A 57,534-nucleotide genomic window follows, 5' to 3' on the forward strand; every position below is an offset into this window, starting at 1 on the left:
TCGTGCAGCAGGCGCTGCTGGCCGCCGCGGCGCTCGGCCTGGTGTCGGGATGCCTGGCGCCGCTGGTGGTCGCCCGCAAGATGTCCTTCGCCGTGCACGGCACCGCCGAACTGGCCTTCACCGGCGCGGCCGCCGCGCTGCTGGTCGGCGCGAGCGTCGGTGTCGGTGCGCTGGCGGGCGCGGTGGTGGCCGCGCTGCTGCTCGGCCTGCTCGGGCAGAAGCACAGCGAACGCGATTCGGTGATCGGCGCGATCTTGTCCTTCGGCCTCGGTGTGGGCGTGTTCCTGCTGTGGCTGAACCCGGAACGCACGGCGAACAAGTTCAGCCTGCTGGTCGGGCAGATCGTCGGGGTGGACTCCTCCGACGTGCTGCTGCTCAGCGGCTCCGCGATCGTCGTGCTTCTGGTGCTGGCCTTCGTCTACCGGCCGCTGCTGTTCGCCAGCGTCGACCCCGACGTGGCGACCGCGCGCGGCGTGCCGACCCGCGTGCTGACCCCGCTGTTCGCGGTGCTGGTCGGCGTCGCGACGGCGCTGGGCGTCTACACCGTCGGCGCTCTGCTGGTCCTGGCCCTGATGGTCACGCCCGGAGCGGCCGCCGCGCGGGTGACCGCGAGCCCGGTGCGGGCGACGGTCCTGGCCGTGTTGTTCGCGGAGGTCGCGGTGCTGGGCGGCATCCTGCTCTCGTTGGCTCCCGGAGCCCCGGTGAGCGCCTTCGTCACGATCATCTCGTTCGTGATCTACCTCGTCTGCCGGGCCGTTGGCGCCCGCCGACTCGCCCAGGCATCCCGAGCTCCCGTCCCGGCCTGACTGGCGCGGTCGTCGGCGTTGACCGACGCTGGCGGCCGTGCCCAGGACGTACAACCTCGCCAGCACGGCCATCGCGGTGGTGCTGTGCACCATCGGCTACTACCTGCTGCCGGTCGGCGTGCACGGTCTGCAGAGCACGGTGTTCGCGGTGGCCGGCTTCGCGATCGGTCTGGTCGTCATCGCGGCCCTGATCTACTTCCAGGTCCGCGGGTTCCGCTCCGGACGCACGTCGATCGCCTGGGTGGTGGCGGCCTTCTACCTGGCGGTGCTGTTCTTCGCGGCGGCCTACTACGCCATGGCCGCCCACTTCCCGGACGCGGTGGCGGGGCTGAGCACCAAGACCGATGCGCTGTACTTCTCCCTGACGATCACGGGAACGGTCGGCTTCGGCGACATCCACGCCGTGAGCCAACCGGCCAGGGCCCTCGTGGCGCTGCACATCGCCTTCAACATCGCCTACCTCGGCACAGCCCTCGCCGTGCTCCGACCAACCCTGCCTGCGCAGCAGGAGAAGTGAGCGGGGTCAGGCGAGACCGAGGTAGCGGCGTTCGTTGAAGTGCTCTCCCGAGCAGGAGGCGCCGAGGTCGTGACCGATGCGTTCGATGACGTCGGCCAGTTCCAGCCGGGCCAGCCACGGGCGGGGCAGGACGGCCGTGCCGTGGCGGGCACCGAGGATGCTGCCGGTGACCGCCGCCGTGGAATCGCTGTGGCCGGAGTGGTTGACCGCCAGCCGGATGGCGTCGGTGAACTGCTCGGGCTTGGGCAGGGCCAGCGCGCAGTAGACGCCGATCGCCAGCGCTTCCGGGCCCACCCAGCCCTGGCCGAGGCGTTCGATGTGTCCGACGCTGGCGCCGAGCCGGGCCAGGGTGGCGGCTTCCGCGAGGGCGTTGGCGGTCTCGAAGTCCTCCCGCAGCACCCGGCCCGCGGCCTGGTCGACCGCCGCGGGCAACCGGCGCTGCTGCACCGCGACCAGGTGCACGATCAGCGCCAGCGCGCCTGCTGAGGCCCAGCCGCCGACGCCGCCGTGCGTCAGGGACGCGCACTGGCAGGCCAGCTGGTAGGCCATCTCGGGCGTGGGGGAGAAGCCGATCGGGGTGCTGCGGTCGAGGCCGCCGCATCCCTTGGAGGTGTTGCGCGGCCGGTCCGGCGTGCCCAGCTCGGGTTCTTCGAGCGCGCGCAGGCTGGTCAGTCCGGGTGCGCGGCTGACGTAGAGCTCGGGTTCGGCGAGCAGTCCGGTGGCGCCGGGGGCGGGCTTGTCCTCCTGCTGGGTCAGCAGCCAGCGCCGGAGCGCTGCGGCGGTGGATTCGACCGGTCGCCACTGCCCGCCGCTGTTGCCCGTGGTCCACGCGTGCAGGTAGCCCTCACCGGCGAAGAGCGCCATCTGGGTGGCGTCGCCGAGCAGCGCTTGGGGAGCGGGTTCGGTGAGCCCGTTCGGGCCGAACTCGGCGCGGATGTCCTCCAGCGGGGCGTACTCCACGAGGGTGCCGAGCGAGTCGCCGAGGGCGCCGCCGAGCAGGCAGCCCACCGCCCGATCGACCACTGTGGACGTCGTCGGCAAGGGTGGTGCTCCTTCCGCGGCGTCCTGCGCGCCACTCGTTCGGGTGATCGACGCTCTCAGACTTTACTTGCCCGCCTTTCCCGCTGGGAGAGGTTCCGGGACTCGCGCCCTGCACGAACGCGCGCGAAGAAGAGGAATCGGATCTTCCACCTGGCATTTCGGGCATACTCCATTGGTGTGAGCCTGGTGAACGCCTCGGCCTCGCGTGCAGGGCTGATCGCTACCGTGTGTCGGGCGCGGGGGACGGGCCGGAAGTCGAATTTGGGTGAAGATGACGCCGCACGGCAGCTTAGAGGGGACCGCAGGGTTCGAATTCCGCCTGCTGGGTCCGCTTGAGGTGCACCTCGACGGCGTCCCCCTCGAAACGGGGCGCATGCCGGTTAGGGCGCTGCTGGCCTGCCTGCTGCTGGAGCCCAACCAGGTCGTGCCGATGGACCGGCTGATCGACACGCTGTGGGACGACGGACCGCCCGCCAGCGCGCGCACCATCATCCAGGGCTACGTCTCGCGGCTGCGCAAGTTCTTCGGCCACGACGGCCCCGAGATCATCACCCGGGCTCCCGGATACCTGCTGCGCGTCAACGGCGACCGGATCGACGCCCACCGCGCGCGCAACCTCATCAACCGCGCCCACGGACTCGAACCCGCCGAACGATCACGCCTGCTCACCGAAGCCCTGTCGCTGTGGAGCGGGCCGGTGCTCGCCGACATCGCAGGCAGCAGGCTCTACCGGATGGTGGCGCCCAACCTCGACGAGCTCCGGCTGCTGGCGCTGGAGGAGCGGATCGCCGCCGACCTGGAACTCGGCAGGCACCACCAGCTGATCGCCGAACTGTCCACTCTGGTCGACCAGCACCCGATGCGGGAACGGCTCACCGGTCAGCTGATGCTCGCCAACTACCGCGCCGGTCACCGGGCGGAGGCGCAGGCCCGCTTCCACGAGCTGCGGCACCGGTTGTCCCACGAGCTCGGCATCGGTCCCGGCCCCGAACTGCGCGAGCTCTACGAGAAGCTGCTGCGCGACGACCCCGCGCTGCGCAACCACCCCAGCCGCGTCGAACCCGGCCTGGGGATCCGCCGTCCTGTGCCCGCCGAACTCCCGCCCGCCCCGGCGGGTTTCGTCGGCAGGCGCCTGGAGCTGTCGACGCTGGACGCGATGCGGGCGACCAACGAGGAGGGCTTCAGCCTGATCACGGTGCTCACCGGCACCGCGGGCGTCGGCAAGAGCGCGCTCGCGCTGACCTGGTCGCACCGGGTCGCCGAGGAGTTCCCCGACGGCCAGCTCTACGCCTCGCTGCGCGGCTTCGACTCCGAGCACGAACCCCTCACCCCCGGCGAGGCCCTGACCAGCATGCTCAAGGCGCTCGGCGTGGCCGCCGACGCGATCCCCGTCGAGCTCGACGACCGCACCGCCCTCTACCGGTCGCTGCTGGCCAAGCGGAAGGTGCTGGTGCTGCTGGACAACGCCCGCGACTCCGACCAGGTGCTGCCGCTGCTGCCCGGCAGCGCCGCCTCGATGGTCGTGGTGACCAGCAGGCGGCGGCTCGACGGGCTCGTGGTGCGTTCGGGAGCCCGGGTGCTGCCGCTGGAGACCCTGTCCACCGAGACCGCCATCGAGCTGCTCGACCGCGCGGGCGTGCCGGGCAAATCCGCCGCCGAACCCGACGCCGCCGCCGAACTCGCCGAGCTCTGCGGCGGACTCCCGCTGGCGCTGCGCATCGCCGCCGCCCGGCTGGCCGCCAACCCCGCGCGGGGCGTCTCCGACCTGGTGCACGAGCTCACCGACGAGCGAACCCGGTTGCAGGCGCTGGACATCGACGACGACGCCGACACCAGCGTGCGCCGCGCCTTCGACATCTCCTACCGCAGCCTGCCGCCCCTGCACGCCGAGACCTTCCGGATGCTGGGCCTGGTCCCCGGGCAGACCTTCACCGCCCACGCGGTGGCGGCGCTGTGCTCGACCGATCCGGCGGGCGCGCAGCGCCGGCTGCGCGCGCTGGCGCTCGCGCACCTGGTCACCGAGCCGGAACCGGACCGGTTCGGCATGCACGACCTGCTGCGCGCCTACGCCCGCGAACTCCCGGCGGGCGAAGGCGACACCGAGGCGCTGCGCCGGCTGCTGCACTACTACCTGTGCGCCGCCGACCACGCGCGCCGCTTCCTGCGCCCGGCCCGCGACGAGCTCGACTTCTCCGACGCCAGCGAGCACCACCCCGAGATCGGGTCCCGCTCGCAGGCCCTGGAGTGGTTCGACGCCGAGTGGCCGAACCTCGTCACCGCGGTCCGCGCCGCCAACGCCGCCGGGCTGCACGACCTGGCCTGGCCGCTGGCCCGCCTGCAGTTCAACTACCTGATGGTCCGCTGCCCGTGGGAGGACTGGATGCGCGTCTACTCCGACGGCGCCGATTCCGCCCGCGCCGTCGGCGATCCCGTCGGCAAGGTGCTCATGTCCGCCGGTCTCGGCGTGGCCTGCGCCCGATCCGGCAACCTCGACGAGGCCCTGGCGCACTACGAGGAGTCCTACCGGGTCGCCGTGCAGACGGGGGATTCCGAGCGGTTGGCGATGACCCAGGTCAACCTCTCCAGCGTGCTGTTCCGGCTGCGCCGCTACGAAGAGGCCAAGGTGCACTCCAAGGACGCGCTCAAGGTCTACCGCTCGCTCGGCGACCGCTACTTCGTGGCGGGCGCGCTGAACAACCTCGCGATGGTCGAGCAGGTCAACGGCGAGCTGGAAGCCGCGCTGCGGTACCTGCGCGAGGCCGAGGACCTCTACCGCGAGGCCGACGACCTGGAAACCCTGGCCATGGTGCTCAACAACTGCGGCGAGGTCAGCATCGAGCTCGGCAGGCTCGACGACGGCGAGCGCTTCCACCACGAAGCCCTCGACGTCGCCCGGCAGTGCGGCTCGGTGGTGCGCCAGGGTTCGGCCAACCTCGGACTCGGTGACGCGGCGAGGCTGCGCGGCGAGATCTCGGTCGCGCGCACCCGCTGGGAGACCGCCCTCGCGATCTTCGAGATGGAGGGATCTCCCAAGGTCAGAGAGGTCCGCCAGCGCCTCGACGAGATCGCTGGACAGGGCGTTTAGTCCGCGTTTAGCGGACGTGTAGTCCCGGCTGGGAACTTGATCGTGCGGATCAATCCGTGTGCTTGATCCGCACAAGGGCGGCTCTGGGGGAAGTCCAAGGGGGGATTGTCGCCCCGGTCGTCCCGGCCGTACGCGGTCGGGACGACCACGAGGGGGTCAAGGGCATCCGGGACTCCCGGGTGTGGGGGTGTGCAGGCGCTCGGACGGTTCGGGGGAGCCGCCCGAGCGCCTGTTTTCTTCTCTTCTTCTGACCGTGGTCGTCCTGCTGGGCGGTGCGGGTGCGGGAACCTGAGCCGCGCTGTGGACTCCGCGCGCCACTCCTGATGTATGCCAATACACGGCGTCGCGGCGTGCTCGCCACAGCACGGCTCAGAACCCCCGGCGGTGCAGGTTGCTCAGGTGGGGTGAGGAGAAAGCGCCTTCGGCGCTTGCCTGACGATCTCCTGCTGGCCTTGCGTGATGCCTAACCGCAGTTCGTGGGGAGTTCTTCGAGGCAGGGGCGTTTGGCTGTGCGGCCGTCTCCGCTGGAGACTCCTCGGAGGCGGCGGCTGATCCACGGGGCCAGGTACTCGCGGGCCCACTTGATGTCCTCGGCGGCCTGCTCCTGCCAGCTGCGCTCGTCGAGGTCCGGCCACGGCTCGTTCCAGTCCTCCGAGGTCGGCAGGCCGAGGGTCTCGCAGGCGCGCAGCGCGACCCGGCGGTGGCCGTCGGCCGACAGGTGCAGCCGGTCCTCGCACCACGCGCGGGGGTCCTGCAGGACCCGCATCGACCACAGGTCCATCACGTAGCAGCCGTGCGCGTCGGCGATCGAGCGCAGGTGCGAGTTGTAGGTGCCGACCTTGCCCCGGACGTGCTTGAGCACGGGGGTGCGCGCGGTGTCGAAACCCGTGCCGATCAGCACGTCGGCCCCGGTCGCGCGGATCCGGCTCACGGCGTCGTCGAACAGCGCCGCCACCAGGTCGGGGTCGCTGCCCGGTCGGATGATGTCGTTGCCGCCCGCGGTCAGCGCGACCAGCGACGGTTCGAGCTCGATGGCGTGCGGCACCTGGTCGGTGACGATCTGGCGGATCAGCTTCCCGCGCACCGCCAGGTTGGCGTAGCGCAGGTCGGGGTTGTGCTCGGCGATGTGCAGCGCCAACCGGTCCGCCCACCCCCGGTAGACGTCGGTCTCGGCAGTGGCATCAGCCAGACCTTCGGTGAAGCTGTCTCCCAGTGCGACGAAGCTGCTCCAGCGCCCCGATCCCATTCGACTCGTCCCTCCTGCTCATCCCCGCACGCCCGTGGTGGTGCGAAATCAACAGTGGCCCTCGGGAACGTACCTACGCCACCGAAGGTTCCCGCCAAGTGACAAACGGCACTGGACAGTCTAGAAAATATGTCCGATTGGTCTGTTGACTTTGCTGAAACGATGCTCATCCTTGATGCGCGGTGTATCCGCTCGTCACGGGCCGAGAACCTGGATCTTGGCGGGAAACACCGATACGGGTGAACGCCAGCTGCTAATGTCCTTCGGCGGTAGCAGAAGTGACAAGGGGGCTCACGATGACGCGATCGCTGCAGGTCACAGCTCGACGCGCGTCCGCTCGCAGGACGCCGGAGCGGGTGTTTCGCGCGCTCTTCGTCGTGTCCGGTTGATGGGGAACGACGACATGGGGCATTGCGTCGATTCCACGAGGGCCGCGACTCTGATCGTCGGTCTCCGCAACCGTCCTGCAGATCTGGGGGAATCGTGACGGCACCGCAGAATCCGGCGTCCGCGCCGGGGCCGGCGGGCTTCGAGGCACCGAACCGGCGAGCTCCGGAACCGGGAGGCAGGCGCCGAGCGGACCCGCCGTTGCGAGGTTCGCTGAGCGACGCCGGACCCGGAGGTCCGCCGCCCGCACCTCCCGCGCGCCCGGCTCCGCCCGTGCAGCGCCCGGGGCACTTCGACGTGCGCGCCGAACTGGCCGCGCTCGCCACCGAACCGCACCCGTTCGCGTTCTGGCAGCGGGCGGAACAACTTCCCGACCGCTTCGAGCAGGAGCACCGCGGGTCGGGACCGGTCAGCAGGCCCGTCACCGAACCCTCCCGCCCGTCCACCGGCGGATTGCCCTCGCTGTCGGGCGATCTCGGTGGCGCTCCGGCGCGCCCGGCCGAGATGTCCGGCTCCCTGGAGCCCGACGAACCGCGTCACGGCCGCCCGGAGAGCGCGAGCCTGAGCGGTTCCCTGCTCCGGCCCGCCGAGAACACCCGCCCCGCGCCGAATCCGGCTCCGGACGGCGGTCCGCAGCCGCAGGTTCGCGACGGGGTTCTGCGCGGCCCGCTGGCCGACGGCCCGCCGAGCGGCCCGGTTCCGCAGCTCCCCGAGGCACCGCCACCCGCGGAGGCGCCGCGACCGCCCCACCCGCCGATGGCCCAGCCACCCATGCCTGAGCCGCCGATGCGCGAGCAGCCGATGGCCCAGCCACCCATGCCTGAGCCGCCGCTGTCCGAGCCGCCGGTGGCCCAGCCGCCGAGGCCCGAGCCGCCGCTGCCTGAGCAGCCGACGGCGCACCCGCCGATGTCCGAGCCGCCGATGGTGCACCCGCCGAGGCCAGAGCCGCCGGAAGCGCCCTTCGACGAGCAGGCGTCGTCACCGCCGCGCCCGGACGTCGCTCAGCGCCCGGACGGCCCCCCGCCGCCGAGCCCGCCCGCCGGGATGCCTCCGGCCGGTCCGCCGAGCGGTCCGCGCCCGCAGGGTCCGCCGCCGGGTCCGCCGAGCGGCCCGATGCCGCAGGCAGGACCGCCACCGGGGCACCAGGCCCCTGCCGGGCCTCCGCCTCCGCCGCACCCCTCGCCACCTGCGGGAACGCCTGCGCCGCCGAACGGCGGTCCGCAGCGCCCGCCGCGTCCGCAGGGCCCGCCGCCGATGGCGCCGCCGCCACGACCGGGACCCCCGCCGGCTCCGCAGCAGCAGCCCGAGCAGCCGGTCGCGCAGCAACCGCCGCGTCGGCCGGAACCTCCGCGCCCACCGGAGCAGCACCCGGCGGAACCGCCCCAGCAGCAGCCGGATCAGCAGCGTCCGAAGAGCAGGACGCTGCGCACGCCGAAGATCAGCGAACGCGCCGACGGCGGGTTCGGCCCGATGGGTTCGGCCGGCGCCTGGTCGAACGGCACGGGTCGCGCCGGGTACGGGCGCAACACCTCGTGGTCGGCCGACGACTTCAAGGAAGAGCGCCGCGAGGGTGGTGACGACCTGCGCGCCGGTTCCGGTTACAAGCCGGGCGAAACCGGCAGCGGTGCCGTCCCGCAGTTCCTCATCGAGGCCGACGAGCTGTGGGACGACGATGACGGCGGTCGACTCGTGGCACCGCCGGTGCTCGGCGAGTCACCGGCGAGCTTCCGGGACTTCTGACGCGGCGAGACCCGTGGCGAACCGGCGTTCGGGCCGGTCGCGCCGGGGCGCACTGTTAACACTGGCTACCGCTGACGCGAAATGTGAGCTGTGATGGTTGAGACGATCACCTTGTCGGCCCCCGCGGTCGATCTGCTCGGTGAGCAGCTGAACCTCACCGTTCGGCAGTACCCGTTCGAGCTGCCGCGCATCGCGGAGCTCCCGGAGGACCGCAACGTCGTCGCCCAGCGGGTGTGGCAGGAGCTGGAGTCCGCGGGACTGGCCCGCAACGGGCGCCCGGAACCCGAGGTCGAAGACGCGCTGTACCTGCTGTGCAGCTCGGAGGTGTCGATCGCCGCGGCCGGGCTGCTCGACGTCCGCGCCGGGCACCGGCTCGCGGCGCGCGTGGTGGCCACCGGCGAGGTCGGCGTGCTCGGCATCTTCGACGGCCGGGGCATGCGGATGACCTTCCTGCCCCCGAGCGACCTCCCGCGCACCGCCGCCGACCTGCTGCCGGACGCCCCGGTCGGCGCGGGCCCGGCGTTGCGGGCGGTGGCCGACCGGCGCGGCGGCATGCCCGCCGACGCCGACATCGAGGGCCTGCCCGAGCTGCGCGCGGTGACGTCGCGGCCGAAGTTCCGCTTCGGCCACTTCGTCGTCGCGGGTGCCCGGCGGGCGCGCGTGCCCAACCTCATCTGGTTCGACACCGACCAGGGCCGCTACGCGATGCGGGGTGAGCGGGTCGACGGCCAGGACGCCGTGGCCTGCCAGCCCGCCGACAAGCCGACGATCGCGGCTGAGATCGCGACCCTGGTGGAACGAGCCCGCCGCCTCGGGTAGAGGTGGGGTGACCGTTTCGCCGGGAGAGCCACCCGGTCGAGAGGCCGGGGTTTGGCCCCCCGTGAAAGTTAGGGCAGGCTTAGTGTCGTGACGCAGGGGCAGACGGACACGGGCCGGGACGATCGCGATTCGTTCATGCGGTTGCTCGGCGGGCGCAGCAGCGCGATCGACGCGAGCCTGCCGCCGGTCGCCTTCGGCGCCGGCTGGTTCTTCGGCGGCGAGTCCATCGTGATCGGCGGCGCGGCAGCAGTGGTGGTCGGTGCCGTCCTCGGCGGCTACCGGCTCCGCAAGGGCGCCCGCCCGCTCGCGGTCCTGATCAGCTTGCTGGCGGTGATGCTGGGAGCGCTCATCGCGATCCGCACCGGCGACGCCGCCGACTTCTTCCTGCCCCGCCTGGCCAGCAACGCGCTGAGCGCGCTGGCCTGGATGACCAGCATCGCGATCCGCTGGCCGCTGCTCGGTGTGGTCGTCGGCGTCGCGCTCCGGCAGGGCCGCAAGTGGCGGCGCGACCCGGATCTGATGCGCGCCTACAGCCGGGCCAGCTGGGTGTGGGTCGGCCAGTACGTCGTACGGCTGGTCGTGTTCATCCCGCTGTGGCTGGCCGGTGCCACCGGCGCCCTGACCATCGCGCAGGTCGTGCTGACCTGGCCGCTGGTGGCGGTGTGCATCGCGGCGAGCTGGTGGGTGCTGCGCAGGTCGCTTCCCGACGATCACCCGGGCATGGGCCATCCGAGGGAGCCCGCGATGTGACACCTCCGGGGCGCGGGCGCACAATGCGCTCATGTCTCTCGGCAGCGTGATCACCGCGATCGTGACCCCGTTCGACGACCGGCAGAAGGTCGACGAAGAAGCGTTCCTGAACCTGTTCCGACACCTGCTGGCCAACGGCTCCGACGGGATCGTGGTGTGCGGCACCACCGGCGAGGCGCCGACGCTGTCGGACGCCGAGCACCTGCGGCTGGTGGAGCTGGCCGTCGGTGAACGTCCCGAAGGCGTCACGGTGATCGCCTCGACGGGCTCCAACAACACCGCGCACGCCTGCTGGATGACCGAACGCGCCACCGAGATCGGCGCCGACGGCATCCTGTCGGTGACCCCGTACTACAACAAGCCCAACCGGCGCGGACTCGTCCGGCACTTCACCGAGATCGGCAAGGCCACAGACAAGCCGGTGGTGCTCTACAACGTCCCGTCGCGGATCGGTCTGTCGCTCGACCACGACCTGCTCACCGAGCTCGGCCAGGTCGACAACCTCGACTACGTCAAGCAGGCCGACAACGACGCCCTGGCGCAGATCGACGGCCTCGGCCTCTACGCGGGCAACGACGACGGCCTGGCGCAGGCCCTGGACCTGGGCGCCGTCGGCGGCATCCTCGTCGCCAGCCACCTGGTCGGCCCCCGGATGAAGCAGATGGTCACCGATCCGGCCCGCCGCTCCGAGATCGACGCCTCCCTCAAGCCGCTCTACTCGGCTCTGAGCGTCACCACCAACCCCATCCCGGTCAAGGCGGCGCTCAACCTCCTCGGCCACGAGGTGGGAGCCCCGCGCCTCCCCCTGGTCGAAGCGGACGAGTCCGAGCTCCAGGTCATCCGCAACGCCCTCGCCGAGGTCGGCCTCCTCTGACCGAACTCCAAACCCCCGATCACCCAACCCCCAACGCCGCCCCAGGCGTCATCGACCGTGTCCGTCTGGTGACCCGGAACACCCCGATGATCAGTGACCCGATTACCGGGGTGTTCGGTGACCAACCCGGATTACCGCCGTAATCCGGGTTGGTCAGGCTTGGGGGAGGAGGGTTTTGTGGAGGGTGATGGGGTCTTGGGCGAGGGGGAGGGCGGCTAGCCAGGCTGCGGCCGCTGCGCCGGAGCCCGCGGTGCGGGGTTCCGGCCAGGAGCGGGCTTCGAGCTCGGCGCGCAGGGCCTGGCCGATGCGGTTGTCCGGGTGGAGCAGGCCACCGGCAAGGACCACCGGGGAGTGCTGATCGGGCCGGGCCGTCGCCGCGGTGTCGGCCAGCAGGACGGCGGCGCGGTGCACGATGTCCTCGGCCGCGTCGTCCTCCGCGCCCGTGACCAGCGGTGCGAGCTCGGAGAGGTGGATCGGCTCGCTCGCGTTGGCCGCCACGATCACCGCCTTGCGCTCCGGAGCAACCCCGAGGTGGCCGCACACCGCCGCGACCAGCCCCTCCACGGGAGCACCGCGCTCCAGCGCGCGCAGGGTGGCGCGAACGGCTTCGCGGCCCAGCCAGTAGGCCGAGCCCTCGTCGCCCAGCAACCAGCCCCAGCCGCCGATGGTGGCCGCCGTGCGGTGGTCCTCGACGCGTTCGGCGACCGCGCCGGTACCGGCGATGAGCACCGTGCCCCTCGGCTCCGGTGTCCCCGCGGCGAAGGCGACCACGCCGTCGCTGACGGGCGTGGTCTCGCAGCCCAGCCCGAGCCGGGCCCACTCGCTGCGGAAGAACTCGCCGAACGCGGGATCGGCCATTCCGCTCACCCCGGCCATGCCGAGCACGCATCCGCGCACTGCCGCCGGGTCGTGGCCGCCCAGCGCCTCGCGGGCGGCGGCGGCCATCTGCGCGACCGCGTCGGGCGCGGGGTGCGAGTTCGGGTTGCCGCCCGCCGCTTCACCGGTGCCCAACGCCCGGCCGGTCAGGTCGCTGATCAGCGCGCGACTGCTGGTGCCGCCGACGTCCAGACCGAGGACGAGGGTCCTGTCATCACCGTGCATGGGCTCTTTGTACTCTCGCGCGGCGCGATCGGCGGGCGCCGCGACGGGAAGTGGCCAATTCGAGCCCTGGTCTCCGAAGCGGTGAGCAGCTATACATCGACACGTCGTTTCATCCGTCGGGGAGAAGAGAAAACATGGGCGACTCCTGTACGAGCGCCTGCCGCGTTCAGTCTGCTGTGGACATTCGCGGAGGCGCTCGATGACCGTGGACACCCACCATCACCTGTGGGATCTCGACGTCCGCGACCAGCCTTGGATGACCGGCTCGGAGATGGATCCGCTGCGCTGCGACTTCCGACCGGCCGACCTGCAGGCCGCGATGCGCGGGACCTCGGTGGACGCGACCGTGCTGGTGCAGACGGTCGCCGATCCGGACGAGACCCCCGAGATGCTGGTGCTGGCCGAGACCGTCGACCGGGTGGCCGCGGTCGTCGGCTGGGTGGACCTCACCGCCAAGGACGCCCGCGAGCGGATCGGCCGGTTGCAGACCCATCCCTCCGGCGGCTGGTTGCGCGGCATCCGGCACCAGGTCGAGGACGAGCCCGACCCGGACTGGCTGATCAGGCCGGACGTGCTGGCCGGGCTCGGTGCGGTGGAGGACTCCGGGCTGCTCTACGAGCTGCTCGTCCGCCCGCACCAGCTGCCCGCCGCGATCAAGGTCGCCGGGCAGTTCCCGCAGATGACGTTCGTGCTCGACCACTGCGCGAAACCGGACGTGGCCGCCGGAGAGCTCGAACCGTGGGCGAGCCGGATCCGCGCGCTGGCCGCGCACCCGAACGTCGTCTGCAAGCTGTCGGGGCTGGTCACCCAGGACGACTGGGCGGCGCAGCCGGATCCGTCCCGGCTGCGCGCCTACGCCGAGGTGGTGCTGGAGGCGTTCGGGCCGAGCCGGATCATGTTCGGCTCCGACTGGCCGGTCTGCCTGCTGGCCGCCTCCTACACCGAGGTCCTCGGCGTGGCCAAGGACCTCACCGCCGGGCTCAGCGATGCGGAGCGGGTGGCGGTCTTCGACACCACCGCCCGCGAGATCTACAACCTCTGATCCTCGGGGGTCACGTCGTCTTGGTGACCTTCTGCAGGCCGCGGGGGTTGTCGGGGTCGATGCCCCTGGCCAGTGCCAGGCCCAGGGCGAGTTGCTGGGCGGGCAGGATCTCCAGGATCGGAGCGACCTCCTCGGCCGATTCCGGGACCGGGATCCGGTGCGCGGCCGGGGTTTTCGACGCCGCCGAGCCGATCGCGCAGATGTCGGCGCCGCGCTGGTGCACGGCCTCGACGACCTCGCGCGTCGACTCGCCGCCCAGGCCCGCGCTGCACAGCGCGAGCACCGCGGTCTCGGCGTCGATGGCGGCGACCGGTCCGTGCAGCAGGTCCGCGCCGCTGTAGGAGCGAGCCGACAGGTAGCTGGTCTCGGCCAGCTTCAGCGCGGTCTCGTGCGCCGTGGCCAGCGAGTACCCGCGTCCGGTGGTGACCATCCGGCCGGCGAAGCGGTACCGCTGCACGGCCTCCTCGACCGGGTCGGCCGCGTCGGCGAGGGTGGTGGCCGCGAGGTCCGGGAGGGTTCGGGCCAGGGCGGCGTCTCCGCCGCGAATGGCATCGATGAGCAGGTACAGCGCGAGCAGCGTGGCGCTGTAGGTCTTGGTGGCGGCGACCGCCTGCTCCGCGCCGGCGCGGATGTTCAGCGACAGCTCGGCCGCCGAGGCCAGCGGGGAGTCGGTGGTGTTGGTGACCGCCACGGTGAGCGCACCGCTGGCCCGGCCGGACTCGGTGACCGCGACCAGGTCGGGTGAACCGCCGCTCTGGCTGACGGTCAGCAGCAGCACGTCGGTGAGGTCGGGTCGCGCGCCGTAGAGCGTGGTGGTCGAGGGCGAGGTCAGGCCGACGGGCAGTTGCAGGAGCACCTCGATCAGGTACTTCGCGTAGAGCGCGGCGTGGTCGCTGGAGCCGCGCGCCGCGAGCAGCGCGAAGCGCGGGCGGCGTTCGGCGACGACCGCCGCGACCTCGGCGAACTGCGCCTGCCCGGCCAGCAGGTCCGCGAAGATCGCGGGTTGCTGGCCGATCTCGTGCTTCATGTGGGTGCCGGGGGTGGCGGACATCTCGGCCCATCCCTTCCATAAGGTCCAGACCAATTCTACCCGGTCCGGAACCGGAGAGCAGCATCGTTCGTCCGATGGTCGGCTTCAGCACGGCCGCTGGAGCGTCACGGATTGTGGTGAGCGACACTCATTGTCAACAGGAATCGGCGTTAGTGTGCACGCACACCAAAGTCTGAATTGATCAGTGCGGACGATCTGCCGGAGACGCGTTTCGCGGGGCCGCGCAGTCGGGCATGCTCGGAGGTCAGGCTGCGGCGGGTAGGAGGAACGATGCTCGACACGACCGTGTCCGGCGGGGCGGATTCGCAGGGCCGCGCACCACGGGAACCGAAGTACTGGGGGCTCAAGCAGCACCTGCTCGACCTGCTCCGGTCGATGCCGCCCGGTTCACCGATTCCGACCGAGCGCTCGCTGGCCTCCGAGTTCGACGTCTCGCGCACCACCGTCCGCCAGGCGCTGGCCGAGCTGACCGTCGAAGGCCGGCTGCTCCGCGTGCAGGGCAAGGGCACCTTCGCCGCCAAGCCCAAGGTCGCCCAGCGGCTCCAGCTGTCCTCCTACACCGAGGACATGCGGGCCCAGGGCAGGCAGCCGACCTCCCGGCTGCTGGAGGTCGTCGAGGAGGCCGCCGACGAGGAGCTCGCCGTCCTGCTGGGCACCAAGGCCGGTTCCGCCGTGCTGCGGCTGCGCAGGCTGCGGCTGGCCGACGCCGAACCGATGGCGATCGAGACCACGCACCTGCCGCTGGCCCGCTTCCGCGGCCTGACCGCGAAGCTGGAATCGGGCGGGTCGCTCTACCAGGTGCTGCGGGAGACCTTCGAGGTCGAGCTCGGGCACGCCGAGGAGACCATCGAGACCGCCCTGGCCAGCCCGGAGGAGGCCGAACTGCTCGGCTCCGACGTCGGCCTGCCGATGCTGCTGCTGTCCCGGCACTCGTTCGACACCGAGGGGCGCCCGGTCGAATGGGTCCGCTCCATCTACCGCGGTGACCGGTACAAGTTCGTCGCGCGACTCAACCCTCCGGCCTGATTCCATAACTGTGCGCAATCGCGTTTTCGCGCAGTGACACCGCTTTTCGTTACACGTCGTGGGAGTCCTCACGAAAGCCGCCGAGGCGGAGAAATCCGGCCCCGCACGCGCGTTGGTGATGCAGATGTGCGACTCCAATTGCGTGTGTGAGGGAAATGGCGAGGGGCGGAGCGGATTCGGCTGAAGATCAGCCGGAGAAGCAGAGCGAGAAGAAGACGCAGGTGTCACCGGCGCAGGTCGGCGGTGCGGCGCTGGCGTCGGTGACGGCGGCCTTCCTGGGCTCGCGGCTCGGGGTCGCGGGAACCGTCGTGGGCGCGGGCCTGACCAGCGTGATCATCACGATCGGCGGCGCGCTCTACCAGCGGTCGATCGAGAAGACCAGGGAGAAGGCGGTGGTCGCCGCCGCGCGCGCCTCGGTGCTGCGGCAGCGCCGAACCCAGTCCGCCCAGGTCACGGGCACCGAGGAAGCGACCCGGAAGATCCAGGTCTCGGGCACCGAGGAAGCGACCCGGAAGATCCAGGTCACGGGCCTGCAGTGGCCGGGTGGCGAAGCCGTCGAGGAGTCCTCCGCCGAGAGCTCCGGCACCCGAACCGTGCTCTCCCCGCCGGTGCCGCGCCGCAGGTGGGGGCGCTGGACCCTGGTCGGCGCGACCTGCGCGGCGGTGTTCGCGGTGAGCATGCTGCTGGTGACCGGCTTCGAGGGGCTCACCGGCCGCCCGCTGTCGGGTGGTGACGGCACGACGCTCGGGAAGGTGTTCCAGCCCGCGCCGCGAGCTCCGGTCAAGACCGCGCCCGTCGCGCCCACGACCAGCGAACCGGCGCCGACCAGCGAGACGCCGTCGCCGGAACCATCCGCTCCGCCGACCAGCTCGCAGCAACCCGCCCCGAGCGAGCCGCCGACGCAGCAGCCGAGCGAAACCGGTTCGCCCACAACGCAATCCTCGACCACCGAACCGACCTCCGAGTCGATCGCTCCAGGACTGCCGCTCCGATAACTGCGAAAAACGGTGAAATGATCCTGATTCCGGTGCTGATCAAGGAGCAATCGGAGTTGTTTTGCGCACATTGCGCTAAAAGCTGGATGTGATTCCCCTGAGAAAATCTGATACTGGACCGGCGACGGGGCCTTGAGAGATCAGGTCATCACAAGGGAGACACGAGATGAAACGTAGACTCGCGGCTCGCATTGCCGGGACCGTTCTGGTCACCGCGGGCACGGTCGCCGCGCTGACCATGCCGGCCACCGCCACCGCACCCACCGCCGTCCCGGTGGCGGGCACGCTGCTCCAGGCGATGCAGCGAGACCTCGGCCTCACCGAGCAGCAGGCCCTCGGTCGGCTTCAGCTCGAATCCGCCGCTCAGCGCACCGAGAGCACCCTGCGCGACGCGTTGGCCGACTCCTTCGGCGGCGCCTACTTCGACTCCGCCACCGGCAAGCTCGTCGTCGGCGTGACCGACGCGGCCCGCTCCGAGCAGGTCCGCGCCGCCGGTGCCGAGGTCCGCCAGGTCGCGTTCAGCACGAAGCAGCTCAACGGGGTCGTCGACGGTCTCAACGCGGGCAAGGCCCAGGCGCCGAAGAGCGTCACCGGCTGGTACGCGAGCAACAAGCAGAACGCCGTCGTCGTCACCGCCAAGCCGGGTGCCGCGGCCGAGGCCGCGCAGTTCGCGCAGGCCGCGGGCGTGCCCGCCGAGGCGGTGAAGGTCGTCGAGTCGCAGGAGCAGCCCCGGACGCTGATGGACGTGGTGGGCGGCAACGCCTACTACATCGGCAGCGGCGCTCGCTGCTCCGTCGGTTTCGCCGTGGAGGGCGGGTTCGTCTCCGCCGGCCACTGCGGCGGCACCGGCGACACCACCACCGAGCCCAGCGGCACCTTCGAGGGCTCGTCCTTCCCCGGTGATGACCACTCCTTCATCTCCGTCGGCACCGACGACAGCCCGCAGGCCGCGGTGAACGACTACAACGGCGGCACGGTTGCCGTGGCCGGTTCCACGGAGGCCTCGGAGGGCGCGTCGATCTGCCGCTCCGGTTCCACCACCGGCTGGCACTGCGGCACGCTGGAGGCCAAGAACCAGTCCGTGCAGTACGAGCAGGGCACCGTCGAGGGCCTGACCCGCACCGACGTCTGCGCCGAGCCGGGCGACTCCGGTGGCTCGTTCATCTCGGGCGACCAGGCCCAGGGCATGACCTCGGGTGGCTCGGGCGACTGCACCAGCGGTGGCACGACCTACTTCCAGCCGGTCAACGAGGCCCTGTCGGCCTACGGCGTCTCCCTTCTGACCCAGTGATCGGTGACAGCGGCTCCCGCTGACACCACGTCACGCACGACGACCCCCGGGATTCCCGGGGGTCGTTCGTCGTCAGGTCAGGCGAGCCGTGCCCGGAGGTCGCGGGCGGCGGCTTCGGGATCGTCGGCGGCGGTGATCGCGCGGACCACCACGATGCGCTCGGCACCCGCCTCGATGGCCTCGTCGAGGTTCTCCGGGCCGATGCCGCCGATGGCGAACCACGGACGGCCGTGCCCCCGGTGCTCGGCGGTGTGCCGGACCAGGTCGATGCCCGCGGCGGGACGGCCGGGCTTGGTCGGGGTCGTCCACACCGGTCCGGTGCAGAAGTAGTCCACGCCCGGCTCGGTCGCCGCCGAGTCGGCCTGGGCGATGTCGTGCGTGGAGCGGCCGATCACCACCTGGTCGCCGACCACGCGACGGGCGATGTCCACCGGCAGGTCGTCCTGGCCCAGGTGCAGCACGTCGGCCTCCGCCGCTATCGCGACGTCCGCGCGGTCGTTGACCGCCAGCAGAGCGCCGTGCCGCACGCAGGCCTCGGCCAGCACCTCCAGCGCGGCGAGCTCGTGACGGGCCTCCAGCGGAGCGCCGCCCGGGCCCTTGTCGCGCAGCTGGATGATGTCGACACCACCGGCGAGCGCGGCGTCAACGAACTCCGCGAGGTCACCTCGCTCGCTGCGAGCGTCGGTGCACAGGTACAACTTCGCCTCGGCGAGGCGCGCGCGAATCCCGAAGCCGTCCAATCCAGGCATGTCCCCCACCCTAAGGCCTGTCTCGCGGTCCTTTTGCTTGGCGGTGCGGGTGGCGGAAACCCCCGAAGGGGAAAGCGCAGCGGCTCCGTGGTCTCCGTGCGCCGCTCCTGATGTATTCCGCTTACCCAGGGGGTGGACATCGGCGTCGCGGCGTACTCGCCACGAAGCCGCTCAGAACCCGCGGCGGTGCGAGCTGAGCCCCACACCTGAAACAGTGGCTCCGCCGCCTTCCTAGGCAGCTCCTGTGCGTTTGTCCCGTACCAGGCGCTGACGTTGCGATCTGCGGGCGGGTACTGTGGATGGCGGTGAGCACGGGAGCCCGGCGGACCGGGCTGAGAGGGAGCGCAGGGCTCCGACCGTCGAACCTGATCCGGGTCATGCCGGCGCAGGGAGCGTGGAGTTGTCTGAGAAACGAACCGATCATGTCGTCGTGGTGGGCGGCGGAGTCGTCGGCCTGTCGGTGGCCTGGCGCGCTGCCGCGGTCGGCAACCGGGTGAGCCTGGTCGATCCGGCCCCCGCCTCGGGTGCCTCGTACGTCGCGGGCGGGATGCTCGCACCTCTCGCCGAGGCGTGGCCCGGCGAGGAAGAACTCCTCGAACTGGGCTCGACGTCGCTGAACCGCTGGCCGGACTTCGCCGACGAGCTGAGCCGCGCGGCCGGTCTGCCGTCCGGGCTGCGCACCGAGGGAACGCTGATGTTCGGCGTCGACGGCGCCGACCGCGAAGAGCTCGACAACGTCGCCGGATACCTGGCCGGACTGGGCCGCAGCGTCACTCGGCTGACGGGCCGCGAACTGCGCAGGCGAGAGCCATCGTTGGGTCCCGCGGTGCGCGGTGGCCTGGAAGTGCCCGGTGATCTCGCGGTGGACAACCGGCTCGCGCTGACCGCGCTGCGGGCGGCGGCGGAGGCGGCGGGCGTGGAGTTCATCGCCGAACGCGCCGAGGTGGTCCGGCAGGGCGCGGTCGAGCTCGCCGAGTCCACTGTGGAGTGCGATGTCGCGGTGATCTCCGCAGGCGCGCACTCGGGTTCGCTGCACCCGGCGCTCGCCGACCGGATCCGCCCGGTCAAGGGCGAGATCCTGCGGCTGCGGCGACGCGCCACCGCGCTGCCACCGCCGACCCGCACCGTGCGCGGCCCGGTGCGCGGCAGGCCCTGCTACCTGGTGCCGCGCGACGACGGGGGAGTGGTGCTCGGCGCCACCCAGCACGAGGTCGGCTTCGACACCGAGGTCACCGTCGGGGGCGTCCGCGACCTGCTCGCCGACGCCGAGACCGTGATGCCGGGCATCGCCGAGTACGCGCTGGTCGAGGCCACCGCCGGGCTGCGCCCGAGCACCACCGACAACCTGCCGGTGATCGGCTGGCTGGAGCCGGGAGTGCTCGCCGCCACCGGGCACCACCGAGGCGGGTTCCTGCTCACGCCGGTCACCGTCGACGCCGTGCTGGCGCTGCTGCGCGGCGAAGAGCCGGAACCGCTGATCAAGGCCACCGATCCGAGCCGTTTGGGAGGACAGCAGTGAACGTCGTGATCAACGGCGACGCGCGGGAGGTCGCCGCGGGCGCCACCCTCGCGTCAGTGCTGGACGACTTCGGCGTGCCGGAACGAGGCGTGGCCGTGGCGCTGGACGGCGCGGTGGTGCCGCGCGCGTCGTGGCCCGCCACGGCGCTGCACGCCGACGCCACCATCGAAGTCCTCACCGCAGTGCAAGGAGGGTGACCGTGGACGACCCATTGCTGATCGCCGGCCGCGAGTTCGGTTCGCGCCTGATCACCGGGACCGGCGGGGCGAACAACCTCGCCGTGCTGGAGCGCGCGCTGATCGCCTCCGGAACCGAGCTGACGACCGTCGCGATGCGCCGCGCCGACGCAGGTGGCGGCACCGGTGTCCTCGACCTGCTGCGCAAGCTCGGCATCGAGGCGCTGCCCAACACGGCGGGCTGCCGCACCGCGGCCGAAGCGGTGCTCACCGCGCAGCTCGCCCGCGAAGCCCTGGGCACCAACTGGGTCAAGCTGGAGGTGGTGGCCGACGAGGACACCCTCCTGCCCGACCCGATCGAGCTCATGGACGCGGCGGAGCAGCTGGTGGACCAGGGTTTCGTCGTCCTCGCCTACACCAACGACGACCCGGTCCTGGCGCTGAAGCTGGAGGAGGTCGGCTGCGCGGCGGTCATGCCGCTGGGCTCGCCGATCGGCACCGGACTGGGCATCCGCAACCCGCACAACATCGAGATGATCGTCTCCCGCGCCACCGTCCCGATCGTCCTCGACGCGGGCATCGGCACGGCCTCCGACGCGGCCCTGGCGATGGAGCTCGGCTGCTCGGCGGTCCTCCTGGCCACCGCCGTCACCCGTGCCCAGGACCCCGAGCGCATGGCCACGGCGATGCGCAGCGCCGTCGAAGCGGGCCGCCTGGCCTCGCAAGCCGGAAGGATCCCCCAACGCTTCTGGGCCCAAGCCTCAAGCCCCGGCACCCCCATGGGCTGACACCCCCAACACCCACCCTGACAGCACTCCCGAGCCCGGGCGCAGCCTTCGAACTTCGCGCGAATTTCGAACGGACCCCCGCGCCCGGGCGTGTCTTCCCAGGTCAAAGCCCGAAGCCTGGGGTCGTATTCGAATTTCGCGCGAAATTCGAGTCGGAACTTCGGCGTTCGAACTTCGCGCGAAATTCGAAAGACCCGGCCTCAGCGGATGTGGAGGCGTTCGGGGCGGACGAAGCTGATCGTGTAGCTCTTCCAGGGGTTGTCGTAGCCGAAGGTCCGGTCGATGGCCTGGCGGGCGTGGAGGGCGTTCTCGACCAGGGAGCTCGCCAGGAGTTCCGAGGCCGGGGCGCCGCTCGCCGGGATGTCGGGGATCTTCGCCGTGGCCTTGCCGCCCAGCAGGTCGTCGACCGCGCGCAGCGCCGGAACCGCGACCTTGCGCTCCTCGGCGGGGCGGAAGGCCAGCGTGGCGACGTCCTGGCGGAGCGCGTCGAGCGCGATCGCCGCGGCGCGGGTGGCGTGGTTGTCGTCGGTCTCCTCGCCGGTGCCGTCCAGCAGCGCGGGCATGCCCAGCAGGTCCTGGGTGCGGCGCAGCGCCAGCACGTTCGCCGCCTGCAGCGCCTTCGGGAGATCGGCGCCCTGGCCGGAGGCGCGGACGCTGCGCAGCAGTTCCGAGACCGACCAGACGGTGGAGCGGACCGCGCCGCGCACGTCCGGGACGATGCTGCTCGGCAGCACCAGGTAGCTCACGTAGCCGACGATCAGCGCGATCGCCGCGCCCACGGCCGTGTTGGCGGCGAAGCTGATCCCGACGTTGACCAGCGGGCGGTCCAGCGTCATCGCCTGGTCCACCACGGTGATCACGATCAGGCAGCCCAGCACGACCTGGTACTCGGCGCGCAGCCTCGGCATGTTCAGCAGCATCCCGCCGATGACCAGCGGGACCAGCAGGTAGGCGCCCGGCAGCAGGGTGATCAGGATGGCCAGGGCGGTCACGCCCAGCACCGCGCCACCGGTGCGTTCCAGCGCGCCGGTCATGCTGTCGCGGGCCGCGGGAGCCAGCACCACGTACAGCGCGAGCAGCAGGCTCGACGCCGACGGGTCGCGCAGCAGCAGCACGATCACCATGCCGACCGCGACCGCCAGCGTGCAGCGCAGCGCGTGCCGGAACAGCGAGGACCGGAACGACAGGTGCGCGCGCACCGCGCCCAGCAGCCGTTCCCGCAGGGCGCCGTCCTCGGCGGGCGGCACCGGGCTCTCGTCGCGGCTGACCACGGCGGCGCGGATCCGGTCCAGGCCCTGGTTCACGCCGCCGACGGCGTCGGGCACGTCCTGCCGCCCGCCCCGGGCGATGACGGCCTGGGCGGGGTCGCGGCGGGCGGCCATCGGCAGCCCGGTGCAGGCGCGGGAGCGGATCGCGCGGGCGAGCTCGGCGGCGACCTGGTCGGCCTCGGCGACGATCTCGCGGAGCCGTTCGGCCTCGATCCGGTCGCTCTGCTGAGCCTGCGCGAGCAGCGTCTCGCGGGCGGCGCGGAACCGGGCCGAACCCGCCAGGACCTGTCCGAGCCAGGTGCTGGAACCGTCGGCGCGCCACGCGGCAGCGGCTGATTCGAGCACGCCGGGGCCGGGTGTCAGCAGTGTCCGGGCCACCGCGACGCGGGTCGCGTGCCCGGGGTCGGCGACCCCGGTGATCACCCGCAGCAGCAGCGCGAACAGCCCGCCCGCGATGGTCGAGGCCAGCAGGATCAGGAACGGCTGGTCGTTGCCGATCCCGGTCGTGGTGGTCACCAGGGCCGCGGCGGCGAAGATCTGCCCGCCGATGCGGTAGTGCTCACCCAGCGCGGGCAGCATCCCGGTGCCGAACACGACCACCGCGACGGCGAGCCCGGCCAGCACCGGCACCTTGGTCAGCATCGGCCCGACGGCCATCATCAGCACCAGCGCCGGCGTCAGCCACATGAACCTGCGCAGATCGGAGCGCAGCGCCTGACCGCTGGTGGCGGTCAGCGCCAGCACGGTGGTCAGCGCTCCCAGCAGCACCGGGGTCTGCAGCTCGAAGAACCAGCCCGCGAACGTTCCGGCGATCACGGCGAGCACCACCAGCAGCACGTATTGGCGCTGCCGAGGATCCGGCGCACCCGCCTCGGTGGCCATCCATCCCCGTGCCCTTGTCAACACCGCTCTAGCCACGCTCTCGCAAACCCCTGTCGTCCCTCGCCGCGCCCTCCAGGTTCCGCGCCTGGAATTACGCCCCTCTCCGACCTATGTCGACGAGTAGCACCTATCGGGTTACAGGATGCCGACGAGAATCACTCAAATGATTGGTCAGTACGAGCGAGGGCTGATCCGCCAGAAGGTGGAGACCGGTCCCACGCCGGAGCCGAGGGGGTAGGCGTCGGCGACGCTGCGGGTGACGAACCGCTTGCCGCCGCGCACCGCGTCCGGCATCGAGGCGCCCTTGGCCAGCGCGGCGGTGATCGCCGAGGCGAACACGTCGCCGGCGCCGTGGGTGTGCTCGGTGGCGTAGCGCGGGCCGGGCAGCTCGATGGACTCCGTGCCGTCGAAGAGCAGATCGACGCACTCGGGGTCGTCGGGCAGGTGCCCGCTCTTGATCAGCACCCACTCCGATCCGAAGGCGTGGATCGCCTTGGCCGCGTCCAGCAGGTCCTCGCGGGTGCGCGCGTCGATGCCGGTGAGCAGCCGCACCTCGTCGAGGTTCGGGGTGACCAGCGTGGCCCGGGGGAACGCCCGGTGGCGCAGCGCGTCGAGCGCGTCCGGCCGCAGCAGCGGTTCGCCGCTGCGCGACGCGGCCACCGGATCCACCACGAACGGCGTCCGGCCGCCGCGGCCGATCCCGTGCCGGTCGCAGGCGTCCAGGACGGCGTCGATGGTGGCGGCAGAGGCGAGCACCCCGGTCTTGGCCGCGCCGACGCCGATGTCGGAGGCCACCGCGTCGATCTGCGCGGCCACGGTCTCCGGCGGGATCTCCACCAGGCCGGTCACGCCGACGGTGTTCTGCACGGTCACCGCCGTCACGGCGGTCATGCCGTGCACCCCGCAGGCGAAGAAGGTCCGCAGGTCGGCGTGCATGCCCGCACTTCCGCCGGAGTCCGATCCGGCGATGGTCAGCGCGGTGGGCGGAGCGGTCTCGTCGTGCATTCCCAGAATGCTACGTGCCGCGTGATCGCCTCCGATCGCGCAGCCGCTGACTCCTCGGTGGTTTCCGGATAGGCTCGTGACCAGGCAGATCGCAAGAACTCCCCGCACCGTTCGGCCTGAGCATCGCCACCGACGACTTCTGAGTGGCCGGGGCGGCTCGGCTGGAGCCGCCCCAGCCCTCGCGATCAGTCGTTGGCTGCGAGCGGCAGGTAGACCTCGCCGCCGGTGCGGGTGAACTCCTCGGACTTCTCCGCCATGCCGGCCTCGATGGCTTCGACGCTGGTCAGGCCGTGCTCCTCGGCGTACTTGCGGACGTCCTGGGTGATCTTCATCGAGCAGAACTTCGGGCCGCACATGGAGCAGAAGTGGGCCGTCTTCGCCGGTTCCGCGGGCAGCGTCTCGTCGTGGAAGGCGCGTGCGGTGTCCGGGTCCAGCGACAGGTTGAACTGGTCGGTCCAGCGGAATTCGAAGCGGGCGGTGGACAGCGCGTCGTCCCGCTCCTGGGCGCGGGGGTGCCCCTTCGCCAGGTCGGCGGCGTGCGCGGCGATCTTGTAGGTGATCACGCCGGTCTTGACGTCGTCCCGGTTCGGCAGGCCGAGGTGCTCCTTGGGGGTGACGTAGCAGAGCATCGCGGTGCCGGCCTGGGCGATCATCGCCGCGCCGATGCCGGAGGTGATGTGGTCGTAGGCCGGTGCGATGTCGGTGGTCAGCGGGCCGAGCGTGTAGAACGGCGCCTCACCGCACAGCTCCTCCTCCAGTCGCACGTTCTCCGCGATCTTGTGCATCGGCACGTGGCCGGGTCCCTCGATCATCACCTGCACGTCGTGCTCGCGGGCGATGTGGGTGAGCTCGCCGAGGGTCTCCAGCTCGGCGAACTGGGCGCGGTCGTTGGCGTCGGCGATCGAGCCCGGCCGCAGGCCGTCGCCCAGCGAGAACGTCACGTCGTAGGCGCGCAGGATCTCGCACAGCTCGCTGTAGTGGGTGTAGAGGAAGCTCTCCCGGTGGTGCGCCAGGCACCAGGCCGCCATGATCGACCCGCCGCGCGAGACGATCCCGGTCACGCGCTGGGCGGTCAGCGGGACGTAGCGCAGCAGCACGCCCGCGTGCACGGTCATGTAGTCCACGCCCTGCTCGCACTGCTCGATCACGGTGTCCCGGTAGATCTCCCAGGTCAGCGAGGCGGGATCGCCGTCGACCTTCTCCAGCGCCTGGTAGATCGGCACGGTGCCGATCGGCACGGGGGAGTTGCGCAGGATGCGCTCGCGGGTCTCGTGGATGCGCTTGCCGGTGGACAGGTCCATCACGGTGTCGCCGCCCCAGCGGGTCGCCCACACCATCTTCTCCACCTCCTCCTCGACCGAGGAGGTGACCGCGGAGTTGCCGATGTTGGCGTTGACCTTGACCAGGAAGTTCTTGCCGATGATCATCGGCTCGCTCTCCGGGTGGCACCGGTTCGCCGGGATCACCGCGCGACCCGAGGCGACCTCGTCGCGCACGAACTCCGGCGAAACCCCTTCGCGGTGCGCGATGTACTCCATCTCGCGGGTGATCGCGCCCGCCTTCGCCCAGCCCAGCTGGGTGTTGTGCTCCCGTCCGTCGCGCCATCCCGCTCGCGTTCGAGGCAGTCCACTGTGGACGTCCACAGTGGCGTTCTCGTCGGTGTACGGCCCTGACGTGTCGTAGACGTCGAGGTGCTCACCGTTGGTCAGCTCGATGCGGCGGAACGGCACTCGCAGCCCGGATTCGGTGCTGCTGAAGACCTTTCGGGATCCCTCGATGGGTCCCGTGGTGATTCCGGATGCGTTCGGATACACGTCGGCCATTGCCGTCCACTCCCTACGCCGGCATTACCCGGTCAGGTTCGTGCGGTCGGCGACCCCGGACTTCTCCAGTCGCCCTCTCAGCCCGCTCTTGGTGCGAGCTCCCGCGGATTGACTTGTTCGTGGCCGAGGCTACGGGGGTGCGGCCGCCGATGGCAACAGGTTCATCCGTCCGGCCGCGTTCGGCTCACTCGGCGAACGGGTCGCCCACCTCGGCCGGGTCCCAGCTCAGGCCGGGGACGCCCCACTCGTTGCGCTTGATCATCTTCTTGGCCGCGCGGGCGTGCCTGCCGGTGAGCCGGTCCAGGTAGACGTAGCCGTCGAGGTGATCGGTCTCGTGCTGCAGGCAGCGCGCGAAGAAGCCGGTCCCCTCGACCTCCACCGGCTTTCCGTCCACATCGGACCCGGTGGCCTTCGCCCAGTCCGCCCGGCCCGTCGGGTACGACTCGCCGGGGACCGACAGGCAGCCCTCCCAGTCGTCGTCCGGATCGGGCATGGTCTCCGGGACCTCCGAGGTCGTCAGCTCGGGGTTGATCACCACACCGCGGTGCTGCACGCCCTCGTCGTCCGGGCAGTCGTAGACGAACAACCGCAGGTCGACGCCGATCTGATTGGCCGCGAGGCCCACCCCGTTCGCGGCGGCCATCGTCTCGAACATGTCTTCGACGAGAGTGCGCAGCTCCTCGTCGAAGCGCTCCACCCGGCGAGTCGGGTTGTGCAGCACCGGGTCGCCGTAGACGCGGATGGGGTGAACAGCCATGCGCGGACCCTATCGGTTCCCCCAGGTGGCCTGACCGGGTGCGCTCTTGCGCGTGAAACAGGGGTGTGATCGGCTCACCGTCCGGATCACGGCATGGTTCAATTGGTCACCGGGAATGACAGCCGTGTGATTCTCCGCGACCGAATCGCGAGGCGAGGAGCCGGATGGACGCCGCCCAGATGCTGACCGCGCAGGAGATCGCCCGTCAGTGCGAACAACTCGCGCGCATGCACGGGCGTCAGCACGCGCCGGAGCGTCGGCGGCTGACCCTCGCCGAGCCGATCACGCAGCCCATCGAGCGGATCGTCGAACCGCCGGCGGACGAGCCCGAACCGGGCCCCGCGGATCGGGACCTGACCGACCGGGAGCTGGGGATCCTCGCCTTCGAAGCGCAGTGGTGGAAGCGCTCGGGCAAGAAGGACATCGCGATCCGGGAACTGTTCGACATGTCCGCGTCGCGGTACTACCAGCTGCTCAACACGCTGCTGGATTCCCCCGCCGCGTTCAACGCGGACCCTATGCTGATCAAGAGACTGCGCAAGGCACGGGCGGCACGACAGCGCGCGAGGGCCGCTCAACGACTGGGAATCGAGTTGCACTGATGAGTGTTGGGGAACCGTCCGGCGGGCCCGGCGGGGCCAAGCTGATCGGCCTGGGTCTGATCGGAGTCGGCGTGCTCGCGGCCGTGTTCGGGACCGTGACCCTGATGTCCGGCGAGTCCTCGGACACCGCCCAGCCGCTGCCGCAGGAGCCCACCTCGCAGGTGCAGCCGCCGCCGGAACCCGCGCCGGCCCCGGTCGTCCCGCCCGTGCAGCCGCCGTCCGCCCAGCCTCCGGTGGTCCAGCCCCCGACGGCCCAGCCGCCGGTCACCGAGCAGCCGGGTTCGGGCAACGCCCAGACCCCGGGTTCGGGGCAGGACGTCCCGGCCGGTTCCGGCAAGGGCAGCGAGCAGATCATCGTGCGGGTCTACAACAACTCGACGATCTCCGGGCTGGCGCACCGCGCCGCCGAGGACCTGCGCAAGGCCGGGTACGACGTGCCCGAGGTCGGCAACTACGCCAAGGGCAAGATCCCGACCACCACGGTCTTCTTCCGCCCCGGCACCGGCGAGGAGCGCCAGGCCGAGGAGCTCGCCGCCCGCATCGGCGCCCGAGCCGAGGCCCGCTTCGACGGGATACAGGACGCCACGCCGGGCCTGATCGCCATCATCACCAACGACTACAAGGGCCCGTCCGTCGGGAAGTGATCCCCGAACCCCGCACGGAGTTCAAGCCCTCACCGCACGCACCCGCACGTCTGTGACACCGCGACCTGGGCTTTTCGAATTTCGCGCGAAATTCGAACGCGGAGGTTCCGACTCGAATTTCGCGCGAAATTCGAAGAGCCCCCCGCGCTCGGGCGTGTACGTCCTGGTCAGAGGGCTGAAGGTTGACTTCGCGTGAGATCGGGACGGTCCGCGGGTCAGCGGTGGTTCTCGGCGTAGGCGGCGAGGGTCTCGAGCTGGGCCGGGTCCAGGGACGGGCGGACCGCCTCCCGGGCCGTGGCGAGGTGGGTGGCCGTGACCTCGGCCGCGGAGAGGGATTCCCGCATCGCCGTGAGCGCGGCTTCGCGGACCAGTGCCGTGCAGTCGGCCGCCGAGTAGCCGTCGAGGGTTCCGGCCAGCTCCGCGAGGTCGACGTCATCGGACAGCGGGGTGTTCTTCACCGCCGCGGTGAGGATGGCCTGGCGGGCTTCGGCGTCCGGCGGCGGGACGTAGACGAGCCGTTCGAGGCGGCCGGGACGCAGCAGGGCCGGGTCGATGAGCTCCGGGCGGTTCGTGGCGGCCAGCACGACGACGTCGCGCATCGGTTCCACGCCGTCGAGCTCGGTGAGCAGGGACGCGACCACCCGGTCCGACACACCGGAGTCCGAGGACTGGCCTCGTCGCGGTGCCAGCGCGTCCACCTCGTCGAGGAAGACCAGCGCGGGCGAGGCGCCCCTGGCCCGCAGGAAGAGCTCGCGGACGGCGCGCTCGGACTCGCCGACCCACTTGTCCATCAGCTCCGCGCCCTTCACGGTGAGCACGTTGAGCCTGCCGCTGCCCGCCAGCGCCCGCACGAGGTAGGTCTTGCCGCATCCGGGCGGGCCGTAGAGCAGCACGCCGCGCGGCGGCTCGACTCCCAGGCGGGTGAACGAGTCCGGGTACTGCAGCGGCCACAGCACCGTCTCGGTGAGGGCCTGCTTGACCTCGGTCATGTCGCCGACGTCGTCGAGGGTGAGCCCGCCGGTCTGCAGGTTGTCCGATGTGGACATCGAGATCGGCCGCACCGAGGTCAGGGCGTCCAGCAGGTCCTGGCGGCGGATTCGCGGGTCGGCGGGGTCGTCGCGGTGCCGCAGCGCGGCGCCCAGCGCGGCTTCCCTGCACAGCGCCAGCAGGTCGGCGGCGACGAAACCCGGTGTGCGTTCGGCGATCTCGGCGAACCGGATGTCCTCGTCGAGCGGGGCGCCGCGCAGCAGCACGCCGAGCAGGTCGGCGCGGGTGGTGTCGTCGGGCAGTCCGATGGTGAGCTCGCGGTCGACCGCGCCCGGTTCGCGCAGCCGCGGATCGACCGACTGCGGGTTCGAGCTGGTGACGATCACGGCCAGCTCGTCGCGGCCGATGGCGTCGCGGATCGACTCCAGGGCGATGGTGGCCAGCGGCGGCGGGTCGGACTCGGGGAGCAGCGCTTCGACGTCGGTGAGCAGCAGGACTCCGTCGCCGGAGGCGGCGGTGGCGCGGTCGATGGCCTCCCGCAGCCGGTTGGCGGCGGTGCGCGCCTCCAGGGCCGCGATGGTCGGGGCGGCGACCTCGACGAGCTCCGCGCCGATCTCGGCGCACACCGCGCGCACCAGCGTGGCCTTGCCGACTCCGGGCGGGCCGCTGATCAGCGCGCCCAGCCGGGGTTCGGCGCCGAGCCTGCGCAGCAGCTCGGGCTGGTCGAAGGCCAGCCGGAGCCATTCGGTCAGGCGGTGGGCCGTGTCGCGCGAGCCCACCAGGTCGGTCACCGGCACGGGGGCGTGCTGCTCGTCGACGGGCTCGGGAGCGGTCGGCTGCGAGGGGGATTCGGTTGCGGCGGAGCGGTTTTCGGACGTCGCGCCGTCCTGCCACTCGACCACTGTGGACGATTGGACTGCCACGGCGCCGACGGGCTCGGTCGCCGCGACGGTGATCAGCTCGTTGGTCCAGGTCAGGCCGATGGCGGCGGACATCTGGCGCCGCACCTCGCCTGCGCGGGACGAGGAGGAGGGCGAGAGGTCCTGCGGCAGCAGCGACACCGCGTCGCCGAGGGAGAAGACCTTGCCGGTCAGCGCCAGCCGGGCGGTCTCGGGCGAGACGGTCGCCCGCGCCATCCGCGAACCGGTGATCGAGACCCGCTTGGCGACCTCCACCTGCGCCGGGGCGACGGCCACGGACGAGCCCTCGGTCACCCCGAGGTTGAGCAGCGCGACGTCGTCGAGCAGCAGGAACCCGGTCGGTGAGGTGCTCTCCGCGGCGGCGGCCAGGGCGACGGTCTCGCGCGCGCCGGTGAGGCGCACCGCGCTCCACGGCCGCAGGTCCAGGGCGTCCAGCACCTCGGGGTGCAGCCGCACGACCCCGCGGCGGGTGTCGCGCGCGGACGTGGAGACGCGGGCGGTCAAGCTGATCGAAGCCACCCCACCGACCCTAGCCGCTCGCGGCGCGGGCGACGTGGTCAGCGGCGGTGGGCCAACGGGCGGTCGTGGTCCGAACCGTCCATGATCGATGTCCTGTTCGCCCGGACAGTTCGGACCAGAACCGCCACGTGCCTCAGTAGTCGTCGCGGTTGCGGCGGAGTTCGAGGCGGCGCCAGCTGCGCCGGGGGTGTCCCGGCCCGGTGGGGCGGCGGGGGAGTCGCACGCGCCGCGCGGCACCGGCCACGCTGCGGCGCAGCGGAGGGCGGATGCCCAGGCGGCGCTGGGTGTTGCGGCGGATCGCCCGGCGCTCCCGGGGAGCGGCGTCCCACGCCTCCGGGTGCCGCGAGAGCCACTGGTAGCGGTAGACCGCGTAGGGCACGTGCAGCAGGTACAGCACCATCGCGACGGCCAGCGAGATCAGCGGGAACACCACGACCAGCGCGGCCAGCAGAGCGACGCCCACCAGCAGCGGGGCCACGATCTTCGGCGGGACCTTCACCGTCTTCAGCGACAGGGTGGGCACCCGGCTGACCGCCAGCGCGGCGATCAGCACCATCCACACCATGACCACGCTCTGGTTGGCCCACCAGCCCGGGTAGCCGAAGTGCGCGGTCAGGGCGAGCGGCAGCAGCGCCAGCAGCCCGGCCGCGGGGGCGGGCACGCCGACGAAGAACTCCTTGGTGAACGGCGGCTGCTCGGCGTCGTCGAGCAGCGTGTTGAACCGGGCGAGCCGCAGCACCATGCAGACCGCGAAGATCAGCGACACCACCCAGCCGGCCCGGTTGTCCTGCATGTGCCAGGCGTAGAGCGTCAACGCCGGGGCCACGCCGAAGGACATCGCGTCGGCCAGGGAGTCCAGCTCGGCGCCCATCTTGGAGGTGGCGTCGAGCAGCCGGGCGATCCGGCCGTCGAGGCCGTCGAGAACCGCTGCGACGGCGACGGACCCGATCGCGAAGGTCAGCTGCCCGTTGAGGGCGAACTGGATCGCGGACAGACCCGCGCACATCGCCAGCACGGTGATCGCATTGGGCAGCAGCCGGACGCCGGGGGTGGTCCGCATGCTCATCGGTCGCGCTTCCCCCTGGGCAGTTCGGCGAGCGGGGTCTCGCCGCCGATGGTGCGCTGGCCCGGCTCGACCAGGACCTTGCTGTCGGCGGGGACGTAGAGGTCCACGCGGGAGCCGAACCGGATGAGGCCGTAGGTGTTGCCCGCGGCCACGGTGTCGCCCTCGGCGACCTCGCAGACGATGCGGCGGGCGACGAGCCCGGCGATCTGCACGACGGCGACTCGCGTGCCGTCCTGGGAGCGGATGGCCATCGAGTTGCGCTCGTTGTCCTCGCTGGCCTTGTCCAGGTCCGCGGAGAGGAACTTGCCCGGCCGGTAGACGATCTGGTCGATCTTGCCGCTGACCGGGACGCGCTGGACGTGCACGTCGAAGATGGTGAGGAAGGTGCTGATGCGGATCATCGGCGTCTCGCCGAAGCCGAGCTCGGCCGGCGGGACGGCGCTCTCGACGTGCGCGACGGCGCCGTCGGCGGCGGCCACGGCCAGGCCCTCGCGGGTCGGGGTGGTGCGGGCGGGCTCGCGGAAGAACCACGCGCACCAGGCGGTGAGCACGGCGCCGACCACGCCCAGCGGGCGCCAGATGCGGCGGAGCACCAGCGTGGCGACGGCGGCGCCGATGACGAACGGCCTGCCTGCCGGGTGCATCGGCGGAACGGTGTCCTTGGCCAGCGCGATCAGGTGCGCCAGCGGGCTCTCTTGGGTGCTGCTCATCGAGGTAGTCGCGCCCCTGCGTCGGAGGTCATGTCAGCGCGGCGCGGTAGTCCTGCCTGCGCCGTAGACGTACAGCATCGCGGACGCCTCGTTCCCACCGTCGCCAGGGGGCGCAGTCGATCAAGAACAACCCGCGTGACCTGCACGTATCTCAAACCGGATGCTACCGCCCAGACGACCAAGAGTCACACGTACGGGTGAACCCCCCAACCGTCAGGCAAGCACCGAAGGTGCTTTCTCCTCACCCCACCTGAGCAACCTGCACCGCCGGGGGTTCTGAGCGGCTTCGTGGCGAGCACGCCGCGACGCCGTGTATTGGCATACATCAGGAGTGGCGCGCGGAGTCCACGGAGCCGCTCAGGTTCCCCTACCCGCACCGCTCAGCAGAAGGACCACGACGCCCACAAGAGAACAAAGAGGCCGTTCGGCGCCTCCCCGTAGGTGCCGAACGGCCTCTTTGATTTCGGGTCCGTGCGCCCCCCGACGGCGCACGGCCCTCTTTTCGCGGTCCGCGACACCCGGCAAGCGAGGGTGCCGTTGCGGACACGAAGGAGACTCGGTGATCAACGTTTCGTGACGCGGTTTCTAGTGTAATCGAGTTCACAGCATCTCCGTAGCCGCTAACGGAGGACGTTGGGAACGCATTCAGTAACTCCGCGTCAACAAACCCGCTGATGGCTCCACGTCAGGGTGGCGGTCATTCCAGGGACAGGGCGGGCTCGTCCAGTTCCATGCGGGCTCCCATCAGCTCGGCCAGCCCGTGGTACGGATCTCCGTGCTCGACGCCGTCGGCGGTGCTGCCCAGGGTCAGCACGGAGACGCCGTCGTCGCGGCCCGGGCTCACGCGCACCTCGTCGAGCGTCGACATCGCGTACTCGTCGAGGTAGAGGTCCAGCTCCAGCGACCAGCCGGCCTTCTCCTGGTCGAGGCGGGCGCTGGCCACGTCGCGGCTGTCCACCCACTGCGCTCCGGAGCGCTCCCGCAGCTCGTTGATCGGCCGCGAGGCCAGCTCGCTGAGCTGCTCCTGCTCGGCTTCCCTGAGCCGGGCCAGGGTGCCCGCGAGCAGCCGTTTCGCGGCGCTGGCGTCGCTGGGGAGCAGCAGCAGGCCGCGGTCGCTGACCAGCAGGTCGTAGGCCTCTCCGGAGCACTGCACCGGGCTGACGATCCCGGCCAGCGAGGGCTCCGGTTCATCGGCGGGCTCGCGGGTGTGGTGCAGCGGGACGCCCAGGTCGACCAGCACCCGGTGCAGTCCGGGTATGAGCCGCGGGTCGGCGACGGCGGGGCGGACCAGGCGGTCGGGGTCCAGCGGGCGGCCGTTGGCCAGCCGCACCGCGGGCGGCCCGCCCCAGTCCAGCTCGTGGTGGGCGCGGCGGGCGCAGACCAGCGCGTCGACGACGGTGCAGCCGAGGAGTTCGGTGAGGGTGTCCTCGGCGGTCTGGTCGATCATCGACGGGTGCAGGCCCGGGTTGAGCACGGGGTTGATGAGGTCGCGGCCGTGACCGCGGTGGATGGCGGCGAGGATGCCCTGGATCGTCGGATCCACGCCCAGCCCGCACTGGTGGGCGGCAGCGCTGAGCTGCGCGGCCTTCTCGGCGGACTGCGCCGCTCCGGCCTGCCGGACGACCTCCGGCCACGGCATCCGGGGCCCGAGCGAGTCGACCAGCAGCCGGTCCTCCAGCTCGGGAACGGCGTTGCGCGGCTTGCGCAGGATCGCGAAGGCCGGGCGCTCGTCGGCCTCCTTGTCGGCGGACTTGAGCCGCTTCATCAGCTCGACCCTGGTGCGCAGCGGCAACTCGCCGCGCTCGTCGGCGATGGCCTGCTTGGCCCGCTCGGCCAGCGCGGGCTTGCGCGTCGGGTGGTCCATGAAGCTGCGGAAGCCCAGCAGCACGTCGGGTGCGTGGCCGATGCTGGCGGCCATGCTCAGGTACGCGTCCGCGTAGTCCCGCCAGCCGAGCTCGATCGCGACGGACTTGCGCAGCGCCATCACCGCGGTCCGCTTGCCCGCGACGCGCACCGCGGCGGCGTCCCCTGCGAGCACGAGCTCCTTGGTGGTGGTGACCGCGATGGCGGTGAACAACCGCGCGTACCCGACGAACAGCCACTTCACCGGGCCGGTGGTGAGCCCGTCGACGGTGCGCTGGACGCTGGCCAGCACCCGGTGGGCGGTCACCGTCAGCTTGCTGCGACCGGTGAGGCGACCGACCGCGTGCGCCAGCGACGCGCCGAGTTCGGAGGTGGTCAGCGCCGCCAGCATCGGCAACCCGATCTCCAGGTACCGGGTGCGGGTGCGCAGGCCGAGCAAGGCGGTGTTCTCGCGGATGGCGACGCCGGGCTCGGAGGTGATGCGGATTTCGTCGGGCAGCGGGGAGTCGGTGGCGTCGACGAGCTGGTCGATCGTGCGCCACAGGTTGGGTTGGGAGACCCGGTCCACGGGCACGCCGCGCGGGCGGACCCGGTTGCGCAGCACCGCCCGCAGGCCGATGACGAAGATCGCGCCGACGACGACGGCGGCGAAGGCGACCTTCATCCCTCCGACGGTGTCGCGGCGGAAGGTCATGCCCGCCATCATCAGCAGGCCGGCGACCAGGCCGAGGGACACGACGAAGAAACCGATGTGCAACGCCAGCGCCAAGGCGGCGCGCCAGGGGCCACGCACGTGCAAAACTCCGGAGGGGAAGTGGAAGGTCGGACTGGCAGTCTTCGCGACCGAAAGTCGAACCGTCAACGATGGTGTGACAAGCGATATCGACTTGATCTAGTCCAGCAACACCACGTCCACAGTGGACCCAGCGGGCATTTCGGTCACGTCCTCCGGGATCGCGAGCAGGCAGTTCGCCCTCGCGAGGCTGCCCAGCAGGTGTGAACCCGGAGCTCCTTGCAGGCTGACCTCGCCGGAAACCGGGTCGAACACCCCGCGCCGGAACTGCTGCCTGCGCGAGGGAGCGTTCAGCGACTCGGCCAGCACCGCCTGCCGCCGGTGCCGCGTGGTCGTGGCGTGCCCGGCCGCGGCCAGCATCGCCGGACGCACGAAGACCTCGAACGAGACCATCGAGCTCACCGGGTTGCCGGGCAGCGTGACCACCGCGAACGCGTCCCGGTAGCGGCCGCAGCCCTGCGGCATCCCCGGCTGCATCGCGACCTTGGTGAACTCCACGCCGTTGCCGGCCAGGGCGTCCTTGACCACCTCGTACGCCCCGGCGCTGACCCCTCCCGAGGTGATCAGCAGGTCGGCGGAGTCCAGGTGGGCCTGCAGCACCTCGTGGAAGGCGTCGACGTCGTCGGGCACGAAGCGCAGCATCGTCGGCTCACCACCCGCCTCCTGCACGGCGGCGGCCAGCATCAGCCCGTTGGACTCGTAGATCTGCCCGAGCTGCAGCTCTTCCCCGGGCGCGACCAGCTCGGAGCCGGTCGAGAGCACCAGCACCCGCACCGGCCGGTGCACGGGGAGCTCGGCGATGCCGACGGCGGCGGCCACGCCCAGCTGAGCGGCGCCCAGCCGGGTGCCCGCGGTGAGCACGGTCGTGCCCGCCGCGACGTCCTCGCCCGCGCGGCGCACGTGGGCGCCCGGCTGCACCGAACCGAACAGGGCCACCGTCTCGGTGCCCGCGTCGGTGCGCTCCACCGGGATCACCGCGTCGGCGCCCGGCGGCAGCTGGGCGCCGGTCATGATCCGGTGCGCGGTGCCGGGCTGCAGCGGCGGCACGTCCACCCGGCCGGCGGGGATGTCCTCGGGGACCGGCAGCTTCACCGGCTCGTCCTGCGTCGCCTCGGTCAGATCGACCGAGCGGACCGCGTAGCCGTCCATCGCGGAGTTGCTGAACGGCGGCAGCGAGATCGGGGCGATCAGGTCCTCGGCCAGGGCCAGGCCGAGGCAGTTCTGCAGCGGACGGGTCTCGACCGGTGTGCGGGTCAGCAGTGAAGCGACCTTCGCCCGGTGGTCGGCGACCGACGTCAGCTCGTGGGCGGGGTTGTTGGACGACACGCACGCATCATCTGTCATGGGCACCCGTCGTGTCGCCATCGGCGTGGGATTGGTCGCTCCTCGGCGCGATGGCACAATGCCCGGTTCTCCTCACGCCGACACCCCCGAGCACGGGTTCTCCGGCTGGTGGCGCGGAGTTCCCAGGACTCGGTGCCACCTACATAGAATCGCCGTGCCCGCGCCGACCGGTGGGGCCCTGAAGGGGGTTGTGCTGTGCAGGTCCGTACTCGTCACACGCCGTCGTACGGGGTCGCCCGGTTGATGCTGGCACCGGGGGAGCCGGTGCGGGTGGAGTCCGGTTCGATGCTGGCCACCAGCTACGGGGTGACCGTCGAGTCGCGCGCGCAGGGCGGTTTCTTCAAGTCGCTGGCCCGATCCGCGCTGGGCGGCGAGTCCTTCTACGTCTCCACCTACACCGCGCCGCAGCAGGGCGGCTGGGTCGACGTGGCGCCGACGCTGCCCGGTGATCTCAACGTGCTGGAGCTCGACGGCCGGGTCGGCTGGTGCGTGACGAAGGGCTGCTGGCTGGCCTCGGCGAGCACGGTGCAGGTCGAGACCCAGTGGGGCGGTTTCCAGAACCTCTTCGGCGGCGAGGGCGGGTTCCTGACCCGGCTCAGCGGGCACGGCTCGGCGGTGGTGGCCTGTTACGGCGCGCTGGACGTGGTCACCCTGCAGCCCGGCGAGTACATCACGATCGACACCGGTCACGTCGTCGCCTACGCCGACACGGTGCAGAGCCAGCTGCGGCAGATGAACCAGGGCGTGGCGCAGTCGCTCAAGAGCGGCGAGGGCCTGGTGTTCGACTTCGCCGGGCCGGGACAGGTGCTGACCCAGACACGCAACCCGCGCGGACTGGTCGGCTGGTTGCGCTCGAATGGCCTCGGTCCGCGCTCCTGATTCGCTCGTTGAAAACGATCGCGCATTGCACTGGACCGCAATTGGTCTGACCCATTCGGTCAGGTCGTTGTCGCGAGTCGGTTTCCCGGCGGGAGCATTCGTCGCCGGTTTTGGTGCGGGTTTGAATGCGATTGCGACAGTCGGGGGAATTAGTTCCTGTTGATGACGGAACGTGTCCGGAGAAGCCACCCGTTCGGCCCAGCGTTTAACGGAAAAGTCGTATTGGCGGACCCGCGACGAGCCCGATTTTCCGGAGTAGTGTGGCCGATGCTCCAGCGGCGCTAGCGTCGTGCATCACATTTCTTGAGGAGGACGCCGTGGCGGTCGGCACGGTCAAATGGTTCAACTCGGAGAAGGGCTACGGATTCATCGCGACGGACGGTGGATCCGATGTGTTCGTCCATTACTCCGCAATCGACATGTCTGGTTTCCGCACCCTTTCTGAAGGGGATCGGGTCGAATTCGAGGTGAAAGCCGGCCGCGATGGCCGAACTCAAGCCGACGGCGTTCGCAAGGTCTGAAGAGAACTTCGCACAAGGTCGTCGTGCGGCCCGGTTCCTGGTGGGGGACCGGGCCGCAGCGCGCCATCCCGCGAAACCCGCACCCGCACGTGATCTCAGCCGGTTAGGCTGCGGAACGTGTCGGAAGATTTGACCGGTCGTAGGCTGGGCCACTACAAGATCGACGGCGTGCTCGGTCGCGGTGGGATGAGCGTGATGTACCGCGCCACCGACGTCCGGCTCGGCCGCAAGGTCGCGTTGAAGGTGATGGGGGAGCACATCACCGGCGACGCGGAGTTCCGCGAGCGCTTCGTCGACGAAGCCCGCAACACCTCGGCGATCGACCACGCGAACATCGTGCCGCTGTACGACTTCGGCGAGGTCGACGGCATGCTGTTCATCGCGATGCGGCTCGTCGAGGGCACCGATCTGGCGGGGCTGATCTCCGACGGGCCGATCTCGCCGAAGCGCAGCCTGGAGCTGCTCGGGCAGATCGCCGAAGCGCTGGACATGCTGCACGAGCGCGGTCTGGTGCACCTCGATCTCAAACCGGCCAACGTGCTGGTCACCTCCCGCGAGTCCTCGCACGAGCACGTCTACCTCGCCGACTTCGGGCTGACCCGGCGCGGCGCGACCGGCCACCGCACGTCCTCCGGCGACTTCCTGGGTTCGCCGACCTACGCCGCCCCCGAGCACCTGCGCGGCGAGCCGGTCGACGGCCGCACCGACCAGTACGCGCTGGCCTGCATGCTCTTCGCCTGCCTGACCGGGCGTCCGCCGTTCCCGGGCTCGGTCCAGGAGGTCATCCAGGGGCATCTGGGCGCCGAGCCGCCGGCGCCCGGATCGCTGGTGCTGCTGCCGCCGCCGATCGACGAGGTGCTGCGCCGGGGCATGTCCAAGCGCGGCGACCAGCGCTACGCGAGCTGCCAGGACCTGATCGCCGCGGCCCGCACCGCGCTCGGCCCGGCCGCCGGGGAGGCCCCGGCGCCGCCGCGCGTCGCGCAGCAGCCGGTGCCGCAGCCCGCGCACCCCGTCTCCCAGCCGTTCCCGCAGCAGGCGCCCCAGCAGTCCGGGCCGTACCCGCAGCAGTCCTACCCCGGCTACCAGCAGCAGCCGGTGCGGCTGCGCCCGCCGATGCCCGCCGGGTCCTCGTCGTTCACCAAGACCTCGTCCGGCGGTGCGGCGAAGTGGATCGTGCCGGTGCTGGTGGGCGTCGCGCTGCTGGTGATCGTGCTGCTGTTCGTGGCGATGGCCACGTCCGGGAGCGGGTCGAGCTCCGGGAGCACGCCGTCGACCGCCGAGCTGCCCACGTCGGTGCCGACCGCCGGAGGGTGAGACCGAGGCAGGTCGCTTGCACTCGGCATCGGTGAGTGCTAAACACGGTACTGGCACTCATCAAGGTTGAGTGCCAGGTCGGGACGGTGAGGTCGTTCCGGCGGCGCCACATGACGGCGTCGTCGCGCGATCGTCCGTCGCGGGCACCGAGCCTGGCCGAGCAGAGTCCTGCCGTCGTGCACGCCCCAGTGTGCACCGTCGGCGTCCAGACAGGTGGAGGACCACACCGCAATGGCCAAGATGATCGCGTTCGACGAGGACGCCCGCCGCGGTCTTGAGCGCGGCATGAACACCCTCGCCGACGCCGTCAAGGTGACGCTCGGCCCCAAGGGCCGGAATGTCGTGCTCGAGAAGAAGTGGGGCGCGCCGACCATCACCAACGACGGCGTCTCGATCGCCAAGGAGATCGAGCTCGAGGACCCGTGGGAGAAGATCGGGGCCGAGCTGGTCAAGGAGGTCGCGAAGAAGACCGACGACGTCGCGGGTGACGGCACCACCACCGCCACCGTGCTCGCCCAGGCCCTGGTTCGCGAGGGTCTGCGCAACGTCGCGGCCGGCGCCTCCCCGATCGCTCTGAAGAAGGGCATCGAGAAGGCCACCGAGGCGATCGCCGAGCAGCTGCTCAAGAACGCCAAGGAAATCGAGACCAAGGACCAGATCGCCGCCACCGCCGCGATCTCCGCCGGCGACCGCCAGATCGGCGAGCTCATCGCCGAGGCGATGGACAAGGTCGGCAAGGAAGGCGTCATCACCGTCGAGGAGAGCAACACCTTCGGGCTCGAACTCGAGCTCACCGAGGGCATGCGCTTCGACAAGGGCCTCATCTCCATGTACTTCGTGACTGACACGGAGCGCATGGAGGCCGTCCTCGACGACCCGTACATCCTGCTGCTGAGCAGCAAGATCTCCAACGTCAAGGACCTCCTCCCGCTGCTGGAGAAGGTCATGCAGGCCAACAAGCCGCTGCTGATCATCGCCGAGGACGTCGAGGGCGAAGCCCTGTCGACCCTGGTGGTCAACAAGATCCGCGGCACCTTCAAGTCCGTCGCCGTCAAGGCCCCGGGCTTCGGCGACCGCCGCAAGGCGATGCTGCAGGACATGGCCATCCTCACCGGTGGTCAGGTCATCAGCGAAGAGGTCGGCCTCAAGCTGGACACCGCTGACCTGAGCCTGCTGGGCCAGGCCCGCAAGGTCGTGGTGACCAAGGACGAGACCACCATCGTCGAGGGTGCTGGCGACGACGAGCAGATCGCCGGCCGGGTCAACGAGATCCGCGCCGAGATCGAGCGCTCGGACTCCGACTACGACCGCGAGAAGCTGCAGGAGCGCCTGGCCAAGCTGGCCGGCGGTGTTGCGGTCATCAAGGCCGGTGCGGCGACCGAGGTCGAGCTCAAGGAGCGCAAGCACCGCATCGAGGACGCGGTCCGCAACGCCAAGGCCGCGGTCGAGGAGGGCATCGTCGCCGGTGGTGGCGTGGCTCTGCTGCAGGCCGCGCAGACCGCTTTCGACGGCCTCAAGCTCGAGGGCGACGAGGCGACCGGTGCCAACAGCGTCAAGCTGGCCGTCGAGGCTCCGCTCAAGCAGATCGCGGTCAACGCCGGTCTCGAGGGTGGCGTCGTCGCGGAGAAGGTCAAGAACCTCACCTCCGGCCACGGCCTCAACGCCGCGACCGGCGAGTACGAGGACCTGGTGCAGGCCGGCGTCATCGACCCGGCCAAGGTCACCCGCTCGGCGCTGCAGAACGCCGCGTCGATCGCCGCGCTGTTCCTGACCACCGAAGCCGTGGTCGCGGACAAGCCGGAGAAGGGCGGGGACGCGGCTGCCGCCGCCGACCCGACCGGTGGCATGGGTGGCATGGGCTTCTGAGTCCAGTCCCGAGCTGAGAAGGGCCGTCCCCATCGGGGGCGGCCCTTCTGCTGTGCGTCACGCGAACAGGTGACCCATTCGGGTCATCTCCGGGTGTGTTGGACTGGGGGGCGTCGCCGGTGGATTGGATGGGGAGTTCGATGCGCGGTTTTTCCAGGTCGTTCGCGGTGTGCGTGGCCGGGATCATGGCCTTGGCCGGGTGCACGAACACCGCGCCTCCACCGGAGCAGCCGGCCCCGCAGAGCTCCGACGCGCTGCCCGGTGAGGGCGTGCCGTCGGTGGTGCCGCAGCCGGAGCTGCTCGACAGGCTCGGCGACGACGTCGCGGTCCGCGGCAAGGTCGAGGTCGTGGTGGACCCGCTGGTGGACCGGCAGACCAAGGACCTCGCCAAGCAGGTGCTCGAACTCGCCGGGGCCGACGAGGTCGCGATCCGCGAACCGGGCGCTCCCGCCACCGATGCCTCGCTGCGGGTGCGGATCGGCGAGCGCACCTCGCCGACCGTGGTCAAGGGCCTGCAGGAGGCGGGCATGGGTGCCCCGGTCCCGATGGACAAGGAGGCGTACGTGCTGGCGGTGCGCCCGGACACCGACATGGAGGTGTTCATCGGCGCATCCGACCCGGCCGGGGCCTACTACGGGGTGCAGACGCTGCGGCAGCTCGTCTCGCCCGGCCGCATCGCGGGAGTGTCCGTGCTGGACCGGCCGGCGATGCCGCTGCGCGGCGCGATCGAGGGCTTCTACGGCCCGCCGTGGACGCACCAGGAGCGGATGGACCAGCTGGCGTTCTACGGCGACGTCAAGCTCAACACCTACATCTACGCGCCCAAGGACGACCCGTACCACCGCGAGAAGTGGCGCGAGCCCTACCCGGCGCAGGAGCTCGGCGAGGTCCGCGAGCTGATCGGGCAGGCCGGTGCGCACCACGTGAAGTTCACCTTCGCGCTCTCGCCGGGCAACTCCATCTGCTACAGCGATCCGCGCGATTTCCAGGCGCTGCAGGCGAAGTTGCAGGCCATGTACGACGAGGGCGTCCGCGACTTCTCGCTGCCGCTGGACGACATCTCCTACACGCGCTGGAACTGCGCGGGTGACGAGCGCGCCTACGGCCGTCCCTCGGAGGGCTCGGCCGGGCGGGCGCAGGCCGACCTGCTCAACAAGGTGCAGCGCGAGTTCGTCGACACCCACCCCGGGGTGGCGCCGCTGCAGTTCGTGCCGACCGAGTACTCCGACGTCGAGGACTCGGAGTACAAGACGGCGATCCGCGAAGCGCTGGACCCGAGGGTGCTGGTGATGTGGACCGGCGACGGCGTGATCCCGCGCCAGATCACCGTTTCCGACGCCGAGCAGGCCGAAACCGTGTGGGGCCGAAAGGTTTTCCTTTGGGACAACTACCCGGTCAACGACTTCAACGGCTCGCGTGGCCGGATCATGCTCGGCTCCTACGACAAGCGCGAGCGCGGGCTCAGCGATCAGCTGGCCGGTGACGTCGTCAACCCGATGAACCAGGCGGCGGCGAGCAAGGTCGTGGAGATCGGTGCGGCCGACTTCTCCTGGAACGACGAGGACTTCGACCCGCAGCGGGCCTGGCGGGCCGCGGCCGAGTACCTGGCGGGCAAGCGGCTCGCCGGTGATTCTCCCGGCGTGCAGGCGGATCCGGCGACCGCGGAGGCGCTGCTGGCGTTCTTCGACCTGGAGCACATGGCCCCGGTCGCCAACGGTTCGGCCTGGCTGCCGCCCGCTCCGGAGCTGTCCCGCCGCCTCGACGCGTTCCGCGCGGCGTGGACCGGTGGCGACCGCCGCGCGGCGGTGCGGGACCTGCGGGCCTACGCGGAGCTCGTCGCCAACGCCCCGGAACGCATTCGCACCGGAGCGCCGAGGGACTTCGTCACCGACACCGATCACTGGCTGACCGCGACCGACCAGTGGGGGCAGGCCCTGCTCGCGACGGCCGACGGCCTGCAAGCCCGGGCTTCCGGCGATGAGGCCATGGCCAAGGCGCGCTTCGACGAGGCGCGCTGGGCGGCGGACGCGGCCGAGCGCATCCACTCCACGACCGCCGAGGTCCGCCCGGCGGGTCAGGTCCTGGTCGCGGACGGAGTCCTCGACGCGTTCCTGACCGAGGCCCCCGGCCTGCGGTGATCAGGGCACCGGGCAGTCGTCCGAACCGCCCGTGATCAACCCGGTCGGTTCGGACTAGAACTGCCCGCTGCCGGCGTCGTCTCGGTAGATGTCGACCAGATCGATCTCCTGGGCCTCCCACCTGTCGTAGAGCGCGTCGCGGCCGAAGCGCGCCACGAGCTGCGACTCCGCGCGGGTGATCGGAACGAGCGTGATCAGCTGCAGGACGGGGACGCCCTCGTCGAGCAGGACGTCGAACTCGTCGCCCAGGTACGGGTGCGGTGCCGCCATCGCGCCCGCGATCGCCGTGTCCGGCAGCAGGATGCGGTCGTTCATGATCAGCGCGCCGTAGCCGACGCGCGCCTGCGACTCGGTGAGCAGCTCGGCGACCACGCCCACCAGGTGCTTGGCGTAGACCTCCTGATCCCGGCGCAGAGTGCACAGCAGCTCCTGCGGCAGCGGTGCTCCGGCGGTGTGCTCGCGGAGTCCGCTGGTCAGCACGGTCACGTGCGTGCCGTCGGCGTGGTCGCAGTAGACGAGGTTGTAGGCCCGCTCCCGCCCACCGGCGCTCCGGCTGTCGGCACCCCGAACGCGTCCGACGTGCGTCTCCACGTGCGCCGGGAACCCCTTGAACCTGCTCATGCCCCACCTCTAGTTCGACCGACGCGCATCCTATGGGGTGGATGCGTCCGGTCGAATAGGCTCGGGGGGTGGCTGACGCTCTCGAGATGAAATCACCGGCCGAGGTCGCGGCGGCGCTGGACGACACCGGTTACCTGCCGGACGACGGGATCGCGACCGCGGCCTTCCTGGCGATGCGGATGCGTCGCCCGCTGCTGACCGAAGGTGAACCGGGCACCGGCAAGACGGCGCTCGCGCAGGCCCTGGCAGCGGCGCTCGGCGTGAACCTGATCCGCCTGCAGTGCCACGAGGGCATCGACGCGGCCCAGGCGCTCTACGACTGGGACTTCCCGCGGCAGCTGCTGCACCTGCGCACCCTGGAAGCGGCCTCCCGCGGTGAGCTCGACGCCGACGCGGCCGAGTCCTCCCTCTACACCCCGCGATTCTTGCTGGCCAGGCCGCTGCTGCGCGCCTTGCAGGAGGCGCCGTGCGTGCTGCTGGTCGACGAGATCGACCGCGCCGACGACGAGTTCGAGGCGTTCCTGCTGGAGGTGCTCTCGGAGTACGCGGTCAGCATCCCGGAGTACGGGGAGGTCCGCGCCGAGGAGCCGCCGATCGTCATCCTCACCTCCAACCGCACCCGCGAGGTCCACGACGCCCTCAAGCGCCGCTGCCTCTACCACTGGCTGGAGCACCCGGACCTGGAGCGAGAGGTCGCGATCCTGCGTCGGCGCCTGCCGGGCGTCGACGGTCGCCTGGCGGAGCAGGTCGCCGCGGCCCTCCAGCGCATGCGCCAGATGGAGCTCCTCAAGCCCCCGGGCGTCGCCGAAGCCCTCGACTGGACCCAAGCCCTCCAGGCCCTGGGCGCCACGTCACTGGACACGGAAACGGCCGCCACGACCCTCGGCGCGGTCCTCAAGTACCGAGAAGACGCGGAAAGAGTCCGCTCAGCAGGCATCCTCACCCCCTGACCGGACTTCAGTGGAACTCGGAAACCGGACTTCAGTGGAACTCGCGTCCCCGATTTCAGTGGAACTTGGGTCCCCGATTTCAGTGGAAGTCGGGTTCCGGATTTCAGTGGAAGTCGGGTTCCCGGTTTCAGTGGAAGTTGGGGGCCCGGTTTCCACTGAAATCCGTGGGACGGGTGGTGACCTGCGTTGGGAGGTGTGGTGATGGTGGAGACCGTGACGGGGTTGGTGGGGTTCGCGCGGGCTCTGCGGCACTCGGGGATGGCCGTGGGGCCGAATCGGGTGCAGAGCTTCCTGGCTGCGGTGGAGCAAATTGGGCTCGACGAGCGGGAGGGCGTGTACTGGGCCGGGCGGTTGACCTTGTGTTCCGAGCCCGATGACGTCGCGCGCTACGACGCCGCGTTCGAGACCTGGTTCAGCGCGGAGCCGATGCAGGTGGAACAGCCCGGGAAGCCGGTGTCGCGCCCCGCGAAGATCGCGGCGCTGACGGCCGAGACGTCCGACGGAGAGGGCGAGGGGGAGTCCGATGATCCCCTCGCGGCGGCCGCCAGCGACGCGGAGGTGCTGCGCAACCGCGATGTCACCGAGCTCAGCGCTGCCGAACGCGACCACCTCCGCCGGATGCTGGCGGTGCTGCGCCTCGAACCTCCGACGCGCCCGGCGTTGCGGCGCGAGCCGGGCAAGCGCGGAGCGCTGAGCCCGCGCGCCACGTTGCGCGCGATGCTGCGGTCCGGGGGCGAGCCGGTGCGCCTGCCCCGGCAGCACCGCTCGCGGCGTGCTCGTCGCGTCGTGCTGCTCATCGACGTCTCCGGTTCGATGAGCCCGTACTCGGACGCGCTGCTGCGCTTCGCGCACGTCGTGGTCCGCCGGGCTCCGGCGAGCACGGAGGTCTTCACGCTCGGCACCCGGATGACCCGCGTGAGCAGGCAGTTGCGCCAGCGCGATCCGGAATCCGCGTTGCAGGCGGCTTCTCGCGCGGTCCCCGACTTCTCCGGCGGCACACGACTGGGCGACACTCTCCGGGTGTTCTTGGACAGGTGGGGTCAGCGCGGCATGGCGCGCGGCTCCGTCGTGGTGCTCTTCTCCGACGGCTGGGAGCGCGGCGACGCCACCGACCTGGCCGAGCAGATGCGCCGGCTGCACAGATTGGCTCGCGGCGTGATCTGGGCGAACCCGCACGCGGGCCACGACGGATATCAACCCGTGCAATCCGGAATTGTGGCGGCCCTCCCGCACGTTGACCGGATGGTGGCCGGTCACAGTCTGAGGTCGCTGGAAGACATCTGGTCATGGGTTCGCAGACTTTCCCAGTCCGGGGAGCAGCTCCCCGGCGTGCCGGTCGGTTTCGCCTGACACCGGCCCGGGTGGATGCTTGGAGGGGCCAGGACGGCCCGTGGAGGTAGGTGCACCGTGCGTGACGTGTTGGATGACTTGACCAAGCGCTGGGAGGCCGGCGAGTCCGTCGGGCTGGGCACCGTGGTGGCCACGTTCCGCTCCGCCCCACGCCCGCCGGGTGCGTCGATGCTGGTCACGCGGGAAGGCGAGGCCGTGGGCAGCGTCTCCGGCGGCTGCGTCGAAGGCGCGGTCTACGAGGAGGGCTCCACGGTCCTGAAGGGCTCGGAACCGGTGCTGCGCCGCTACGGCGTCAGCGACGACGACGCCTTCGCGGTGGGCCTGACCTGCGGCGGGATCCTCGACATCTTCGTCGAGCGGATCGACCGCGAGACCTTCCCGGACCTCGACGAGGTCGCCGCCTCGGTGCGCGCGGAGGAGCCGGTGGCGGTCGCGACCGTCATCGAGCACCCCGAGCAGGCCAAGGTCGGCACCCACCTGCTGATCTGGCGCGAGCGGGTGCGCGGCACGCTCGGCGCGTCGCGGGTGGACGACGCGGTTATCGACGACGTGCGCGGCATGCTGGCCAGCGGTCGCAGCGGCGTCATCGAGTACGGCCCGGAGGGGCAGCGCCGCGGCGAGGGCATGCGGGTGTTCGTCAACTCGTTCGAGCCGCCGCCGCGCATGCTCGTCTTCGGCGCGATCGACTTCGCCGCCGCGATGGCCCGGATGGGTGCTTTTCTCGGCTACCGGGTGACGGTGTGCGATGCGCGCCCGGTGTTCGCCACCAACAGCCGCTTCCCGGGGGTCGACGACGTCGTCGTGGACTGGCCGCACCGCTACCTCGCCCAGGAAGCGGAGGAGGGGCGCCTCGACGAGCGCACGGCGGTCATGGTGCTCACCCACGACCCGAAGTTCGACGTGCCGGTGCTCAAGGAAGCCCTGCGCATGGACGTCGGCTACATCGGCGCGATGGGTTCGCGCCGCACGCACGAGAACCGCTTGACGCGGCTGCGCGAGGAGGGCGTCACCGAGGAGGAGCTCTCCCGCGTGTCCTCGCCGATCGGTCTCGACCTGGGCGCCAGGACCCCGGAGGAGACCGCCGTCTCCATCGCCGCGGAGCTGATCGCGCTGCGCTGGGGCGGCCGCGGTGTGAGGCTCTCGGACGTGGAGGGTCCGATCCACCACGACTGAGCCCGCTTGCTCTCGCCGGAACGGCGTAGGACCCTCTAGCGGAGTGACATCCGTCACTCGGCGGATAGTCGTGTTCCCGAACGTCCGCGCTCCTGGCGAGGAGGCCGTTCCATGTCCCGCATCACCGTCAACGTAGACGGCACCAACTACACCGATGAAGTGGAACCTAGAACGCTGCTCGTGCAGTACCTGCGCGAGCGGCTCGGCAAGGTCGGCACCGTAGTCGGCTGCGACACCAGCAACTGCGGTGCCTGCACCGTCCACATGGACGGGCACAGCGTGAAGTCGTGTTCCGTCCTGGCGGTCCAGGCCGACGGCCACGACGTGACCACCATCGAAGGGCTGGCCCAGGACGGCAAGCTGCACCCGCTGCAGGAGGCCTTCCACGACAACCACGCGTTGCAGTGCGGGTACTGCACCCCCGGCATGATCATGCAGGCGCTGGACCTGCTGGCCGAGGACCCCGAACCCGACGACCAGGCGGTCCGCGAGGGCATGGAGGGCAACCTCTGCCGCTGCACGGGCTACCAGAACATCGTCCGAGCGGTGCGCGACGCCGCCCAGCGCATGGAACCCGGCGCAGGGCCCGCGGCCGAGCACACCGATGACACGCCCATGCAGCGCAAGCCCGCCGACGAGCGGACCGGCGCCGAGGCCACGGGAGGTCGCCAGTCATGACCGCTGTGGCAGAGCCGGAACTCGGGCGTTCCCGCAAGCGCAAGGAGGACGCGCGGCTGATCACCGGCCGCACGCGCTGGACCGACAACCTCGCGCCCAGCGGAACGCTGCACCTGGCGATCCTGCGCTCACCGATGGCGCACGCCAAGATCACCGCGATCGACACCGAGGCCGCCAAGGAATCTCCCGGCGTGGTCGCGGTCGTCACCGGCCGCGACATCGCCGACGTCCAGGGCAGCCTGCCCTGCGCGTGGCCGATCACCGAGGACATGAAGGCCCCGGCGGCCCCGGCGATGGCCGTCGAGGAGGTGCGCTTCGCGGGTGAAGCGGTGGCGATGGTGGCCGCCCGCTCGGCCGCCGAGGCGCGCGACGCGATGGACGCCATCGACGTCGACTACGAGGACATGCCGGTCGTGCTGGACATGCCCTCGGCGATCGAATCGGGATCGCCGCTGGTCCACCAGGACCTGGGCACCAACACCAACGCCGTGTGGACCTTCGACTCGGCCGAGGCCGGGACCGGCGGTGACGTCGAGCAGGCCCTGTCCGGCGCGGAGGTGCTCGTCGAGCGGACCTTCCGCCAGCAGCGGCTGATCCCGGCGTTCATGGAGCCGCGCTCGGTCGTCGTCGACCCGACCGGTGAGCAGATCACCGTCTGGTCGGCCACCCAGGTCCCGCACATCCTGCGGGTCATGCTGGCCATGACGCTGGGCGTCGCCGAGAGCAAGATCCGGGTCATCGCACCCGACGTCGGCGGCGGTTTCGGCGGGAAGCTCCAGGTCACGCCGGAGGAGGTCCTCGCGTTCCTGATGGCGCAGCGGCTCGGCCGTCCGGTGAAGTGGACCGAGACCCGCTCGGAGACCATGGTTTCGGCGCACCACGGCCGGGACCAGATCCAGAAGCTGTCGATGGCGGCGACCCGCGACGGCCGGATCACCGGGCTCAAGGTCGAACTGCTCGCCGACATGGGCGCCTACCTGCGGCTGGTCACACCGGGCGTGCCGATCCTGGGCGCCCTGATGTTCAACTCGATCTACAAGATCCCGGCGTACCACTTCAGCTGCACCAACGTGTTCACCAACAAGACGCCGACCGATGCCTACCGCGGCGCCGGGCGACCGGAGGCCACCTTCGGCATCGAGCGGATGATGGACGAGCTGGCCGCCGAACTGGGCATGGAACCCATGGAGGTGCGGCGCAAGAACTGGATCGCCCACGAGGAGTTCCCGTACGACACGGTCGCGGGCCTGACCTACGACTCGGGCAACTACGAGGCCGCCACCGACAAGGCGATGGAGCTGTTCGGCTACACCTCGCTGCGCGAGGAGCAGGAGCGGCGCCGTCGCGAGAACGACCCGGTCCAGCTGGGCATCGGCATCTCCACCTTCACCGAGATGTGCGGGCTGGCGCCCTCGCGGGTGCTGGGGTCGCTGTCCTACGGCGCGGGCGGCTGGGAGCACGCGGCGATCCGGATGCTGCCCACCGGCAAGGTCGAGGTCGTCACCGGTTCCTCCCCGCACGGTCAGGGGCACGAGACGGCGTGGAGTCAGATCGTGGCCGACCGGCTCGGCGTTGCCTTCGACGACGTCGAGGTGCTGCACGGCGACACCCAGGTCTCGCCGCGCGGCATGGACACCTACGGCTCCCGCTCCTTGACCGTGGGCGGCATGGCCGTGGTCGCCGCCGCCGACAAGGTCATCGACAAGGCCCGGCCGATCGCCGCGCACATGCTCGAATGCGCCGAGGAGGACCTGGAGTTCTCCTCGGGCAGGTTCGGCGTGCGCGGCACCGATCGGGGCGTGGCGATGGGCGAGGTCGCGCTCGCGGTGTTCGCCGCGCACGACCTGCCCGACGGGGTGGAGCCGAACCTGGACTCCGACGCGACGTTCGACCCGGAGAACTTCTCGTTCCCGCACGGCACCCACCTCTGCGCGACCGAGGTGGACACCGAGACCGGGCACGTGAAGATCCGCAAGTACGTGTGCGTGGACGACATCGGATCGGTGATCAACCCGCTGATCGTGGAGGGCCAGGTGCACGGCGGTCTCGCCCAGGGCATCGCGCAGGCGCTCTACGAGGAGGCCGTCTACGACGAGGGCGGCACGCTCACCACGGGCACGCTGGCCGACTACCTGGTGCCCTCGGCGGCCGACCTGCCGGAGTTCACCACCGACCGCACCGAGACCCGCGCGACCTCGAACGCCCTGGGCGTCAAGGGCGTGGGGGAGGCGGGAACGATCGCCTCCACACCCGCGGTGGTGAACGCGATCGTCGACGCGCTGCGGCCGATGGGCGTCAACGACGTCGAGATGCCCTGCTCACCGCAGCGCGTGTGGCGGGCGGTGACCGGCGCTCGCGCGTCCGGGAAGACGGCGCCGGAGGCCGGCGGCGGACTCGGCTCGATGAACCCCCATGGAGGTACCCGGTGATCCCGGCCCAGTTCGAATACGTCGCGCCCTCGACCGTGGACGAGGCCGTCGCCGCGCTGGCGGCGGCGGGCGAGGACGCCAAGGTGCTCGGCGGTGGGCAGAGCCTGCTGCCCGTGCTGCGGATGCGGATGGCCGATCCGAGCACGATCGTCGACGTCGGTCGCATCCCGGAGATGCGGGGCGTCCGCGAGGACGGCGACAAGCTCGTCGTCGGCGCCATGACCACCCACTACGAGGTACAGCGGGACCCGCTGATCCAGCAGCACGCCGAGCTGATCACGCTGGCCACCCGCACCGTCGCCGACCCGCAGGTGCGCCACCGGGGCACCTTCGGCGGTTCGCTGGCGCACGCCGACCCGGCCGGTGACCTGCCGGCCCCGGCGCTCGCGCTGGACGCGGAGATGGTCATCGCCGGTCCCTCGGGCCGGCGCACCGTCCCGGCGTCGGAGTTCTTCGTCGACTACTTCACCACCGCGCTGGAACCCACCGACCTGCTGGTCGAGGTGCGGATGCCGAAGTGGACCGGCTGGAACGCGCACTACGAGAAGTTCAACCGCGTCGCCCAGGCGTGGTCGATCGTCGGAGTCGCCGCAGCGGTGCGGGTTTCCGGCGGTGCCATCGCCGAAGCGCGCATCGCGTTGACCAACATGGGCGCCACCCCCATCCGCGCGATGGGTGTGGAGCAGGCGCTGGTCGGCCAGCAGGCCACGGCCGAGGCGGTCCGCGCGGCCGCCCGGCACGCGACCGAAGGCACCAGCGCGACAGGTGATTCCAGCGCTGATTCCGACTACCGGGAACACCTCGCCGAAGTCCTGACCGGACGTGCGGTGCTGGCGGCGGCAGGCGGCTGATCCGCTCCCGCGAAGATCGGGTCTGGCGGCGTTCCGCGGAATTGCCGCCAGACCCGAATCGTTGTTGTGAGCGGGTGGTCCTTCCCGCTGAGCCGATCGGGCTATCGGCACGCCGTCCGGCCTGGGAGGCTGGTGGGTGGACTGCGTTATAGCTTCAGACTGAAACGATGGCTCTGCGCCTGAGCCGAGCACGGTCAATCAGGAGGACCTTCCAGTGGAAATGCAGCACACGTTCAGCGTTCCGGTGCCGATCGATGCGGCGTGGAAGGCGATGACCGACCCCGAACGGGTCGCTCCGTGCATGCCCGGCGCCACGCTCACCAAGGCCGAGGGCAACGAGTTCGCCGGTTCGGTGAAGGTCAAGCTCGGACCGGTGACGCTGCTGTACAAGGGAACCGGTGTCTTCAAGGACATCGACGAGAAGAACCGGCGGCTGGTCATCGACGCCAGCGGCAAGGACTCGCGCGGCAGCGGCACCGCCGCCGCGACGGTCGTGGTCACGCTGACCGACGAGGGCAGCACCACCTCCGGCACGGTCGACACCGACCTGAAGGTCACCGGCAAGCCCGCTCAGCTGGGCCGCGGCCTGATCTCCGAGGTGGGCGGCAAGATCCTGAACCAGTTCGCCGACAACCTCGCCAAGAAGCTGGAGTCCGAGCAGGAGGTCCCGGCCGCGCAGGAGAAGGCGTCGGCCGAGCCGCAGAGCACGGAGACCGCGGGTGGCGCCAACGGCAACGGTGCCGCCGCGGCAGCGGGGTCGGCGGCCGCGGGCGCCGCGGTCGGTTCGGCCCGCAAGGACACCAGCTGGCGGGTCACCCCGGCCAGCGCCGACTCGCCGAGCTCGACCACCATCGCCGAGCCGGCCGCCAACGACGAGGCCATCGACCTGCTGGGCACCGCGGGCGCACCGGTCCTCAAGCGGGCCGTCCCGGCGGTGATCGGTCTGCTGGTGGCGTTCATCGTGCTGCGCCGCTTCAAGAAGCGCCGCGCCCGCAAGCGCGCCTCGTAAGCACTTCCCCAGGTGCGGGGCTCGAGCCTCAGTCCCGCAGGAGCGCTCCGACCCGGCCGAGCCGGTCGAGCCACCACCGCTGCACGTCGGCGGGGGGAGTGGCGGCCGCGACCAGCGCCGGGTCGGGCTCCGGGGGCTTCGACAGCACCGGCAGGAATCCCTGCTCGGGCAGCAGCGAATCGGCGACCACGTCGCCGTCGAGCAGCGCCATGGTGCCCAGCCCGCACGCGAACGGCAGCTCGGGCAGCGCGCCGGCCAGCGCCAGCTGCGCCGACAGGCCCACGCTGGTCTCCACCGCCGAGGACACCACGCACGGCAGACCGCACGCCTCGGCGACCTGCAGCGCTCGGCGGACTCCGCCCAGCGGCGTCGCCTTGATGATCGCCACGTCGGCCGCTCCGGCCACGGCCACGCGCATCGGGTCCTCGGCGCGGCGGATGCTCTCGTCGGCGGCGATGCGCACGTCGACCTTGCGCCGCACGGCGGCGAGCTCCTCGATGCTCGGGCACGGCTGCTCGGCGTACTCCAGGCCCTGGGCGGCGGCGTCGAGCTCGCGGATGCGGCTGACGGCGGTGTCGACGTCCCACGCCGCGTTGGCGTCGACCCGGATCGCGCCGTCGGGCCCGAGCGCGTCCCGGACGGCGGCGACCCGCTCCAGGTCTTCGGCGGCGGTCTGGCCGGGATCGGCGATCTTGATCTTCGCGGTCCGGCACCCGGAGCGCGCCACGATCTGCGCGGCCTTCTCGGCGGACACGGCGGGGACGGTGCAGTTGACGGGGATCCGGTCCCTGACCGGCTCCGGCCAGTGCTCACCGCACGCCTCGAACGCCGCCTTCAACCACGGAACCGCGCTGGCGTCGTCGTAGTCCTCGAACGGGCAGAACTCGCCCCACCCGGCAGGTCCCGACATGAGCACCCCGCGTCGCACGGTGATCCCGCGAAACCGGTTCCGCATCGGCAACGCGTACACCCGCACGGCGTCCAGTTCCGCTGGATCGAAGCTCGCCATGACCCAATCCTTTCAGCCCGAACCCACCTCCGCGCCCCCGAGGTGCAGCCGGAATTCAGTGGAAGTCCGCCCCCGATTTCCATTGAAATCCGGTTCCAGACTTCCACTGAAATCGGGTTGACGAGGTGATGTCCGTGATCGGACGGCCTCGGACGGGGGTTACGCGACGCTGGGGCGGCCGAGGTCGAAGACGTCGACCTCGAAGCGGGCCCACTGCTGGCGCAGGGCGGTGACGCCGTGGTCGAGGATGTAGTTGAGCTCGCCCAGCGTGACAGGGAGGAGGGTGAAGACCTGGAGCTGCTCGGTGCCCTCCGGGTCGGTGAAGCGGGTGAACTCCGACGGGAAGATCGGATGTCCGCTGGCCAGGACGCCGTGGAACTCGGTTCCCGGCAGCAGCGGCTTCTCGTTCGGCACTATCTGGTCGGGGACCAGGAAGGTGCGGTTCTGCACCAGCAGTTCCGAGGTGAGGTCGACCAGGTGTCGGGCGGCTTCGGCCTGCTCCCGGTAGACCGTGCAGGCCAGCTCCTGGGCGGGGTGGACGCCCAGCGGCTGGAACCGCAGGCCGCTGCTGATCACCGTCGTCAGATGGAGTTCCTCGAGGTGGAAGAACACCAGACCGTAGCCGCGGTTGGTGCCGTTCACGTTCGGCGGCTCGGCTCCCGTGGGGGCGCCGGCGTAGCGTTCCAGGTTCTCCGCGAGGCCGACGAAGCGGTGCGCACCGCCCATCGCCGGCCGTTCGTGCTCGGTTTCCATCCGATCTCCAGTGTCTTGCAGCTCAGACGCTGCGTTCGTTCATCGCAACGGTAGCTGCAAAGCAGCCGAACGCGGGCCCCTTTTGGGTGACAGCTATCCGGGGCTCACCCGGAGTTTCCGTCACCCGGCGTCCGGGATTGCCGGGCCGAGCAGGTCATCGGCGTCCACGATCCGGTAGGCGTAGCCCTGTTCGGCGAGGAACCGCTGCCTGTGCGCGGCGTAGTCGGTGTCCAAGGTGTCGCGCGAGACGACCGAGTAGAAGTGCGCCTGCTTGCGCTCGGCCTTGGGCCGCAGCAGCCGACCGAGCCGCTGCGCCTCCTCCTGCCGGGACCCGAAGGTGCCCGACACCTGCACGGCGACCGAGGCCTCGGGCAGGTCGATCGAGAAGTTGGCGACCTTGGACACCACGAGCCGGCTGATCTCGCCGCGCCGGAACGCGTCGAAGAGCTCCTCGCGCTCCTTGTTCTTCGTCGAGCCCTCGATGATCGGCGCTTCCAGCGCCTCGCCGAGCTCGTGCAGCTGGTCCAGGTAGGCGCCGATGACCAGGGCGGGCTCGTCCGGGTGCTGGTCGAGGATCGCCTTGACCACCGGGGCCTTGGTGCGCGCGGTCGCGCAGAGCTTGTAGCGCTCCTCGGCTTCGGACGTGGCGTACTGCAGGCGCTCGTTGTCGGTCAGCGTCACCCGCACCTCGACGCACTCCGCGGGCGCGATCCAGCCCTGGGCCTCGATGTCCTTCCACGGGGCGTCGTAGCGCTTGGGGCCGATCAGCGAGAACACGTCGCCTTCCCGGCCGTCCTCGCGGACGAGGGTGGCGGTCAGGCCGAGCCGGCGCCGGGACTGCAGGTCGGCGGTCATCCGGAACACCGGGGCGGGCAGCAGGTGCACCTCGTCGTAGACGACCAGGCCCCAGTCGCGGGAGTCGAACAGCTCCAGGTGCTTGTACTCGCCCTTGGAACGGCGGGTGATCACCTGGTAGGTCGCGATGGTGACCGGCCGGATCTCCTTCTTCTCACCGGAGTACTCGCCGATCTCCTCCTCGGTCAGCGAGGTCCGCTCGATCAGCTCGCGCTTCCACTGGCGGCCGGCGACGGTGTTGGTGACCAGGATCAACGTGGTCGCCGCCGCCTCGGCCATGGCCGCCGCGCCGACCAGCGTCTTGCCTGCGCCGCAGGGCAGCACGACGACGCCCGAGCCTCCGGCCCAGAACGACTGCACGGCCTGGCGCTGGTAGTCGCGCAGGTTCCAGCCGTCCTGCTCCAGCTCGATGGGGTGCGCTTCGCCGTCGACGTAGCCGGCGAGGTCTTCGGCGGGCCAGCCGACCTTGAGCAGCATCTGCTTGAGACGTCCGCGCTCGCTGGGATGCACGACGACGGTGTCGTCGTCGAGGCGAGCGCCGAACATCGGGGCGATCTTCTTGTTGCGCAGGACCTCTTCGAGCACGGCGCGGTCCACGGAGACCAGCACGAGGCCGTGCGCGGGGTCGTTGGTCAGCTGCAAGCGACCGAAGCGGCCCATGGTCTCGACGATGTCGACCAGCAGCGGCTGCGGCACGGGGTAGCGGGAGAAGCGGACCAGTCCGTCGACGACCTGCTCGGCGTCGTGCCCGGCGGCGCGCGCGTTCCACAGCGCGAGCGGCGTGATCCGGTAGGTGTGCACGTGCTCCGGCGCGCGCTCCAGCTCGGCGAAGGGTGCGATGGCGGTGCGCGCGTCATCGGCGAGGTCGTGATCGACTTCGAGCAGCAACGTCTTGTCGGACTGGACGATCAGAGGTCCGTCGGTCAAGGTGAGCGCTCCCTCGGGGATCGGGTGGAGTTTCCGCAGGTGATCAGCACTGTCGGCAGCCACCGGACGGACTCCCGGCCCAGTATTCCACTCGGGCAACACCGCCCTCGCCGGGTCCAGTCCCAGCAGCGGCGCGAAGTGACTCAAATCGCCCACGAGCCCGCGCCCGCGTCGTCCGCCGGGAGGTGCGCCGCCCGGCGGACGGGGGATTGTGGGGGTGCCGGGGTGGTGGGAGCGTTTCGTCGATCTTGTTCGGGTGCGAGGAGTGACATGGCTGCGGAGAACGCGGGGGAGCGGCTGCGGGAGTTGGAGCCCGGGGCTCGCCTGGAGGACGTGCTGGAACTGTTCGACTCGCTGCCCCCGGTGGGGGTCGAGGAGCTGGTGGGCACCTGGCGGGGCAACGGGATCGACACCGGGAACCCGTTCGACGGGCTGCTGGAGCGGTTCGGCTGGTACGGCAAGCGCTTCGGAGGAGCGGACGACGCCCACCCGCTGCTGTTCGCGGCGAGCCGAGGACGCGTGGTGAGCATCAACCCGGCGTTCATGCCGGTCGGGCTGATGCTCGGCATCGCCGACAGGCTCAACAACCCCGTCGTGGCGGCGCTGTTCCGGATCTCGATGCCGCTGATGACCACGGCAAAACCCCGCGCGCGGCTGCGGATGGTCGAGTACCGGGGCGTGTCCTCCGCCGCGATGGTCTACGACGCGCTGCCGATCCACGACCCGTTCCGCAAGGTCGACGAGGACACGCTGCTGTGCGCGATGGACCTGCGCGGCATGGACGAGCCGTTCATGTTCGTGCTGCGCCGCGATGCCGCGTAGGAACACGTTTTCCCTGGCTGGGTAGATTGCTGGTGGCGAACTCGACCACGGAGGACTAGTGACCTACCCACCGCAACCGGATCCTCACGGTGCGCAGTCCGGGCCGTATCCGGGCGGCTGGCCCGGTCAGCCCCCGCAGCAGGGCTACCCGTTCCCGCAGCAGGGTTCCGACGCCTTCTGGCGACAGGTCGCGGGCAACCAGCAGCCGCCTCCGCCGCCGAAGAAGAAGCGCACCGGTCTCATCGTCGGGCTCGTCGTCGGCGGTGTGCTGCTGCTGACCGGGGGCATCGTCGGGATCTCGCTGGCGGTGATCGCCGGCAACCGGATCGAGGCCGGCGACTGCATGGAGCTGCTCGACGAGCGCGGTGGCCCGATGGCCCCGGCCGACTGCGGTTCGGCCGAGTCCGACTACGAGGTCGTCGAGGTCCAGACCCGCCAACGCGCCGAGTGCGGCGACGACTACGTCAACTACGCCGAGGGCACCGCCTACTGCGTCGTCCTCGACGTCAAGGTGGGCGACTGCCTGACGCCCTTCCAGGAGGATGAGGGCGTCCTGCCGTTGAAGATCGAGTGCTCCCGGTCGGAGGACCAGGTCACCAGGGTGGTCGGTGGGCAGGACCCGGAGTCCGCGTGCGGGGAGAACGAGGGCTACTACGTCTTCACCCGCAAGACCGTGTGCTTCGGGGACGTTCGGGGCATCTGACGTTTACTACCGCTAACGAAGCCGGTCTGCTGTGATGGAGCACGACGATCGGTGGGGCGAGGAGGCAGCACGAATGGGCAGCGAGGATCGCACGGTTCGCGACATCACCCGGGGTTTGATGCGTGAACTCGGGCTGACCACGGTGTTCGGCAACCCGGGCACGACGGAGGTCCCCTTCCTGACGGGATGGCCCGACGACTTCCACTACGTGCTCGGGCTGCAGGAGTCCGTGGTGGTCGCGATGGCCGACGGCTACGCGCAGTCCCGCCGCGAACCGGTGCTGGTCAACCTGCACTCGGCCGGTGGTGTCGGGCACGCGCTGGGCGCGGTGTTCACCGCTTACCGCAACCGCACCCCGATGATCATCACCGCTGGTCAGCAGACCCGCAGCCTGATGTTCAACGAACCGTTCCTGGGCGCCACAGAGGCGCCGAACTTCCCCAAGCCCTACGTGAAGTGGAGCTACGAGCCGGCCAGGGCCGCGGATGTCCCGGCCGCGC

At 70.9% G+C, this 57,534-nt stretch carries 49 protein-coding genes and 2 riboswitches (2 of these 51 running past the window's edge); of the genes, 31 read left to right on the forward strand and 18 right to left on the reverse strand.

Annotated features, from left to right (window positions below; translation table 11 throughout):
- Positions 1-806 carry the 3' portion of a metal ABC transporter permease gene (locus AB0J91_RS10450; protein ID WP_363866513.1) on the forward strand. Its footprint begins 61 nt before the window's first position, so only the last 806 of its 867 coding nucleotides appear in the window; its start codon lies off the left edge, out of view; its stop codon occupies positions 804-806.
- Positions 807-843: 37 nt separating this feature from the next.
- Positions 844-1,323, forward strand: coding sequence for an ion channel (locus tag AB0J91_RS10455; protein WP_363866363.1), 480 nt, complete (start codon positions 844-846; stop codon positions 1,321-1,323).
- 6 nt (positions 1,324-1,329) lie between these two features.
- Here AB0J91_RS10455 and AB0J91_RS10460 read toward each other — a convergent pair whose 3' ends face one another.
- On the reverse strand, positions 1,330-2,364 hold the full coding sequence (locus AB0J91_RS10460; RefSeq protein WP_363866366.1) for an ADP-ribosylglycohydrolase family protein: 1,035 nt from the start codon (positions 2,362-2,364) through the stop codon (positions 1,330-1,332).
- A gap of 373 nt (positions 2,365-2,737) precedes the next feature.
- Here AB0J91_RS10460 and AB0J91_RS10465 point away from each other — a divergent pair, with 373 nt between their 5' ends.
- Entirely contained in the window at positions 2,738-5,449 is a 2,712-nt protein-coding gene (locus tag AB0J91_RS10465; RefSeq protein WP_363866369.1) for a BTAD domain-containing putative transcriptional regulator, read from the forward strand.
- A 463-nt stretch (positions 5,450-5,912) separates the two neighbouring features.
- Here AB0J91_RS10465 and AB0J91_RS10470 read toward each other — a convergent pair whose 3' ends face one another.
- On the reverse strand, positions 5,913-6,695 hold the full coding sequence (locus AB0J91_RS10470; RefSeq protein ID WP_363866372.1) for an SGNH/GDSL hydrolase family protein: 783 nt from the start codon (positions 6,693-6,695) through the stop codon (positions 5,913-5,915).
- A gap of 588 nt (positions 6,696-7,283) precedes the next feature.
- On the opposite strand from AB0J91_RS10470, the gene AB0J91_RS10475 reads away from it, so the two are divergent.
- From AB0J91_RS10475 to dapA, 4 genes are all read left to right on the forward strand, one after another.
- A complete protein-coding gene (locus AB0J91_RS10475; protein WP_363866374.1) occupies positions 7,284-8,822 on the forward strand; it encodes a hypothetical protein in 1,539 nt (512 codons plus the stop codon).
- A gap of 93 nt (positions 8,823-8,915) precedes the next feature.
- On the forward strand, positions 8,916-9,641 hold the full coding sequence (locus tag AB0J91_RS10480; RefSeq protein ID WP_132676607.1) for an ESX secretion-associated protein EspG: 726 nt from the start codon (positions 8,916-8,918) through the stop codon (positions 9,639-9,641).
- Positions 9,642-9,776: 135 nt separating this feature from the next.
- Positions 9,777-10,391 (forward strand): DUF3159 domain-containing protein, encoded by a 615-nt coding sequence (locus AB0J91_RS10485; RefSeq protein WP_363866516.1) that lies wholly within the window; start codon positions 9,777-9,779, stop codon positions 10,389-10,391.
- Positions 10,392-10,422: 31 nt separating this feature from the next.
- The gene (gene dapA, locus AB0J91_RS10490; protein WP_363866377.1) at positions 10,423-11,265 is read left to right on the forward strand and encodes a 4-hydroxy-tetrahydrodipicolinate synthase; all 843 of its coding nucleotides are present in this window, start codon (positions 10,423-10,425) and stop codon (positions 11,263-11,265) included.
- 153 nt (positions 11,266-11,418) lie between these two features.
- Here dapA and AB0J91_RS10495 read toward each other — a convergent pair whose 3' ends face one another.
- Complete coding sequence (locus AB0J91_RS10495; protein WP_363866380.1) at positions 11,419-12,366, reverse strand: BadF/BadG/BcrA/BcrD ATPase family protein; 948 nt, start codon at positions 12,364-12,366, stop codon at positions 11,419-11,421.
- 199 nt (positions 12,367-12,565) lie between these two features.
- Here AB0J91_RS10495 and AB0J91_RS10500 point away from each other — a divergent pair, with 199 nt between their 5' ends.
- Positions 12,566-13,408, forward strand: a complete 843-nt coding sequence (locus tag AB0J91_RS10500) for an amidohydrolase family protein (RefSeq protein WP_363866383.1) — start codon at positions 12,566-12,568, stop codon at positions 13,406-13,408.
- A 10-nt stretch (positions 13,409-13,418) separates the two neighbouring features.
- On the opposite strand, the gene AB0J91_RS10505 is transcribed toward AB0J91_RS10500, so the two are convergent.
- A complete protein-coding gene (locus AB0J91_RS10505; protein ID WP_363866386.1) occupies positions 13,419-14,459 on the reverse strand; it encodes an SIS domain-containing protein in 1,041 nt (346 codons plus the stop codon).
- 270 nt (positions 14,460-14,729) lie between these two features.
- On the opposite strand from AB0J91_RS10505, the gene AB0J91_RS10510 reads away from it, so the two are divergent.
- The 3 genes from AB0J91_RS10510 to AB0J91_RS10520 all read left to right on the forward strand — a co-directional run bounded on the left by AB0J91_RS10510 (position 14,730) and on the right by AB0J91_RS10520 (position 17,771).
- Positions 14,730-15,485, forward strand: coding sequence for a GntR family transcriptional regulator (locus AB0J91_RS10510; RefSeq protein WP_132676617.1), 756 nt, complete (start codon positions 14,730-14,732; stop codon positions 15,483-15,485).
- Between the two features lie 221 nt (positions 15,486-15,706).
- A complete protein-coding gene (locus AB0J91_RS10515) occupies positions 15,707-16,480 on the forward strand; it encodes a hypothetical protein (RefSeq protein WP_363866389.1) in 774 nt (257 codons plus the stop codon).
- A gap of 166 nt (positions 16,481-16,646) precedes the next feature.
- Positions 16,647-17,771: a S1 family peptidase gene (locus AB0J91_RS10520; RefSeq protein ID WP_363866392.1), complete on the forward strand. Its 1,125-nt coding sequence runs from the start codon at positions 16,647-16,649 to the stop codon at positions 17,769-17,771.
- 77 nt (positions 17,772-17,848) lie between these two features.
- On the opposite strand, the gene thiE is transcribed toward AB0J91_RS10520, so the two are convergent.
- On the reverse strand, positions 17,849-18,520 hold the full coding sequence (thiE, locus tag AB0J91_RS10525; protein WP_363866395.1) for a thiamine phosphate synthase: 672 nt from the start codon (positions 18,518-18,520) through the stop codon (positions 17,849-17,851).
- A gap of 301 nt (positions 18,521-18,821) precedes the next feature.
- Positions 18,822-18,929: riboswitch (TPP riboswitch) on the forward strand.
- Between thiE and thiO the strand changes: the two genes are divergently transcribed.
- The 3 genes from thiO (at position 18,921) to AB0J91_RS10540 (ending at position 21,003) form a co-directional block, all read left to right on the forward strand.
- The gene (thiO, locus tag AB0J91_RS10530) at positions 18,921-20,039 is read left to right on the forward strand and encodes a glycine oxidase ThiO (RefSeq protein WP_363866398.1); all 1,119 of its coding nucleotides are present in this window, start codon (positions 18,921-18,923) and stop codon (positions 20,037-20,039) included. It overlaps the preceding riboswitch by 9 nt.
- Positions 20,036-20,236, forward strand: coding sequence for a sulfur carrier protein ThiS (gene thiS, locus AB0J91_RS10535; protein WP_363793335.1), 201 nt, complete (start codon positions 20,036-20,038; stop codon positions 20,234-20,236). Before thiO ends, thiS begins: the two co-directional genes overlap by 4 nt.
- 2 nt (positions 20,237-20,238) lie before the next feature.
- Complete coding sequence (locus tag AB0J91_RS10540) at positions 20,239-21,003, forward strand: thiazole synthase (RefSeq protein WP_363866401.1); 765 nt, start codon at positions 20,239-20,241, stop codon at positions 21,001-21,003.
- Positions 21,004-21,203: 200 nt separating this feature from the next.
- On the opposite strand, the gene AB0J91_RS10545 is transcribed toward AB0J91_RS10540, so the two are convergent.
- The 4 genes from AB0J91_RS10545 to AB0J91_RS10560 all read right to left on the reverse strand — a co-directional run bounded on the left by AB0J91_RS10545 (position 21,204) and on the right by AB0J91_RS10560 (position 26,738).
- On the reverse strand, positions 21,204-23,153 hold the full coding sequence (locus tag AB0J91_RS10545; protein WP_363866404.1) for an FUSC family protein: 1,950 nt from the start codon (positions 23,151-23,153) through the stop codon (positions 21,204-21,206).
- A 171-nt stretch (positions 23,154-23,324) separates the two neighbouring features.
- Positions 23,325-24,158, reverse strand: a complete 834-nt coding sequence (gene thiD / locus AB0J91_RS10550) for a bifunctional hydroxymethylpyrimidine kinase/phosphomethylpyrimidine kinase (protein WP_363866407.1) — start codon at positions 24,156-24,158, stop codon at positions 23,325-23,327.
- A gap of 185 nt (positions 24,159-24,343) precedes the next feature.
- Positions 24,344-25,981, reverse strand: a complete 1,638-nt coding sequence (gene thiC, locus AB0J91_RS10555; RefSeq protein WP_363793329.1) for a phosphomethylpyrimidine synthase ThiC — start codon at positions 25,979-25,981, stop codon at positions 24,344-24,346.
- Positions 25,975-26,096: riboswitch (TPP riboswitch) on the reverse strand. It overlaps the preceding gene by 7 nt.
- A gap of 69 nt (positions 26,097-26,165) precedes the next feature.
- Complete coding sequence (locus AB0J91_RS10560) at positions 26,166-26,738, reverse strand: peptide deformylase (RefSeq protein WP_363793327.1); 573 nt, start codon at positions 26,736-26,738, stop codon at positions 26,166-26,168.
- Positions 26,739-27,031: 293 nt separating this feature from the next.
- Here AB0J91_RS10560 and AB0J91_RS10565 point away from each other — a divergent pair, with 293 nt between their 5' ends.
- Together AB0J91_RS10565 and AB0J91_RS10570 are read left to right on the forward strand one after the other, a co-directional pair.
- Positions 27,032-27,340 carry a DUF3263 domain-containing protein gene (locus tag AB0J91_RS10565; protein ID WP_363866519.1) on the forward strand — a complete coding sequence of 103 codons (309 nt, stop codon included), beginning with the start codon at positions 27,032-27,034 and terminating at the stop codon, positions 27,338-27,340.
- Positions 27,340-27,984, forward strand: coding sequence for a LytR C-terminal domain-containing protein (locus AB0J91_RS10570; protein WP_363866410.1), 645 nt, complete (start codon positions 27,340-27,342; stop codon positions 27,982-27,984). The genes AB0J91_RS10565 and AB0J91_RS10570 overlap by 1 nt, the downstream gene beginning before the upstream one ends.
- 215 nt (positions 27,985-28,199) lie before the next feature.
- On the opposite strand, the gene AB0J91_RS10575 is transcribed toward AB0J91_RS10570, so the two are convergent.
- The 5 genes from AB0J91_RS10575 to glp all read right to left on the reverse strand — a co-directional run bounded on the left by AB0J91_RS10575 (position 28,200) and on the right by glp (position 36,168).
- Entirely contained in the window at positions 28,200-30,410 is a 2,211-nt protein-coding gene (locus AB0J91_RS10575) for an AAA family ATPase (RefSeq protein ID WP_363866413.1), read from the reverse strand.
- A gap of 133 nt (positions 30,411-30,543) precedes the next feature.
- Entirely contained in the window at positions 30,544-31,476 is a 933-nt protein-coding gene (gene pssA, locus AB0J91_RS10580) for a CDP-diacylglycerol--serine O-phosphatidyltransferase (RefSeq protein WP_363866416.1), read from the reverse strand.
- Positions 31,473-32,186: a phosphatidylserine decarboxylase gene (locus AB0J91_RS10585; RefSeq protein WP_363866419.1), complete on the reverse strand. Its 714-nt coding sequence runs from the start codon at positions 32,184-32,186 to the stop codon at positions 31,473-31,475. Before AB0J91_RS10585 ends, pssA begins: the two co-directional genes overlap by 4 nt.
- Positions 32,187-32,883: 697 nt before the next feature.
- Entirely contained in the window at positions 32,884-34,842 is a 1,959-nt protein-coding gene (locus AB0J91_RS10590) for a M48 family metallopeptidase (protein WP_363866422.1), read from the reverse strand.
- 99 nt (positions 34,843-34,941) lie between these two features.
- Positions 34,942-36,168, reverse strand: a complete 1,227-nt coding sequence (glp, locus tag AB0J91_RS10595) for a gephyrin-like molybdotransferase Glp (protein WP_363866425.1) — start codon at positions 36,166-36,168, stop codon at positions 34,942-34,944.
- A gap of 213 nt (positions 36,169-36,381) precedes the next feature.
- Here glp and AB0J91_RS10600 point away from each other — a divergent pair, with 213 nt between their 5' ends.
- The 5 genes from AB0J91_RS10600 (at position 36,382) to AB0J91_RS10620 (ending at position 42,904) form a co-directional block, all read left to right on the forward strand.
- Positions 36,382-37,065 (forward strand): TIGR00266 family protein, encoded by a 684-nt coding sequence (locus AB0J91_RS10600; RefSeq protein WP_363793313.1) that lies wholly within the window; start codon positions 36,382-36,384, stop codon positions 37,063-37,065.
- A 317-nt stretch (positions 37,066-37,382) separates the two neighbouring features.
- Positions 37,383-37,586: a cold-shock protein gene (locus AB0J91_RS10605; protein ID WP_132623257.1), complete on the forward strand. Its 204-nt coding sequence runs from the start codon at positions 37,383-37,385 to the stop codon at positions 37,584-37,586.
- Positions 37,587-37,703: 117 nt separating this feature from the next.
- Complete coding sequence (locus AB0J91_RS10610; RefSeq protein ID WP_363866428.1) at positions 37,704-38,900, forward strand: serine/threonine-protein kinase; 1,197 nt, start codon at positions 37,704-37,706, stop codon at positions 38,898-38,900.
- A 231-nt stretch (positions 38,901-39,131) separates the two neighbouring features.
- Positions 39,132-40,766, forward strand: coding sequence for a chaperonin GroEL (gene groL, locus AB0J91_RS10615; protein ID WP_132623251.1), 1,635 nt, complete (start codon positions 39,132-39,134; stop codon positions 40,764-40,766).
- A gap of 140 nt (positions 40,767-40,906) precedes the next feature.
- Positions 40,907-42,904, forward strand: a complete 1,998-nt coding sequence (locus AB0J91_RS10620; RefSeq protein WP_363866431.1) for a beta-N-acetylglucosaminidase domain-containing protein — start codon at positions 40,907-40,909, stop codon at positions 42,902-42,904.
- A gap of 54 nt (positions 42,905-42,958) precedes the next feature.
- Here AB0J91_RS10620 and AB0J91_RS10625 read toward each other — a convergent pair whose 3' ends face one another.
- Positions 42,959-43,525 (reverse strand): suppressor of fused domain protein, encoded by a 567-nt coding sequence (locus AB0J91_RS10625; protein ID WP_363866434.1) that lies wholly within the window; start codon positions 43,523-43,525, stop codon positions 42,959-42,961.
- A gap of 86 nt (positions 43,526-43,611) precedes the next feature.
- Between AB0J91_RS10625 and AB0J91_RS10630 the strand changes: the two genes are divergently transcribed.
- The 7 genes from AB0J91_RS10630 (at position 43,612) to AB0J91_RS10660 (ending at position 51,965) form a co-directional block, all read left to right on the forward strand.
- A complete protein-coding gene (locus AB0J91_RS10630; protein WP_363866522.1) occupies positions 43,612-44,475 on the forward strand; it encodes a MoxR family ATPase in 864 nt (287 codons plus the stop codon).
- Positions 44,476-44,676: 201 nt separating this feature from the next.
- Positions 44,677-45,825, forward strand: a complete 1,149-nt coding sequence (locus tag AB0J91_RS10635; RefSeq protein ID WP_363866437.1) for a VWA domain-containing protein — start codon at positions 44,677-44,679, stop codon at positions 45,823-45,825.
- A 57-nt stretch (positions 45,826-45,882) separates the two neighbouring features.
- Positions 45,883-46,998, forward strand: a complete 1,116-nt coding sequence (locus tag AB0J91_RS10640; RefSeq protein ID WP_363866440.1) for an XdhC/CoxI family protein — start codon at positions 45,883-45,885, stop codon at positions 46,996-46,998.
- Between the two features lie 111 nt (positions 46,999-47,109).
- Positions 47,110-47,676 carry a (2Fe-2S)-binding protein gene (locus AB0J91_RS10645; RefSeq protein WP_363866443.1) on the forward strand — a complete coding sequence of 189 codons (567 nt, stop codon included), beginning with the start codon at positions 47,110-47,112 and terminating at the stop codon, positions 47,674-47,676.
- Complete coding sequence (locus AB0J91_RS10650) at positions 47,673-50,105, forward strand: xanthine dehydrogenase family protein molybdopterin-binding subunit (protein ID WP_363866446.1); 2,433 nt, start codon at positions 47,673-47,675, stop codon at positions 50,103-50,105. Before AB0J91_RS10645 ends, AB0J91_RS10650 begins: the two co-directional genes overlap by 4 nt.
- Positions 50,102-50,956, forward strand: a complete 855-nt coding sequence (locus AB0J91_RS10655) for a xanthine dehydrogenase family protein subunit M (RefSeq protein WP_363866448.1) — start codon at positions 50,102-50,104, stop codon at positions 50,954-50,956. Before AB0J91_RS10650 ends, AB0J91_RS10655 begins: the two co-directional genes overlap by 4 nt.
- A 214-nt stretch (positions 50,957-51,170) precedes the next feature.
- Positions 51,171-51,965 carry an SRPBCC family protein gene (locus tag AB0J91_RS10660; RefSeq protein ID WP_363866450.1) on the forward strand — a complete coding sequence of 265 codons (795 nt, stop codon included), beginning with the start codon at positions 51,171-51,173 and terminating at the stop codon, positions 51,963-51,965.
- A gap of 28 nt (positions 51,966-51,993) precedes the next feature.
- Here AB0J91_RS10660 and AB0J91_RS10665 read toward each other — a convergent pair whose 3' ends face one another.
- The 3 genes from AB0J91_RS10665 to AB0J91_RS10675 all read right to left on the reverse strand — a co-directional run bounded on the left by AB0J91_RS10665 (position 51,994) and on the right by AB0J91_RS10675 (position 55,509).
- Positions 51,994-52,974 carry an o-succinylbenzoate synthase gene (locus AB0J91_RS10665; RefSeq protein WP_363866453.1) on the reverse strand — a complete coding sequence of 327 codons (981 nt, stop codon included), beginning with the start codon at positions 52,972-52,974 and terminating at the stop codon, positions 51,994-51,996.
- 159 nt (positions 52,975-53,133) lie between these two features.
- On the reverse strand, positions 53,134-53,727 hold the full coding sequence (locus AB0J91_RS10670; RefSeq protein WP_363793290.1) for a suppressor of fused domain protein: 594 nt from the start codon (positions 53,725-53,727) through the stop codon (positions 53,134-53,136).
- Positions 53,728-53,847: 120 nt separating this feature from the next.
- The gene (locus AB0J91_RS10675) at positions 53,848-55,509 is read right to left on the reverse strand and encodes a DNA repair helicase XPB (RefSeq protein WP_363793288.1); all 1,662 of its coding nucleotides are present in this window, start codon (positions 55,507-55,509) and stop codon (positions 53,848-53,850) included.
- A gap of 270 nt (positions 55,510-55,779) precedes the next feature.
- Here AB0J91_RS10675 and AB0J91_RS10680 point away from each other — a divergent pair, with 270 nt between their 5' ends.
- The 3 genes from AB0J91_RS10680 to mdlC all read left to right on the forward strand — a co-directional run.
- On the forward strand, positions 55,780-56,331 hold the full coding sequence (locus tag AB0J91_RS10680) for a DUF4334 domain-containing protein (protein WP_363866456.1): 552 nt from the start codon (positions 55,780-55,782) through the stop codon (positions 56,329-56,331).
- Positions 56,332-56,389: 58 nt separating this feature from the next.
- Entirely contained in the window at positions 56,390-57,034 is a 645-nt protein-coding gene (locus tag AB0J91_RS10685; RefSeq protein ID WP_363866459.1) for a hypothetical protein, read from the forward strand.
- A 73-nt stretch (positions 57,035-57,107) separates the two neighbouring features.
- Positions 57,108-57,534: the beginning of a benzoylformate decarboxylase gene (gene mdlC, locus AB0J91_RS10690; protein WP_363866462.1), read on the forward strand. Its footprint extends 1,169 nt past the window's final position; the window shows 427 of its 1,596 coding nt (coding positions 1-427); it begins with the start codon at positions 57,108-57,110; its stop codon lies beyond the right edge, outside the window.

This window comes from Saccharopolyspora sp. NPDC049357 (genome assembly GCF_040677225.1).
Lineage (GTDB): Bacteria > Actinomycetota > Actinomycetes > Mycobacteriales > Pseudonocardiaceae > Saccharopolyspora.

What these genes read in the sequence shown, in the direction of transcription:
- AB0J91_RS10465 (WP_363866369.1), top strand. Translation starts at nt 2,738, where the DNA reads ATGCCGGTTAGGGCGCTGCTGGCCTGCCTGCTGCTGGAGCCCAACCAG.
- AB0J91_RS10470 (WP_363866372.1), bottom strand. Translation starts at nt 6,695, where the DNA reads ATGGGATCGGGGCGCTGGAGCAGCTTCGTCGCACTGGGAGACAGCTTC.
- AB0J91_RS10480 (WP_132676607.1), top strand. Translation starts at nt 8,916, where the DNA reads ATGGTTGAGACGATCACCTTGTCGGCCCCCGCGGTCGATCTGCTCGGT.
- AB0J91_RS10485 (WP_363866516.1), top strand. Translation starts at nt 9,777, where the DNA reads ATGCGGTTGCTCGGCGGGCGCAGCAGCGCGATCGACGCGAGCCTGCCG.
- dapA (WP_363866377.1), top strand. Translation starts at nt 10,423, where the DNA reads ATGTCTCTCGGCAGCGTGATCACCGCGATCGTGACCCCGTTCGACGAC.
- AB0J91_RS10495 (WP_363866380.1), bottom strand. Translation starts at nt 12,366, where the DNA reads ATGCACGGTGATGACAGGACCCTCGTCCTCGGTCTGGACGTCGGCGGC.
- AB0J91_RS10500 (WP_363866383.1), top strand. Translation starts at nt 12,566, where the DNA reads ATGACCGTGGACACCCACCATCACCTGTGGGATCTCGACGTCCGCGAC.
- AB0J91_RS10505 (WP_363866386.1), bottom strand. Translation starts at nt 14,459, where the DNA reads ATGTCCGCCACCCCCGGCACCCACATGAAGCACGAGATCGGCCAGCAA.
- AB0J91_RS10510 (WP_132676617.1), top strand. Translation starts at nt 14,730, where the DNA reads ATGCTCGACACGACCGTGTCCGGCGGGGCGGATTCGCAGGGCCGCGCA.
- AB0J91_RS10520 (WP_363866392.1), top strand. Translation starts at nt 16,647, where the DNA reads ATGAAACGTAGACTCGCGGCTCGCATTGCCGGGACCGTTCTGGTCACC.
- thiE (WP_363866395.1), bottom strand. Translation starts at nt 18,520, where the DNA reads ATGCCTGGATTGGACGGCTTCGGGATTCGCGCGCGCCTCGCCGAGGCG.
- AB0J91_RS10545 (WP_363866404.1), bottom strand. Translation starts at nt 23,153, where the DNA reads ATGGCCACCGAGGCGGGTGCGCCGGATCCTCGGCAGCGCCAATACGTG.
- thiD (WP_363866407.1), bottom strand. Translation starts at nt 24,158, where the DNA reads ATGCACGACGAGACCGCTCCGCCCACCGCGCTGACCATCGCCGGATCG.
- thiC (WP_363793329.1), bottom strand. Translation starts at nt 25,981, where the DNA reads ATGGCCGACGTGTATCCGAACGCATCCGGAATCACCACGGGACCCATC.
- AB0J91_RS10560 (WP_363793327.1), bottom strand. Translation starts at nt 26,738, where the DNA reads ATGGCTGTTCACCCCATCCGCGTCTACGGCGACCCGGTGCTGCACAAC.
- AB0J91_RS10570 (WP_363866410.1), top strand. Translation starts at nt 27,340, where the DNA reads ATGAGTGTTGGGGAACCGTCCGGCGGGCCCGGCGGGGCCAAGCTGATC.
- pssA (WP_363866416.1), bottom strand. Translation starts at nt 31,476, where the DNA reads ATGAGCATGCGGACCACCCCCGGCGTCCGGCTGCTGCCCAATGCGATC.
- AB0J91_RS10585 (WP_363866419.1), bottom strand. Translation starts at nt 32,186, where the DNA reads ATGAGCAGCACCCAAGAGAGCCCGCTGGCGCACCTGATCGCGCTGGCC.
- groL (WP_132623251.1), top strand. Translation starts at nt 39,132, where the DNA reads ATGGCCAAGATGATCGCGTTCGACGAGGACGCCCGCCGCGGTCTTGAG.
- AB0J91_RS10620 (WP_363866431.1), top strand. Translation starts at nt 40,907, where the DNA reads ATGCGCGGTTTTTCCAGGTCGTTCGCGGTGTGCGTGGCCGGGATCATG.
- AB0J91_RS10625 (WP_363866434.1), bottom strand. Translation starts at nt 43,525, where the DNA reads ATGAGCAGGTTCAAGGGGTTCCCGGCGCACGTGGAGACGCACGTCGGA.
- AB0J91_RS10630 (WP_363866522.1), top strand. Translation starts at nt 43,612, where the DNA reads ATGAAATCACCGGCCGAGGTCGCGGCGGCGCTGGACGACACCGGTTAC.
- AB0J91_RS10635 (WP_363866437.1), top strand. Translation starts at nt 44,677, where the DNA reads ATGGTGGAGACCGTGACGGGGTTGGTGGGGTTCGCGCGGGCTCTGCGG.
- AB0J91_RS10645 (WP_363866443.1), top strand. Translation starts at nt 47,110, where the DNA reads ATGTCCCGCATCACCGTCAACGTAGACGGCACCAACTACACCGATGAA.
- AB0J91_RS10650 (WP_363866446.1), top strand. Translation starts at nt 47,673, where the DNA reads ATGACCGCTGTGGCAGAGCCGGAACTCGGGCGTTCCCGCAAGCGCAAG.
- AB0J91_RS10665 (WP_363866453.1), bottom strand. Translation starts at nt 52,974, where the DNA reads ATGGCGAGCTTCGATCCAGCGGAACTGGACGCCGTGCGGGTGTACGCG.
- AB0J91_RS10670 (WP_363793290.1), bottom strand. Translation starts at nt 53,727, where the DNA reads ATGGAAACCGAGCACGAACGGCCGGCGATGGGCGGTGCGCACCGCTTC.
- AB0J91_RS10680 (WP_363866456.1), top strand. Translation starts at nt 55,780, where the DNA reads ATGGCTGCGGAGAACGCGGGGGAGCGGCTGCGGGAGTTGGAGCCCGGG.